Annotated in this window: 52 protein-coding genes (2 of these 52 only partly in view); 39 read left to right on the top strand and 13 right to left on the bottom strand. The window is 52.8% G+C overall.

Annotated elements, in window-relative coordinates:
• The 7 genes from lepA to acpS all read left to right on the top strand — a co-directional run.
• On the top strand, positions 1–1,734 hold the 3' portion of the coding sequence (lepA, locus tag ACM5QY_RS22585) for a translation elongation factor 4 (protein WP_416122765.1). It extends 66 nt beyond the left edge of the window; only the last 1,734 of its 1,800 coding nucleotides appear in the window; its start codon lies off the left edge, out of view; its stop codon occupies positions 1,732–1,734.
• A gap of 28 nt (positions 1,735–1,762) precedes the next feature.
• The gene (gene lepB, locus ACM5QY_RS22580; RefSeq protein ID WP_416122764.1) at positions 1,763–2,740 is read left to right on the top strand and encodes a signal peptidase I; all 978 of its coding nucleotides are present in this window, start codon (positions 1,763–1,765) and stop codon (positions 2,738–2,740) included.
• A 290-nt stretch (positions 2,741–3,030) separates the two neighbouring features.
• Positions 3,031–3,711 carry a ribonuclease III gene (gene rnc / locus ACM5QY_RS22575; RefSeq protein WP_104923127.1) on the top strand — a complete coding sequence of 227 codons (681 nt, stop codon included), beginning with the start codon at positions 3,031–3,033 and terminating at the stop codon, positions 3,709–3,711.
• On the top strand, positions 3,708–4,613 hold the full coding sequence (era, locus tag ACM5QY_RS22570) for a GTPase Era (RefSeq protein ID WP_416122763.1): 906 nt from the start codon (positions 3,708–3,710) through the stop codon (positions 4,611–4,613). The genes rnc and era overlap by 4 nt, the downstream gene beginning before the upstream one ends.
• A gap of 11 nt (positions 4,614–4,624) precedes the next feature.
• Positions 4,625–5,362, top strand: coding sequence for a DNA repair protein RecO (recO, locus tag ACM5QY_RS22565; RefSeq protein ID WP_416122762.1), 738 nt, complete (start codon positions 4,625–4,627; stop codon positions 5,360–5,362).
• Between the two features lie 101 nt (positions 5,363–5,463).
• Positions 5,464–6,195, top strand: coding sequence for a pyridoxine 5'-phosphate synthase (gene pdxJ, locus ACM5QY_RS22560; protein WP_416122761.1), 732 nt, complete (start codon positions 5,464–5,466; stop codon positions 6,193–6,195).
• On the top strand, positions 6,195–6,575 hold the full coding sequence (gene acpS / locus ACM5QY_RS22555; RefSeq protein ID WP_416122760.1) for a holo-ACP synthase: 381 nt from the start codon (positions 6,195–6,197) through the stop codon (positions 6,573–6,575). Before pdxJ ends, acpS begins: the two co-directional genes overlap by 1 nt.
• Positions 6,576–6,596: 21 nt before the next feature.
• Here the strand turns inward: acpS and ACM5QY_RS22550 are convergent, their stop codons facing one another.
• Together ACM5QY_RS22550 and ACM5QY_RS22545 are read right to left on the bottom strand one after the other, a co-directional pair.
• Entirely contained in the window at positions 6,597–6,851 is a 255-nt protein-coding gene (locus ACM5QY_RS22550; protein ID WP_101075791.1) for a YfhL family 4Fe-4S dicluster ferredoxin, read from the bottom strand.
• A gap of 100 nt (positions 6,852–6,951) precedes the next feature.
• Positions 6,952–7,800, bottom strand: coding sequence for a MurR/RpiR family transcriptional regulator (locus ACM5QY_RS22545; protein ID WP_416122759.1), 849 nt, complete (start codon positions 7,798–7,800; stop codon positions 6,952–6,954).
• Positions 7,801–7,942: 142 nt separating this feature from the next.
• On the opposite strand from ACM5QY_RS22545, the gene murQ reads away from it, so the two are divergent.
• The 4 genes from murQ to tadA all read left to right on the top strand — a co-directional run bounded on the left by murQ (position 7,943) and on the right by tadA (position 11,537).
• The gene (murQ, locus tag ACM5QY_RS22540; protein WP_416122758.1) at positions 7,943–8,848 is read left to right on the top strand and encodes an N-acetylmuramic acid 6-phosphate etherase; all 906 of its coding nucleotides are present in this window, start codon (positions 7,943–7,945) and stop codon (positions 8,846–8,848) included.
• Between the two features lie 23 nt (positions 8,849–8,871).
• Positions 8,872–10,233, top strand: a complete 1,362-nt coding sequence (locus ACM5QY_RS22535; RefSeq protein ID WP_416122964.1) for a PTS transporter subunit EIIC — start codon at positions 8,872–8,874, stop codon at positions 10,231–10,233.
• Positions 10,234–10,237: 4 nt separating this feature from the next.
• On the top strand, positions 10,238–10,876 hold the full coding sequence (gene yfhb, locus ACM5QY_RS22530; RefSeq protein ID WP_416122757.1) for a phosphatidylglycerophosphatase C: 639 nt from the start codon (positions 10,238–10,240) through the stop codon (positions 10,874–10,876).
• A gap of 151 nt (positions 10,877–11,027) precedes the next feature.
• Positions 11,028–11,537: a tRNA adenosine(34) deaminase TadA gene (gene tadA, locus ACM5QY_RS22525; RefSeq protein WP_416122756.1), complete on the top strand. Its 510-nt coding sequence runs from the start codon at positions 11,028–11,030 to the stop codon at positions 11,535–11,537.
• A gap of 25 nt (positions 11,538–11,562) precedes the next feature.
• On the opposite strand, the gene mltF is transcribed toward tadA, so the two are convergent.
• Positions 11,563–13,023, bottom strand: coding sequence for a membrane-bound lytic murein transglycosylase MltF (gene mltF / locus ACM5QY_RS22520; RefSeq protein WP_416122755.1), 1,461 nt, complete (start codon positions 13,021–13,023; stop codon positions 11,563–11,565).
• 275 nt (positions 13,024–13,298) lie between these two features.
• Between mltF and purL the strand changes: the two genes are divergently transcribed.
• From purL to ACM5QY_RS22490, 6 genes are all read left to right on the top strand, one after another.
• Positions 13,299–17,192, top strand: a complete 3,894-nt coding sequence (gene purL / locus ACM5QY_RS22515; RefSeq protein ID WP_416122963.1) for a phosphoribosylformylglycinamidine synthase — start codon at positions 13,299–13,301, stop codon at positions 17,190–17,192.
• A 277-nt stretch (positions 17,193–17,469) separates the two neighbouring features.
• The gene (gene pagP, locus ACM5QY_RS22510) at positions 17,470–18,093 is read left to right on the top strand and encodes a lipid IV(A) palmitoyltransferase PagP (protein WP_416122962.1); all 624 of its coding nucleotides are present in this window, start codon (positions 17,470–17,472) and stop codon (positions 18,091–18,093) included.
• 197 nt (positions 18,094–18,290) lie between these two features.
• Entirely contained in the window at positions 18,291–18,902 is a 612-nt protein-coding gene (gene pagP / locus ACM5QY_RS22505; RefSeq protein WP_416122754.1) for a lipid IV(A) palmitoyltransferase PagP, read from the top strand.
• Between the two features lie 171 nt (positions 18,903–19,073).
• A complete protein-coding gene (gene agp, locus ACM5QY_RS22500; protein WP_416122753.1) occupies positions 19,074–20,378 on the top strand; it encodes a bifunctional glucose-1-phosphatase/inositol phosphatase in 1,305 nt (434 codons plus the stop codon).
• Between the two features lie 103 nt (positions 20,379–20,481).
• A complete protein-coding gene (locus ACM5QY_RS22495; RefSeq protein WP_416122752.1) occupies positions 20,482–21,489 on the top strand; it encodes a fatty acid desaturase in 1,008 nt (335 codons plus the stop codon).
• Between the two features lie 15 nt (positions 21,490–21,504).
• Complete coding sequence (locus ACM5QY_RS22490; protein WP_416122751.1) at positions 21,505–22,302, top strand: phosphate/phosphite/phosphonate ABC transporter substrate-binding protein; 798 nt, start codon at positions 21,505–21,507, stop codon at positions 22,300–22,302.
• Positions 22,303–22,351: 49 nt separating this feature from the next.
• Here the strand turns inward: ACM5QY_RS22490 and sseA are convergent, their stop codons facing one another.
• From sseA to ACM5QY_RS22475, 3 genes are all read right to left on the bottom strand, one after another.
• Positions 22,352–23,197, bottom strand: a complete 846-nt coding sequence (gene sseA / locus ACM5QY_RS22485) for a 3-mercaptopyruvate sulfurtransferase (protein ID WP_416122750.1) — start codon at positions 23,195–23,197, stop codon at positions 22,352–22,354.
• Between the two features lie 34 nt (positions 23,198–23,231).
• Positions 23,232–23,780: a GNAT family N-acetyltransferase gene (locus ACM5QY_RS22480; RefSeq protein WP_416122749.1), complete on the bottom strand. Its 549-nt coding sequence runs from the start codon at positions 23,778–23,780 to the stop codon at positions 23,232–23,234.
• Positions 23,781–23,912: 132 nt separating this feature from the next.
• Positions 23,913–24,704: a helix-turn-helix transcriptional regulator gene (locus ACM5QY_RS22475; protein ID WP_416122748.1), complete on the bottom strand. Its 792-nt coding sequence runs from the start codon at positions 24,702–24,704 to the stop codon at positions 23,913–23,915.
• Between the two features lie 140 nt (positions 24,705–24,844).
• Here ACM5QY_RS22475 and ACM5QY_RS22470 point away from each other — a divergent pair, with 140 nt between their 5' ends.
• From ACM5QY_RS22470 to ACM5QY_RS22445, 6 genes are all read left to right on the top strand, one after another.
• Positions 24,845–25,612 carry a class I SAM-dependent methyltransferase gene (locus ACM5QY_RS22470; RefSeq protein ID WP_416122747.1) on the top strand — a complete coding sequence of 256 codons (768 nt, stop codon included), beginning with the start codon at positions 24,845–24,847 and terminating at the stop codon, positions 25,610–25,612.
• 270 nt (positions 25,613–25,882) lie between these two features.
• Complete coding sequence (locus ACM5QY_RS22465) at positions 25,883–26,575, top strand: PspA/IM30 family protein (protein ID WP_416122746.1); 693 nt, start codon at positions 25,883–25,885, stop codon at positions 26,573–26,575.
• A 12-nt stretch (positions 26,576–26,587) separates the two neighbouring features.
• Positions 26,588–27,256 (top strand): DUF2491 family protein, encoded by a 669-nt coding sequence (locus tag ACM5QY_RS22460; protein ID WP_416122745.1) that lies wholly within the window; start codon positions 26,588–26,590, stop codon positions 27,254–27,256.
• A gap of 21 nt (positions 27,257–27,277) precedes the next feature.
• Positions 27,278–27,676: a DUF350 domain-containing protein gene (locus ACM5QY_RS22455; protein WP_416122744.1), complete on the top strand. Its 399-nt coding sequence runs from the start codon at positions 27,278–27,280 to the stop codon at positions 27,674–27,676.
• 9 nt (positions 27,677–27,685) lie between these two features.
• Complete coding sequence (locus tag ACM5QY_RS22450) at positions 27,686–28,306, top strand: DUF1190 domain-containing protein (protein ID WP_416122743.1); 621 nt, start codon at positions 27,686–27,688, stop codon at positions 28,304–28,306.
• Positions 28,307–28,309: 3 nt separating this feature from the next.
• Complete coding sequence (locus tag ACM5QY_RS22445) at positions 28,310–29,503, top strand: glutathionylspermidine synthase family protein (protein WP_416122742.1); 1,194 nt, start codon at positions 28,310–28,312, stop codon at positions 29,501–29,503.
• 106 nt (positions 29,504–29,609) lie between these two features.
• Here the strand turns inward: ACM5QY_RS22445 and ACM5QY_RS22440 are convergent, their stop codons facing one another.
• Positions 29,610–30,524: a DUF808 domain-containing protein gene (locus tag ACM5QY_RS22440; RefSeq protein ID WP_416122741.1), complete on the bottom strand. Its 915-nt coding sequence runs from the start codon at positions 30,522–30,524 to the stop codon at positions 29,610–29,612.
• A gap of 425 nt (positions 30,525–30,949) precedes the next feature.
• On the opposite strand from ACM5QY_RS22440, the gene ACM5QY_RS22435 reads away from it, so the two are divergent.
• The 5 genes from ACM5QY_RS22435 to ppnP all read left to right on the top strand — a co-directional run bounded on the left by ACM5QY_RS22435 (position 30,950) and on the right by ppnP (position 34,848).
• Entirely contained in the window at positions 30,950–31,225 is a 276-nt protein-coding gene (locus ACM5QY_RS22435; protein WP_416122740.1) for a YdgH/BhsA/McbA family protein, read from the top strand.
• Positions 31,226–31,476: 251 nt separating this feature from the next.
• The gene (locus tag ACM5QY_RS22430) at positions 31,477–32,055 is read left to right on the top strand and encodes a class I SAM-dependent methyltransferase (RefSeq protein ID WP_416122739.1); all 579 of its coding nucleotides are present in this window, start codon (positions 31,477–31,479) and stop codon (positions 32,053–32,055) included.
• Between the two features lie 275 nt (positions 32,056–32,330).
• Positions 32,331–32,855, top strand: a complete 525-nt coding sequence (gene aroL / locus ACM5QY_RS22425) for a shikimate kinase AroL (RefSeq protein ID WP_416122738.1) — start codon at positions 32,331–32,333, stop codon at positions 32,853–32,855.
• Positions 32,856–33,410: 555 nt separating this feature from the next.
• A complete protein-coding gene (locus tag ACM5QY_RS22420) occupies positions 33,411–34,175 on the top strand; it encodes an IclR family transcriptional regulator (RefSeq protein WP_416122737.1) in 765 nt (254 codons plus the stop codon).
• 382 nt (positions 34,176–34,557) lie between these two features.
• Positions 34,558–34,848 (top strand): pyrimidine/purine nucleoside phosphorylase, encoded by a 291-nt coding sequence (ppnP, locus tag ACM5QY_RS22415; protein ID WP_416122736.1) that lies wholly within the window; start codon positions 34,558–34,560, stop codon positions 34,846–34,848.
• A gap of 135 nt (positions 34,849–34,983) precedes the next feature.
• On the opposite strand, the gene rdgC is transcribed toward ppnP, so the two are convergent.
• The gene (gene rdgC, locus ACM5QY_RS22410) at positions 34,984–35,898 is read right to left on the bottom strand and encodes a recombination-associated protein RdgC (RefSeq protein WP_416122735.1); all 915 of its coding nucleotides are present in this window, start codon (positions 35,896–35,898) and stop codon (positions 34,984–34,986) included.
• Positions 35,899–36,107: 209 nt separating this feature from the next.
• Between rdgC and mak the strand changes: the two genes are divergently transcribed.
• Complete coding sequence (gene mak, locus ACM5QY_RS22405; RefSeq protein ID WP_416122734.1) at positions 36,108–37,028, top strand: fructokinase; 921 nt, start codon at positions 36,108–36,110, stop codon at positions 37,026–37,028.
• A 53-nt stretch (positions 37,029–37,081) separates the two neighbouring features.
• Here mak and sbcC read toward each other — a convergent pair whose 3' ends face one another.
• Positions 37,082–40,339, bottom strand: coding sequence for an exonuclease subunit SbcC (gene sbcC, locus ACM5QY_RS22400; RefSeq protein WP_416122733.1), 3,258 nt, complete (start codon positions 40,337–40,339; stop codon positions 37,082–37,084).
• Positions 40,336–41,574 carry an exonuclease subunit SbcD gene (gene sbcD / locus ACM5QY_RS22395; RefSeq protein ID WP_416122732.1) on the bottom strand — a complete coding sequence of 413 codons (1,239 nt, stop codon included), beginning with the start codon at positions 41,572–41,574 and terminating at the stop codon, positions 40,336–40,338. Before sbcD ends, sbcC begins: the two co-directional genes overlap by 4 nt.
• Positions 41,575–41,801: 227 nt before the next feature.
• Here sbcD and phoB point away from each other — a divergent pair, with 227 nt between their 5' ends.
• The 5 genes from phoB (at position 41,802) to proY (ending at position 48,543) form a co-directional block, all read left to right on the top strand.
• Positions 41,802–42,491 carry a phosphate response regulator transcription factor PhoB gene (gene phoB / locus ACM5QY_RS22390; RefSeq protein WP_013576682.1) on the top strand — a complete coding sequence of 230 codons (690 nt, stop codon included), beginning with the start codon at positions 41,802–41,804 and terminating at the stop codon, positions 42,489–42,491.
• Between the two features lie 21 nt (positions 42,492–42,512).
• A complete protein-coding gene (gene phoR / locus ACM5QY_RS22385) occupies positions 42,513–43,832 on the top strand; it encodes a phosphate regulon sensor histidine kinase PhoR (protein ID WP_416122731.1) in 1,320 nt (439 codons plus the stop codon).
• Positions 43,833–44,087: 255 nt separating this feature from the next.
• Positions 44,088–45,191: a cobalamin-independent methionine synthase II family protein gene (locus ACM5QY_RS22380; RefSeq protein ID WP_416122730.1), complete on the top strand. Its 1,104-nt coding sequence runs from the start codon at positions 44,088–44,090 to the stop codon at positions 45,189–45,191.
• A gap of 446 nt (positions 45,192–45,637) precedes the next feature.
• Positions 45,638–46,957 carry a branched-chain amino acid transport system II carrier protein gene (brnQ, locus tag ACM5QY_RS22375; RefSeq protein WP_416122729.1) on the top strand — a complete coding sequence of 440 codons (1,320 nt, stop codon included), beginning with the start codon at positions 45,638–45,640 and terminating at the stop codon, positions 46,955–46,957.
• 161 nt (positions 46,958–47,118) lie between these two features.
• The gene (gene proY, locus ACM5QY_RS22370; RefSeq protein ID WP_416122728.1) at positions 47,119–48,543 is read left to right on the top strand and encodes a proline-specific permease ProY; all 1,425 of its coding nucleotides are present in this window, start codon (positions 47,119–47,121) and stop codon (positions 48,541–48,543) included.
• 88 nt (positions 48,544–48,631) lie between these two features.
• Here proY and ggt read toward each other — a convergent pair whose 3' ends face one another.
• The 3 genes from ggt to ACM5QY_RS22355 all read right to left on the bottom strand — a co-directional run bounded on the left by ggt (position 48,632) and on the right by ACM5QY_RS22355 (position 52,068).
• Entirely contained in the window at positions 48,632–50,395 is a 1,764-nt protein-coding gene (gene ggt, locus ACM5QY_RS22365; protein WP_416122727.1) for a gamma-glutamyltransferase, read from the bottom strand.
• Between the two features lie 266 nt (positions 50,396–50,661).
• Complete coding sequence (locus ACM5QY_RS22360; RefSeq protein ID WP_013576674.1) at positions 50,662–51,264, bottom strand: peroxiredoxin C; 603 nt, start codon at positions 51,262–51,264, stop codon at positions 50,662–50,664.
• A 222-nt stretch (positions 51,265–51,486) separates the two neighbouring features.
• Positions 51,487–52,068, bottom strand: coding sequence for an ACP phosphodiesterase (locus ACM5QY_RS22355; RefSeq protein WP_104923094.1), 582 nt, complete (start codon positions 52,066–52,068; stop codon positions 51,487–51,489).
• 135 nt (positions 52,069–52,203) lie between these two features.
• Between ACM5QY_RS22355 and queA the strand changes: the two genes are divergently transcribed.
• From queA to secF, 5 genes are all read left to right on the top strand, one after another.
• Entirely contained in the window at positions 52,204–53,274 is a 1,071-nt protein-coding gene (queA, locus tag ACM5QY_RS22350; RefSeq protein ID WP_416122726.1) for a tRNA preQ1(34) S-adenosylmethionine ribosyltransferase-isomerase QueA, read from the top strand.
• A gap of 114 nt (positions 53,275–53,388) precedes the next feature.
• Positions 53,389–54,513: a tRNA guanosine(34) transglycosylase Tgt gene (gene tgt, locus ACM5QY_RS22345; RefSeq protein WP_416122725.1), complete on the top strand. Its 1,125-nt coding sequence runs from the start codon at positions 53,389–53,391 to the stop codon at positions 54,511–54,513.
• 164 nt (positions 54,514–54,677) lie between these two features.
• Positions 54,678–55,010, top strand: coding sequence for a preprotein translocase subunit YajC (yajC, locus tag ACM5QY_RS22340; protein ID WP_104923091.1), 333 nt, complete (start codon positions 54,678–54,680; stop codon positions 55,008–55,010).
• 27 nt (positions 55,011–55,037) lie between these two features.
• Complete coding sequence (secD, locus tag ACM5QY_RS22335) at positions 55,038–56,885, top strand: protein translocase subunit SecD (RefSeq protein WP_416122724.1); 1,848 nt, start codon at positions 55,038–55,040, stop codon at positions 56,883–56,885.
• A gap of 10 nt (positions 56,886–56,895) precedes the next feature.
• Positions 56,896–57,671, top strand: the 5' portion of a protein-coding gene (gene secF, locus ACM5QY_RS22330) for a protein translocase subunit SecF (protein ID WP_416122723.1). 196 nt of this gene lie beyond the right edge of the window; only the first 776 of its 972 coding nucleotides appear in the window; its start codon is at positions 56,896–56,898; its stop codon lies beyond the right edge, outside the window.

Here is a 57,671-nt window from a genome sequence, read left to right as displayed (position 1 = left end):
CGTATTATTCAAATTTGCGGTGGCTTGTCCGATCGTGAAATGGAAGCGCAGGTTCTCGATTCAATGGATCTTGAACGTGAACGCGGCATCACCATCAAAGCGCAAAGCGTCACCCTCGATTATAAAGCGAAAGATGGTCAGGTTTATCATCTGAACTTTATCGACACCCCGGGACACGTCGACTTCTCTTATGAAGTTTCCCGTTCTCTGGCCGCCTGTGAAGGTGCGTTGCTGGTGGTCGATGCCGGGCAGGGCGTAGAAGCGCAGACGCTGGCAAACTGTTACACCGCGATGGAAATGAATCTGGAAGTCGTTCCGGTTTTGAACAAAATCGACTTGCCGGCTGCGGATCCCGATCGCGCAGCGCAGGAAATCGAAGATATCGTGGGCATCGATGCGACCGACGCAGTCCGCTGTTCGGCGAAAACCGGTGTGGGTGTGCCTGAAGTTCTTGAACGTCTGGTGCGTGATGTTCCGCCTCCGGAAGGTGACCCGGAAGCTCCTTTGCAGGCACTGATCATCGACTCCTGGTTCGATAACTACCTTGGCGTGGTTTCTCTGGTGCGTATCAAAAACGGCACCATGAGAAAAGGCGACAAAATAAAAGTGATGAGTACCGGACAGGTGTATAACGCCGATCGTCTGGGTATTTTCACGCCTAAACGTGTTGATAAAGACATCCTGAACTGCGGCGAAGTAGGCTGGCTGGTTTGTGCGATCAAAGACATTCTCGGCGCACCGGTTGGCGATACCTTAACGCTTGCCCGTAATCCTGCTGATAAAGTCCTGCCTGGTTTTAAAAAAGTAAAACCACAGGTCTATGCCGGTCTGTTCCCGGTCAGCTCCGATGATTACGAGAACTTCCGTGACGCGTTGGGCAAACTTAGCCTCAACGATGCCTCCCTGTTCTACGAACCAGAAAGTTCTACGGCGCTGGGCTTTGGATTCCGAATCGGTTTCCTCGGGCTGCTGCACATGGAAATCATTCAGGAACGTCTTGAACGTGAATACGATCTGGATCTGATCACCACCGCACCGACGGTAGTGTATGAAGTGCTGACGACCGGTAACGAAACCGTGTATGTCGACAGCCCGTCGAAATTACCTGCGCTGAACAACATTCTCGAATTACGCGAACCTATCGCCGAATGTCACATGCTGATGCCGCAGGAATATCTGGGCAGCGTGATCACGTTATGTATTGAGAAACGTGGCATGCAGACCAACATGGTTTATCACGGCAATCAGGTTGCATTAACTTACGAAATTCCAATGGCGGAGGTCGTTCTCGATTTCTTCGACCGTCTGAAGTCCACTTCGCGTGGCTATGCGTCTCTTGATTACAATTTCAAACGTTTCCAGACTTCAGACATGGTGCGTGTTGATGTTCTAATCAACGGTGACCGCGTGGATGCATTAGCGCTGATTACTCACCGCGGTAACTCACAATCTCGTGGGCGTCAGCTGGTTGAGAAGATGCAGGAATTAATCCCGCGTCAGCAGTTCGACATTGCTATCCAGGCGGCAATTGGTGCACATATTATTGCCCGTTCGACGGTTAAGCAATTACGTAAAAACGTTCTCGCCAAGTGTTATGGTGGTGACGTCAGCCGTAAGAAAAAACTGTTGCAGAAACAGAAAGATGGTAAGAAACGCATGAAGCAAGTGGGTAACGTAGAGTTACCACAGGAAGCGTTCCTGGCCATTCTTCACGTAGGCAAAGACAGCAAATAAATCCTTAATTGAGTGGTAGGGAGTATGCATGGCTAACATGTTTGCCCTGATTCTGGCGGTTGCAACGCTGGTATCAGGGATTATCTGGTGCCTTGAACGTTTCAAGCTGGCACCCGCACGTCGGGCTAAAATTGCTAAAATTAAGGCCGAAACTGGCGGTGCAGTTGACGACGTCACGCTGAGCAAGGTCGCGAAGCAGCCAGGCTGGGTGGAAACCTGTGCTTCTGTATTCCCGGTTTTGTTAGTCGTGTTCGTGGTGCGTTCATTTATTTATGAACCCTTCCAGATCCCGTCCGGTTCAATGATGCCAACGCTGTTGATTGGCGATTTCATTGTGGTGGAAAAATATGCTTATGGTCTGAAAGATCCTATTACTCAGACCAAGTTGATTCCAACTGGCGAACCAAAACGTGGCGATGTGGTGGTATTTAAATACCCACGTGATCCCAGCGTTGACTATATTAAACGTTTAGTCGGTTTGCCGGGCGACCGCATAACCTACGATCCTTTCAGCAAACAGGTGACCGTTCAGCCTGCCTGTGAAAGTGGTCAAAGTTGCAATATGGCACTTGCGGTGACTTACGACACCGGCACAGCCAGTGATTTTGTTCAGACTTTCGGCCAGTCTTCTGGCGGTGAAGCGAGCAGCGGTTTCTTTGAGACTCCGCCAACAGCCAACGTTCCGCAAGACGGCGTTCGTCTTATACAGCGTAATGAAACGCTGGGCAATGTGACTCACCGTATTCTGACCGTGCCCGGTGCGCGTGACCAACTGGGGGCGTATTATCAGCAACCGGGTCAGCCTCTGGGAACCTGGGTTGTTCCGGCTGGCCATTATTTCATGATGGGCGATAACCGGGATAACAGCGCAGACAGTCGCTATTGGGGCTTTGTGCCAGAACAGAATTTAGTGGGTAAAGCCTCCGCAATCTGGATGAGTTTTAAAAAGCAGGAAGGTGAATGGCCGACCGGTGTTCGTTTAAGCCGCATTGGTGGAATTCATTAATCTGCTGGCGTGAGTAACCCAATAATTCAAGTTGCAGGAGGCTATTGCTCCTGCAACTTCTGTTATGGCGGGTACATTAGCGCAGCATTATATTTTCACCCGTTGTAGAATATCCTTTCGGGCGATAAAAGTTGGCCCCCCAGATTTTTAGTTTTTTCTTTGAAAAGAACAAAAAAACAAAAGAACAGAGGGAGCCTTTGCAAACGAAACAGCTTTGGATTGGCTTAAGGCGAAGCAGGCCTGTTCCGTATGCTGAAGTTTTTGACGCATTCTTGATCTATTGGTAACTCATGAATCCCATCGTAATAAACAGGCTTCAGCGGAAGCTGGGCTACACTTTTCAACAGCAGGAACTTTTATTGCAGGCACTGACTCACCGCAGCGCCAGCAGTAAGCACAATGAGCGTTTAGAGTTCCTGGGTGACTCAATTCTTAGTTATGTTATTGCTAACGCTTTGTACCATCGTTTTCCTCGCGTAGACGAGGGCGATATGAGTCGTATGCGTGCCACGCTGGTACGAGGAAATACGTTAGCTGAAATGGCACGTGAATTCGATCTCGGCGAATGTCTGCGTTTAGGGCCGGGCGAATTGAAAAGTGGTGGTTTCCGCCGTGAGTCAATTCTTGCGGATACGGTGGAGGCGCTCATTGGCGGCGTGTTCCTGGACAGTGACATCCAGAACGTCGAAAAGCTGATTCTCGATTGGTACCGTAGTCGTTTAGACGAAATCAGTCCCGGTGATAAGCAGAAAGACCCGAAAACTCGTTTACAGGAGTTTTTGCAAGGTCGTCATCTGCCGTTGCCTTCTTATCTGGTTGTGCAGGTTCGCGGTGAAGCGCACGACCAAGAGTTTACCATCCACTGCCAGGTCAGTGGCTTGAACCAGCCGGTTGTAGGAACCGGTTCAAGTCGCCGAAAAGCCGAGCAGGCGGCAGCGGAACAAGCGCTGATACAGCTGGAGCTTGAATGAGCGAAGAAAAGAATTACTGTGGTTTTATAGCCATTGTTGGCCGTCCTAACGTCGGCAAATCAACCTTGTTGAACGAATTACTGGGGCAAAAGATCTCCATTACTTCGCGTAAACCGCAAACCACGCGTCACCGTATCATGGGCATCCATACTGAAGGGCCATATCAGGCTATTTACGTGGATACCCCGGGGCTGCACATCGAAGAGAAACGTGCAATCAACCGTCTGATGAACCGTGCTGCAAGCAGTTCAATTGGTGATGTTGAGCTCGTGATTTTTGTCGTGGAAGGCACTCACTGGACGCCTGATGACGAAATGGTGGTCAACAAACTGCGTGATAGCAAAGCGCCGGTTCTGTTGGCAATCAACAAAATCGATAACGTGACTGATAAATCGAAGTTGTTACCGCACCTTCAGTTCCTCAGTGAGCAGATGAACTTCATCGACATCGTGCCAATGTCTGCCGAAAAACGTATCAATGTTGATACCATCGCCAGCATTGTCCGTAAACGTCTGCCGGAAGCAATCCATCACTTCCCTGAAGATTATATTACCGACCGTTCACAGCGCTTTATGGCGTCTGAAATCATCCGTGAAAAACTGATGCGTTTCCTGGGCGAAGAGCTGCCGTATTCAGTCACCGTTGAAATTGAACGTTTCGTCACCAATGAACGTGGCGGTTACGATATCAATGGCCTGATTCTGGTAGAGCGTGAAGGCCAGAAGAAAATGGTTATCGGTAACAAAGGCTCTAAAATCAAGACGATTGGCATTGAAGCCCGTCAGGACATGGAAAACATGTTCGAAGCGAAAGTCCATCTTGAATTGTGGGTCAAGGTTAAATCCGGCTGGGCAGATGACGAACGTGCACTGCGCAGCCTGGGTTATGTAGACGACTTATAAGGTTCGCGCCTATGGAAGGCTGGCAACGCGCATTTGTTTTGCATGGGCGACCTTACAGTGAAACCAGCCTGATGCTGGATCTCTTCACTGAGGGACAAGGGCGGGTACGCATACTGGCTAAAGGTGCGCGTGGCCGCCGGTCAAACTTAAAAGGCTGCTTGCAGCCTTTTACGCCCTTACTGGTTCGCTGGAGCGGGCGGGGAGAAGTCAAAACCCTGCGTAACGCCGAGCCGGTTTCTCTGGCACTGCCTCTTTCCGGTTTAATGCTCTACAGCGGCCTGTACGTTAACGAGCTGGTTTCCCGCGTGCTTGAGCAGGAAGCGAACTATTCTGCGTTATTCTTCGATTATCTCAATTGTTTGCAAAATCTGGCCAGTGCCACTGGTTCGCCAGAATATGCTTTGCGCCAGTTTGAATTATCCCTTTTATACCATCTGGGCTACGGGGTGGATTTTCTGCATTGCGCAGGCAGTGGCGAAGAAGTCAGTGACACCATGACCTACCGTTACCGCGAAGAGAAAGGGTTTATCGCCAGCCTTGTTATTGATAATTCCAGTTTCACCGGCAGGGATTTAAAAGCCCTCGCCAGCCGTGAATTCCCCGACGTAGTCACCTTGCGCGCCGCCAAGCGTTTCACCCGTATGGCACTGAAGCCGTATCTCGGCGGAAAACCGCTGAAAAGCCGCGAGCTGTTCCGACAGTTTCAGGTCAAAAAGCCCGCCTCATCTTCTGACAATTCTGCCGGTTAATTCAGACTCCGCTCTACACCCTGACATGCGGTAAGGTGTAAACTGCGGAAATCGTTTTTGTTCCATTCTTAAATCAATCCATTCAAAAATCTGGAGCTGTTATGGCTGAGTTGCTGTTAGGCGTTAACATTGATCATATCGCGACACTGCGTAATGCGCGTGGTACGGCTTATCCTGATCCAGTTCAGGCCGCGTTTATCGCCGAGCAGGCTGGAGCGGATGGGATTACCGTCCACCTGCGTGAAGATCGCCGCCATATCACCGACCGTGATGTCCGTCTTCTGCGCCAGACTATTCAGACCCGCATGAATCTTGAAATGGCCGTTACCGATGAAATGATCGGGATCGCCTGTGAAATTCTGCCGCATTTCTGCTGTCTGGTGCCGGAAAAACGCGAAGAAGTGACCACCGAAGGCGGACTGGACGTGGCCGGTCAGCTGGATAAAATGACGGTCGCCGTTTCCTGTCTCAGCGAAGCAGGCATTCTGGTTTCCCTGTTTATCGACCCGGATCTGCGCCAGATTGACGCCGCCGTCGCCGTTGGCGCACCTTATATCGAAATTCATACCGGTGCCTATGCTGAAGCGAAATCTGATCTCGAACGTCTGGCTGAGCTTGAACGTATCAAACAAAGTGCGGCATACGCGGCGGGCAAAGGCCTGAAAGTGAATGCGGGCCACGGCCTGACTTACCACAATGTGCAGCCGATTGCGGCACTGCCGGAAATGCATGAGCTGAATATCGGCCACGCGATTATCGGCCAGGCTGTGATTGACGGTTTGTCCGGTGCAGTGCGCGAAATGAAAAACCTGATGCGGGAAGCACGCCGTTAATGAGCATTTTAGGTTTAGGTACGGATATCGTTGAAATAACCCGTATCGAAGCTGTGATTGAACGCAGCGGTGACCGGCTGGCGCGCCGTATTTTGTGCGCCAACGAATGGGCTGTTTATGAGCAACATCAGCAGCCGGTTCGCTTTTTGGCAAAGCGTTTCGCAGTGAAAGAAGCGGCGGCAAAAGCGCTGGGCACCGGGATCCGCAACGGTCTGGCGTTTGAGCAGTTTGAAGTGGTGAATGACAGCCTCGGGAAACCGGGGCTGGTATTCCACGCGCGTGCAGCGGAAATTGCGGCGGAAATGGGCGTGAAATCGGTCCATGTCACGCTGGCTGATGAACGCCGCTATGCCTGTGCAACCGTGATTATCGAAAATTAATTCAGTGCATCACGCCGTGAATTATACGGTGTGATGCAGTACCACGAATTTATCCCACAGCTCTTCGTTGGTTTCTTTATGCGCTGGATTGATGATGATCGTATTGTCGATCGGGCAGACACTCTGGCAGGTCGGTTTATCGTAATGACCGATACATTCCGTACAGCGATCGCTGTCGATTTCGTAGATCTCATTGCCCATAGAAATCGCCTGATTCGGGCACTCCGGTTCGCACATATCGCAATTTATGCATTTGTGTGTGATCAGCAGGGCCATAGTCTTTCTCGTATCTTCAGTAATCAGGGCGCGCAGTATAGCAGAATTGCACTGGCGTAGGATCCGCACCGGCGCCTTTCCACAGCTCAAATGATCCTGATCAAACCAGCTTTTTCACCAGTTCTTCACTGTGGCGGATCCGTTCCGGCGCATGCTCTGTATCCTGCTGAACCAGCGCAACAAACAGTAAATCCGTCAGGGAAGATTGCGCGGTGGTTGCCGAAAGCGCTGCGCCGCGCGTAGCCGGTAATTCGGCGACCGTATACAGACAGTGGTCGGCCAGCTGCTGCAATGAATTTGGCGAGAAGCCGGTTAGTGCCAGCACTTTTGCGCCGCTTTCTTTCGCCACCCGTGCCGCCAGATTGATTTCACTGCGCTCACCGCTGGAGGAAATCGCCAGCAACAAATCCTCTTTTGACAGCGCCTGAACGGTGGCAATCAGCACGTGTGTATCGGATTCAGCAATTGCAGTGACGCCAATTTTGAGCAGCTTATAGGCCAGATCACGCGCGACCAGCCCGGACGCGCCGATGCCCGTCAGTACGATTTTCCGGGCACCCGCCAGCATGGACAGGGCAATTTGCAGGCGTGGCTCGCTGTTGATATCCAGCGTGGCGCGCAGTGCGGACTGCTTTTCTGCCAGCAGTTTTTCCCCGACAACATGGAGGCTGTCGGTGCTTAAAATCTGATTGTGAACGGTAACCGGCTCGCTATTTTTTGGAGAAGCCAGCAATTCGCTCATGGCCAGTTTCAGCGCAGGAAAACCTTTGTAGCCCAGTTTTTGTGCGAACTTCACCACGCCAGACTGGCTGACACCCGCCATTTCGGCCAGTTTCTGTGAGCTCAGATGACGTGCTTTCTCCGGCTGAGCCAGTAAAAAGTCAGCCAGTTTTCGGTCATTGTGCGCCAGCGTCGGGTAAAGCTGACGAATGCGGATCATGCAACTCATGGTGGGTTTTCCCAACCTCTCTGAATACTGACATCACGTTTTACGGATTATGTTATCTAAAATAGCAAATATCTCTCGCAATGATGAATAAAATATTCAAATATTATGTAATTAATTTGAATTAAAAATTCAGGAGCACATCATGAGCCACACCGCGAATTTAGGCACCCTTGTTTCAGAAACACGTAACCCGGAAACCATGAATCTGGATGAAATGTCCACGCTGGAGCTGGTGACCTGTTTCAACCATCAGGATCATAAGGTTCCGGTTGCGATTCAGAAAGTTCTACCGGACATCGCCAGAGCCGTGGATAAAGCGGCGGCCTCATTCAAAGCCGGTGGCCGGTTGATTTATCTCGGTGCCGGTACCAGCGGCCGCCTGGGTGTGCTCGATGCGTCTGAATGCCCGCCGACCTTTGGCGTTCCGCACGGCATGGTGGTCGGGCTGATTGCCGGCGGGCCTGGCGCGATGCTGAAAGCCGTGGAAGGGGCGGAAGACAGCGAAACGCTGGGCGTAGAAGATTTAAAAAATCTCAACCTCACTGACAAAGATACCGTCGTCGGCCTCGCCGCCAGCGGCCGCACGCCTTATGTTATCGGCGCACTGCGCTACGCCACCGAACTGGGGTGTGCGACGGTCGCCCTCTCCTGTAACCCGGATTCCCCGATTGCCCGCGAGGCAAACATCGCCATTTCTCCGGTAGTTGGCCCGGAAGCGCTGACCGGCTCGACCCGCCTGAAATCCGGTACGGCGCAAAAGCTGGTGCTGAATATGATTTCTACCGGGGCGATGGTCAAAACCGGCAAGGTTTATCAGAACCTGATGGTCGATGTAAAAGCCACTAACGTGAAGCTCGTCGACCGCGCCTGCCGCATCGTGGTGGAAGCTACGGGAGCCTCGCGCGCTGACGCCGAACAGGCGTTATCGCAAACCGATTTCGAGGTGAAACCGGCCATCCTGATGTTACTGGCAGGCCTTGATGCTCCCGAAGCGAAGGCACGTCTGAATCAGCATCACGGATTCCTGCGCGCGGCTCTGGCGGAATAATACGGAGAGAAAAGAGTATGGCGATGGATAAAACGAATCTCTTAGCTTCACAGATTTTGCAGGGTGTCGGCGGCGAAGGAAATATCAGTAAACTGGAAAACTGTATGACCCGCGTGCGTGTGGAAGTGCATGACGACGCGCGTCTGGATCTGGCCCACCTGAAAACGCTGGAAGGCATTAAAGGCTACGTTAAGCAGGGTGAACAACATCAGTTTATCGTCGGGCCGGGTGCGGCGGCGAAAGTGGTGGATGCCATGCGTGCGTTGCTCAGCGAGGCAGGAGCACCCATTCAGAATGATGTCGCGCGTAACAAAGCCAGTGCGAAAGCCAAATACTCTGCGCCGATGAGCGGTGCGCTGCGCAAACTGGCCGATGTTTTTATCCCGCTGATCCCGGCTTTTATCGCGTCGGGGCTGATCATGGGGATTATCAACCTGCTAAAGCGTCCGGATATTGCCGGTTCCATTGCCACGGATTTCCCGAACATTCTCGGGCTGTTAGCGATTTTTGGCGGCGCGGTTTTCGCCATCATGAATATTCTCGTGGGTGTGAATGCGGCGCGCGTGTTCGGCGGTTCACAGGCGATGGGCGGCGTGATGGCCGGTATTCTCTCCAGCCCGGCACTGGCGCAAATTACACTGTTTGGCGAAACGTTGCAGCCGGGGCGCGGCGGGGTGATCGCGGTGCTTCTGGTGGTGGCGCTGATGTGCTGGCTTGAAAAGCGGCTGCGCAATTTACTGCCGGAATCGGTCGAGCTGATCCTGAATCCGCTGATTACCACGCTGATGACTGCTACGCTGGCGATTGTCATCCTGCAACCGCTCGGTGGGATCATTTCTGACGGTATCGCGCACGGCGTGAATATCGCGATAGATAAAGGCGGTTTGCTGGTCGGTGCGGTGCTGGCGGGCGCTTTCCTTCCGCTGGTTTTGTCGGGGTTACACCAGGGGCTGGTGCCGATCCACGTTGAGCTGATTCAGGCACACGGTTCCAATCCATTGTTGCCGATTCTGGCGATGGCGGGCGTCGGGCAGGTTGGCGCGGCGATGGCGGTCTACATGAAAACCCGCAATGCGCGGCTGAAAAAAGTGATTAAAGGCGCGCTGCCGGTGGGTATTTTAGGCATCGGCGAACCGCTGATTTTCGGGGTGACATTACCGCTGGGGCGGCCTTTTATCGGTGCCTGTTTAGGCGGTGCGGTCGGCGGTGCGCTAATCTGTTACTGGAAAGTCGCAACGGTGATCACTTTTGGTATTTCCGGATTGCCGCTGGCGCTGACCATTATTTCCGGCAAAGTGATGTTGTATCTCGCCGGTTTAGTCATTACGGTATTGGCTGGTTTTATTTTTACCTGGCTGATGGGGTTCAACGATCCCGAGGAGTAATGGATTGAGTACGAAGCCTGATCGACGGGTCGTGTTTTTTGATCTTGATGGAACGCTGCACCAGCAGGATATGTTCGGGAGCTTTCTGCGGTTCATGCTGCGGAGGATGCCGCAAAACCTGATTCTGGTGGTGCCGGTATTGCCGCTGGTGGGACTCGGGTTGCTGATGCATGGGCGCGCAGCGCGCTGGCCGATGAGCCTGCTGCTCTGGTCGATTACTTTTGGTCACAGCGAAGCCCGTCTGAAAGCGCTGGAGTTACAGTTTGTCACCGCCTTTCGCCATAAAGTGGTGGAATTCCCGGTCGTACAACGACGTTTGCGTGAATATCTCGACAGTGAGGATACCGAAGTGTGGCTGATCACCGGTTCGCCGGAAAATCTGGTGCAGCAGGTGTATAACGCATCGCTGTTTCTGCCGAAGGTGCGTCTGGTGGGCAGCCGTATTGCGCGCGGTAAAGGCGGCTGGGTATTGCCTCTGCGTTGTCTGGGCGAGGAAAAAGTCGTCCAGCTTGAACGCCGTATTGGCTCGCCGCTGAAACTTTACAGTGGCTACAGCGACAGCAAACAGGACAACCCGCTGCTGTTTTTCTGCGAGCACCGGTTTCGCGTCAGCAAGCAGGGCGAACTCCAGCAACTGGAATAATTCCGCCGTCAGACCTCCGTCTTAACTATCATAGTAAACAGGCCACTTATCCGGCCTGTTTGCATTGGAATGACGCAGGTATACTGCCGGCCGTTAAAAAGAGATTGAGGTTGAAGTGTCGGACGCACAGTTGGGTAACGGGTTAGCAGAAATGAAAGAGCACGAACACTGGATGCGATATGCCATGAATCTGGCGCTAAAAGCGCAGGATGAGGGCGAAGTGCCGGTGGGTGCAGTGCTGGTTTTAGACAATCAGGTGATTGGCGAAGGCTGGAACCGGTCTATCGGGCATCATGATCCGACCGCCCATGCGGAAATCATGGCGCTGCGACTCGGCGGAAGTGCCGTGCAAAATTACCGTCTGCTGGACGCCACGCTGTACGTCACCCTGGAACCTTGCGTGATGTGCGCAGGGGCGATGATCCACAGCCGAATCCGCCGCGTGGTGTATGGTGCACCGGATGCCAAAACCGGTGCCGCCGGTTCACTGCTGGATATCCTGCGTCATCCGGGGATGAATCATCAGGTGGACATTTTGCCGGACATACTGGCAGAAGAATGTTCAGAGCAGCTGAGCGCGTTCTTTCGTTTACGCCGCAGCCAGAAAAAAGCGCTCCGGCTGGCAGAGCGCGCTGCGCAAGCCGGTGACACGTCAGAATAATAAGCCCGTTCGCCCGTTATAAACGCTACGGCGCCAGGGCTTCTTTTGCATCCACGACCGGATAACCTTGGGCCAGCTGAGCCTGCAACGCCGCTTTCTGCGCCTGTTGCTTCTCTTTTTCCATCAGATACCCGACCAGACTAAGCTGATAGCGGCGGATGTTTTCCACATAGTTGTACGCCTGTGTCCCGCGCGCGTAGCCATACGTGGTGCGGCTGAAGAAGCGTTTCTGGTTCAGCATCGGCAGACGTTGTTTCACATCGGCCCAGCTGTCCGGGTTGCCTTTTTGCTGCGCCGTCAGCTTACGGGCGTCGAGCATATGGCTGTAACCCATGTTATACGCCGCCAGTGCAAACCAGATCTTCTCATCCTCAGGAATAGATTCCGGCATTTTGTCCATCAGGTGCGACAGATACAGCGCCCCCCCGCGGATACTTTGCTCGGCATCGGTCCGGTCATCCACATTCAGGCCATCGGCCGTGGTGCGAGTCAGCATCATCACGCCGCGCACGCCGGTCGGGGATTTTGCCTGCGGATCCCAATGGGACTCCTGATAAGCAATCGCCGCCAGTAGCCGCCAGTCGATTTTCTCCGCGTATTTTTCAAACAACGGCTGCAACACCGGCAGCGTACTGTCGATGGCGTTCAGGAAAGTTCGCGTATCGACATAATCAAAATCGCCGACGTGCCCGAGGAATTTTTCCTCTAGCTTTTCCAGCGTACCGTCTTCGGAAATCTGACTGAAAAAATCCAGCATGGCTGCAGAAAGGCTGTCGTCATCCGGTTCCTTGCGGTAATACCAGGTTACAGGCTCATCTTCCGTGGCATCAAAAGCCACGGCCAGACGTGGATAAACGCGCTGCATCAGGGCGATGGTGACGGAATCTCCCAGCGTGTAATCCAGCTTGCCACTCTCAACTTGTTTCAGCAGGTCACGCGGCGAGAGTTTGTCCGTCGTGGTCCAGGTCAGATTGGGATTTTTTTTAGCGGCGGCTTCCAGCGTCAGGATGTGGGCGCTGCCGGCAGAAACCACCAGCGAACCTTTGACGTCGGCAAAACTTTTCGGGCGTGCGGCTCCCTGCCGGTAAACCAGTTGCTGAGACACGGAATAATATTCCGGTCCGGCCCGGTAGTTTTTCAGGCGCGCATTGTTGTACACCAGCCCGGAAGCCAGCATATCGGTTTTACCGTTGTCCAGATCGTCGAACATCGACTCGATGGTGGTGTGCTGCTTCACGACCAGCTTCACGCCCAGATAATCTGCAAAGCGTTTAGCCAGTTCATAATCGAAGCCGAGGTTACCTTCAGGGGAGTCCATAAAAGTCAGTGGAGAATTGAGCGTGCTTACGCGCAATTCTCCACGGGATTTTATTTGATCCAACTGGTCGCCTTCACCTCTGTGCCACGGGACGGCAGGCCATAAGGCCAGCGCCAGCAACAGGGCGGCAATCCCCATCAGAACGTAATTAATTTTTAGTCGCGTCAAATAGTTATCTCGCTGCGGCGCTCTTGTTTTTTTACGATATGCTGTGCAGTTTCTATGGTTATATCCCCAGTGCTGACGCATTTTGCTCAACAAAACGGCAGTCTGCAACTTTATTCATATTAACCTTAATCTTTACAAGGTTATAAACGAATATTAATATTCCCTGCGCAAACGGTTTCGTATGCCGCCAGCTTTCTTTATAATAGCCCGCGTTTTCCCCCTGTTGCGCCCAATGAAGCACTGTGGTCAGTGTCTTCGAAGACGAGAGATCTGTGATTATGGAAATACTGCGTGGTTCGCCCGCTTTGTCGGCTTTTCGCATTAACAAATTATTATCCCGCTGTCAGGAAGCACGTCTTCCGGTCAATGATATCTACGCCGAATATGTACACTTTGCCGATGTCAGCGCGCCGCTGAATTCGGACGAACAAACCAAGCTGCAACGCCTCCTGAAATACGGTCCTTCTCTCGCTGAACACGCGCCAACAGGTCGGTTACTGCTGGTTACCCCGCGCCCTGGCACCATCTCTCCGTGGTCTTCCAAGGCGACCGACATTGCACACAACTGCGGTTTGTCTCAGGTTCTTCGGCTTGAGCGTGGTCTGGCGTTTTACATTCAGGCCCCGGAACTGACCGAAGCACAATGGGCGCAGCTGGGCGCATTGCTGCATGACCGCATGATGGAAACTGTTTTTGGCAAGCTGGAAGACGCCGCCGCGCTGTTCGCACAGCAACAACCGGCACCGGTTCAGCACGTCGATATTCTCGGCGAAGGCCGCGTCGCGCTGGAAACTGCCAATACCAAACTGGGCCTGGCGCTGGCGCAGGACGAAATTGATTACCTGATGGAAGCCTTTACGTCGTTGGGGCGCAACCCGACTGACATCGAACTGTATATGTTCGCACAGGCAAACTCAGAGCATTGCCGCCATAAAATTTTCAACGCTGACTGGATTATCGACGGCGAAACGCAGCCGAAATCCCTGTTCAAGATGATCAAAAACACCTTCGAACAGACGCCTGATTACGTGCTCTCCGCGTACAAAGATAACGCCGCCGTAATGGAAGGTTCGCAGGTCGGTCGTTTCTACGCCGATGCGAAAGACGGTCTGTACGATTTCCATCAGGAGCAGGCGCACATCCTGATGAAGGTTGAAACCCATAACCACCCGACGGCGATCTCTCCGTGGCCGGGTGCGGCAACAGGGTCCGGCGGCGAAATCCGTGACGAAGGCGCAACCGGTCGCGGTGCAAAACCCAAAGCCGGTCTGGTCGGATTCTCCGTTTCTAACCTGCGTATTCCGGGCTTCGAACAGCCGTGGGAAGAAGATTTCGGTAAGCCGGATCGTATCGTTACCGCGCTGGATATTATGACTGACGGCCCGCTGGGCGGCGCAGCCTTCAACAACGAATTTGGTCGTCCGGCGCTGCTGGGCTACTTCCGTACTTACGAAGAAAACGTCAACAGCCACAACGGCCCCGAGCTGCGCGGTTATCACAAACCGATCATGCTGGCGGGCGGTATCGGCAACATCCGCGCTGATCACGTGCAGAAAGGTGAAATCACCGTTGGCGCTAAACTGATTGTGCTCGGTGGCCCGGCGATGAATATCGGTCTGGGCGGCGGTGCGGCTTCTTCTATGGCCTCCGGCCAGTCTGATGCGGATCTGGATTTTGCTTCCGTACAGCGCGACAACCCGGAAATGGAACGCCGTTGCCAGGAAGTGATCGACCGCTGCTGGCAGCTCGGTGAAGCCAACCCGATTCTGTTTATTCATGACGTCGGCGCAGGCGGTTTATCCAACGCCATGCCGGAACTGGTTAGCGACGGTAACCGTGGTGGCCGCTTCCAGTTGCGCGACATCCTGAACGATGAACCGGGCATGAGCCCGCTGGAAGTCTGGTGTAACGAATCGCAGGAACGCTACGTGATGGCGGTTGCACCGGCTCAGCTCGCGCAGTTCGACGCGATCTGTAAACGTGAGCGCGCGCCTTACGCGGTGATCGGCGAGGCGACTGAAGAAATGCATCTGTCTCTGGAAGACAGCCATTTCGACAACCAGCCGATTGATATGCCGCTGGACGTGCTGCTGGGTAAAACCCCGAAAATGACCCGTGATGTCACCACGCTGAAAGCGAAGGGCGATGATCTCAACGGCGAGAATATTCAGATTGCCGAGGCGGTAAACCGCGTTCTGCATCTGCCGGCTGTGGCGGAGAAAACCTTCCTGATCACCATCGGCGACCGCACCGTGACCGGTATGGTTGCGCGCGATCAGATGGTCGGTCCGTGGCAGATCCCGGTGGCTGACTGCGCGGTCACTACCGCCAGCCTCGACAGCTATCACGGCGAAGCGATGTCTCTGGGCGAACGTGCGCCCATCGCCTTGCTGGACTTCGCGGCTTCCGGCCGCATGGCCGTTGGCGAAGCGCTGACTAACCTGGCTGCGGTGGAAATCGGCAGCCTGAAACGCGTTAAACTTTCTGCTAACTGGATGTCTGCGGCCGGTCACCCGGGCGAAGATGCCGGTTTGTATGCGGCGGTGAAAGCGGTGGGTGAAGAGCTTTGCCCGGCGCTGGGTATCACCATTCCGGTGGGCAAAGACTCCATGTCGATGAAAACCCGCTGGCAGGAAGGCAATGAACAACGCGAGATGACCTCACCGTTGTCTCTGGTGATCACGGCGTTTGCACGCGTCGAAGACGTACGTCATACCGTGACGCCGCAACTGCGCACCGACAAAGGTGACACCGCGCTGCTGCTGGTGGATCTGGGTGCCGGTCACAACGCTCTGGGCGCGACGGCGCTGGCACAGGTTTACCGCCAGTTGGGTAACACCCCTGCGGATGTGCGCAGTGCTGAACAACTCGGTGGCTTCTTCAACGCCATGCAGGCGCTGGTTTCTGAACAGAAACTGCTGGCCTACCATGACCGCTCCGACGGTGGTTTGCTGGTCACGCTGGCTGAAATGGCCTTTGCCGGTCACTGCGGCCTGACGGCGGATATCGCGGCGCTGGGCAATGATTCGCTGGCGGCGCTGTTTAACGAAGAACTGGGTGCAGTGATTCAGGTTCGCGCTTCTGACCGTGAAGCCGTGGAGCGCACGCTGGCGCAGTTTGGTCTGGCAGACTGCACGCATTACCTCGGCACGGTGGAAACCGGTGACCGTTTCATCATCACGCAGGGCGACAAGCCGGTGTACAGCGAAAGCCGTACCACGCTGCGTACCTGGTGGGCAGAAACCACCTGGCAGATGCAACGTCTGCGCGATAACCCGGAATGTGCCGATCAGGAACATCAGGCCAAAACCCACGATCTCGATCCGGGCCTGAACGTGAAACTGAACTTTGCGCCGCACGAAGACGTGGCCGCGCCTTACATTGCGAAAGGTGCGCGTCCGAAAGTGGCCGTGCTGCGTGAGCAGGGCGTGAACTCCCACGTTGAAATGGCGGCGGCTTTCCATCGCGCCGGTTTCGATGCGGTTGATGTCCATATGAGTGATTTGCTGGCCGGTCGCCGTAATTTGCAGGACTTCCACACGCTGGTCGCTTGCGGCGGTTTCTCTTACGGTGACGTGCTGGGCGCGGGCGAAGGCTGGGCGAAGTCTGTTCTGTTCAATGACCGCGTGCGTGAAGAGTTCGCTGAATTCTTCCACCGTCCGCAAACCCTGGCGCTGGGCGTGTGTAACGGCTGTCAGATGATGTCGAACCTGAAAGAGCTGATTCCTGGCGCAGAACACTGGCCGCGCTTTGTGCGTAACCTGTCTGACCGCTTCGAAGCGCGTTTCAGCCTGGTTGAAGTCACCGCCAGTCCGTCGATGTTCATGCAGGGCATGGCCGGTTCACGTATGCCAATCGCGGTTTCCCACGGCGAAGGCCATGTGGAAGTGCGTGATGCTGCGCATCTGGCACAGATCGAACACAGCAATCTGGTGGCGCTGCGTTTCGTCGACAACAACGGTCAGGTGACAGAAAACTATCCGGCAAACCCGAACGGTTCACCGAACGGCATCACCGCTGTCACCAACCTCTCAGGCCGCGTCACTGTGATGATGCCGCACCCTGAGCGCGTATTCCGTACTGTCAGCAACTCATGGCATCCGGAAGAGTGGGGCGAGGACAGCCCGTGGATGCGCATGTTCCGTAACGCACGTAAACAGCTGGGCTAATCGTTAAATAGCCTCAGTAATAAAAATCCGCAGCGCGAAAGCCTGCGGATTTTTTTATGTCTTTGATAAGCCGTAGCGGACGTAATATTTGGCCAGAAGCGGAATGTGTAAATTAATGTTTCAATTTGGAGTTGTCGTGATATCGCTAACTGACTGTTTTATCGTGTGTAAATAAAAATAATCCGAAGAGTTTATGTGTGCTAATTTTATGATTAAGTATTTATATATGATTTACGTTATATGATCGCCCTGTCAAATCAACAGGGCGATCATGCCAATGAAAATTACCCGGATAGTCAATATTCGTGCTGTATTCTATTTTTCTATTTTCACGTTAAGTTTATTCAATACAACTTATGCTCACGCAGAGGACAGCGTTATTGTCCCACAATCCCAGGTTTCCACGGAAAATAATGACAATGACAGTTTATGGTCTTCTTTTAAAAGTAATATCGCTGAAACCTGGAATGAACCACAACAACAAGATCTCTTTATTCCGGTATTAACCCGCCATAACCGTCACACGCACAGTAAAAAACAAATCGACGGATATAATGAACATCCGTGGGGAGGAGGTTACGGTGTTTCACGTTATGACGATAAAGGAAACTGGCACGCACTTTATGCTATGGCGTTTAAAGATTCCTTTAATCATTGGGAACCCGTTGCCGGATACGGATATGAAAAAATCTGGCAGCCTTTCAGTGATAAAGAATTTCGCCTGGGTGCCGGGTATATCGCAGCTGTCTCTGCGCGGGATAATTATGATTACGTGCCTTTCCCTCTGGTCCTGCCACTGGTCTCAGCCGGATACTCGCGTGTAACCTTCCAGGCCACCTATGTTCCGGGTACGAATACCAAGGGGAATGTCTTGTTTGGCTGGTTCCGTTTTCAGTTTTAATAGACTTTCTTTACTTAATAAATACCTTTGTTAAATTAAAAACCTTCAAAAGGATTACAGATTATTCTGATAATTAAAGTTTTAATTCCCTAACTTTCAGAGGATTAAGCTCTTTTACGGTTTTTGTTACAACCCTGTTTAACTTATTTTCTTATGCTTTGATTATGATATCGCTTCGATATGGAGTGAAGTTAAACATGATAAATAAGAAAAATCTCAGGGATGTTAGTTTATTAGCTTTTACGATTTTTAGCCCGTACCTGTGGGCCAACAACAGTGGAATATATCCGGTTAGCGATCCGGATACCGTTCACTACAAATCGCTGGCAGCCAATGTCTGGTCAGACTTCAAAGACAAGGTATCCACCACCTGGAATGATTCCGATTCGCAGGACTTGTATCTGCCAGTCATTACCTGGCATAACCGTCTGACTTACGATAAAGAGAAAACCGACAGATATAACGAGCGCCCGTGGGGCGGCGGTTATGGTATTTCCCGTTATGATGACAAAGGGAACTGGAACGGCATTTATTTTATGGCGTTTAAAGACTCGCATAATAAATGGGAGCCTATCGGCGGTTATGGCTGGGAGAAAATATGGACGCCCGCAGAAGATAAGAATTTTCGCTTAGGGTTAGGTTATACCGCTGCCGTGACGGCGCGTGATGACTATAAATATATTCCTATTCCGATAGTTTTACCGCTGGCTTCCATCGGCTATAACAAGCTGACTTTCCAGGCCACCTATATTCCGGGAACTTACAACAACGGGAATGTATTCTTTGCCTGGTTGCGATATCAGTTCTGATGTGCTGGATTGTTACATTTTGTGACAATCAGGCCGGGGTTGTGAGCACGATCTCCCTCTTTTCCTGAATATTCACCTATGCTGAAAATTCACCGCAATTATCAATCTGTTGAACACAGAAAGAGGGCGGTGCTTTTCTTTTTCAGGGAATATTCATAAAGAGGACCACTCGTGAAAACAATACCATCGCGTTATCTCGCCTTAACCGCACTCGCCTGCTTGCTGCCACTCTCCTTGCCCGCCGCTCAGGCTGCACAATCCGATAACCTGGAACTGCAACAGGTGCTGGTTCTCAGCCGCCACGGTATCCGTGCGCCACTGGTGAATTATGGCGATGTGCTGGCCGAATCCACCACGCATACGTGGCCGGTCTGGAAAACTGAAGGGGGATTACTGACGCCAAAAGGCGGGCAGATCTCCGAACATATGGGGCATTACCTCCGCGCATGGCTGGCGAAAGACAAACTCCTGCCTGATGCGGGATGCCCGCAAGCACAGCAGGTTTTCGCCTATGCCAACAGCCTGCCGCGTACAATTGACACCGCGAAACACATCACCACCGGCGCATTTCCCGGCTGTGATGTTCCGGTCATCAACCGTGTTGAAGTCGGTAAAATGGATCCGGTGTTTAACCCGATCATTACCGCTGAAGTGAACGACAGCTTTAAAACCAGTGCGCTGAATTCCATCAGTCAGCACGCGGGCGAGGGCGGCCTGCCGGGCCTGAACCAGCGGCTGAAGCCAAACTACGCGTTGCTCGAAAATATTCTCGATTACAAGAACAGCAAAATCTGCAAAGAGAAACAGCAATGCGATCTGGCGTCTCAGCCTTCGGACGTTGTGCTGACGCAGGGTAAAGAGCCGGGCATTACCGGGCCGCTGCGTATGGCAACCGGCGCGGCGGATGCGTTCATGCTGCAGTATTACGAAGGTTTCCCGATGAAAGATGTGGCATGGGGAAAAATCAGCACCGACGATCAGTGGACGAAACTGGAAGCCATTAAAAATCTGTATCACGAAACGCTTTTTGGCTCTCCGGCGATTGCTGCGAATGCGGCGAAGCCTTTGCTGACGTTTATCTCCGGCGCGCTTGATCCGAAACAGGCCTCGACGGCGGATGAGAAAGCCGCACAACAGGCAAAGCTGGCCCTGCTGGTCGGGCACGATTCGAATATCGCCTCTCTGCTTGCCGCACTGAAAACGCAGGATTACACGCTGCCGGGGCAATTTGAACGGACGCCAATCAGTGGCACGGTGGTTTTCCAGCGCTGGCATGACAAGAAGGCGGATAAAGATCTGATGAAGATTGAATATGTATATCCGACGGCGCATCAGATCCGCAACAACGTGGCTCTGAGCCTGAAAAATCCTCCTGAGCGTGTCACGCTGCAAATCGAAGGCTGTAAAGTGGATAAACAGGGCTTCTGCCCGATGGATCAGTTCACGCAGGCCGTACAGAAAGATTTGCAGGGCTGAACCGGCCTTAGCCGCTAACTGGCAATAGATAGTGTTTTAAGTTAGTTAGCGGCAGCAAACTGTCACCCGATAATGTGCCGAAGTTTCCTTACTCCGGCACATTATGGCGTCCTCTGCTTTCTATCTCAGCCCGCAGCAACGGGGCGAAATTAACGTGCGTTCCCGGAGCCTTGTGTGGCGGCTGGAAATACCGACGTGGTGCCTGATTTTCGCCATTTACGGTGGCTGGTTTTCCGTGGTGTTCTTCTGGAACAGCCTCGGTCCGTGGCTCGGCACGCCTTTACTCGTCTGGTTTACCGCCTGGTATATGTCGTTGCAGCACGAACTTATTCACGGCCATCCCACACGTAAAGCCTGGCTGAACCAGCTTCTTGGCTCCTTGCCGCTGGCGGTCTGGTATCCCTACGGGCTTTACCGCGACACGCATTTGCAGCATCACAAAAATGAACATCTGACGATCCCCGGTGACGATCCCGAAGCCTATTATTTCAGCCGCAGAAGTTGGGAAAACCTGACGCCCGCGATGATGGCTGTGGTTCGTCTGCGTAATACCTTACCTGGCCGGATGATACTCGGCCCGCTGCTGGATACTTTCAGCACGCTGACCGGTGCGCTGATGGCCGTTTTTCGCCGCGAATGGCGTACCATCGCGATGTGGCTGATTCACGGGGTTTTACTGGCGGCTTTGCTGTTCTGGATGGCGCGACAGGGGCTGCCTCCGGCTTATTTTGTACTGGCAATCAGCTATCCGGCCCTGAGCCTGACGAAAGTGCGCTCATTCTATGAACATCGCGCTGAGTACGCCCCCGAAGCGCGGTCCACACTCAATGAAGCCGGATTTGTCTGGCGACTGCTGTTTCTCAATCTCAACTATCATCTGGTGCATCACGATCTGCCGGGCGTGCCGTGGTTTGCGCTGAGGCGTGTCTATCTCGCCGACCACGACGCGTATATCCGGCGCAGCGAAGGATTTGTGGTGAAAGGCTACCGGGAATGGTTTCGTCAACATACGCGTTCACCTGTGGCGGTGGAAATGCATCCGTTTGCTGCGGGGGAACCGGCGGCAGAAAACGGCCACAGCGACTATGATTATCAGCAGGACACCCCCTGACGGAGTTGCCAGATCATGCTGATGTCTTTACCGATGTACGCCATTTCCCCGCTGGACGTGGAAATTTTCACGGTGGACTTGCTGGGCAAACTCAAACGGCAGGGGATGACGCCGCTGCCGGTTTCACTGAGCTGGCCGACGGATTTGCTGGCGCACTGGCAGAATAAAGAGTTGTTGCTGAGCCAGACCTGCGGATTCCCGCTGGTGGAAAGCCTGCCGCAGGTGCAACTGGTGGGCACATTCAGTTACCGCGCACCCGGTTGTGATGGTTTCCGCTACCGCAGCTTTTTGCTGGCGCGTAAAGAACACAGTGGCCTGCATCTGACCAGCTTTCGCCACCGAAGACTGGCTTTCAACAGTACCGATTCCCAGTCGGGTTACAACAGCCTGCGCGCGCTGGTTGCGCCGCTGGCCGAAAACGGAAAATTCTTCTCTGAAGCGCTGGCGACCGGCAGCCATCTCGAATCACTTCTGTATGTGCAGCAGCATAAAGCCGATATTGCGGCGATTGACTGTGTGACCTTAGAACTTCTGCGCCGGGTTACGCCTGAACGGATCAGCGGGCTGGTGGTCGTGGGGCAAACCGCCGCCGTACCGGGGCTTCCGCTGATCACCTCGGCGCAGACTTCTCCCGAACATCTGGCGATGTTGCGCCAGGCATTGCATGAAATTTCCTGCGAACCGGTGAGTAAACCGCTGCTGATTGAATCGTTTACCGAGGTTCCGCGACCGGCGTATGACGTGATCCGGCAGATGAAAAGGATTGCAGAAGAGTTTGGCGTGCGTGAGCTGATGCCGGAAAGCGTCAGCTAAAAAAACCGGACATCATCGTCCGGTTATGCGGGGTATGTTCAGCCGATAATCAGTGCGTCTCTATCGGGAAATCTTCGTTCACATCGCCCCATTCGGCCCATGAACCGTCGTACAACAGCACGTCTTTGACGCCCAGCGCGTCGAGGCCGAAAGCCAGCGCCGCCGCCGTTACGCCGGATCCGCAACTGGTGATCACCGGCTTATTCAGATCAACGCCCAACCGCTCAAACGTCACTTTCAGTTCCTGCGGCGACTTCATGTGACCTTCTTTCGTCAGCTCGGTAAATGGCACGCTCAGGCTCTGCGGAATATGCCCGCCGTGCAGCCCCGGACGCGGCTCCGGCGCTTCGGCGTTGAAACGCGCTTTTGAGCGTGCATCGATAATCTGCACCTTGCCGATGGCGTCTTTCACCTGTTGTGCGCTGACGACAACCGGGCGAACCAGTCTGGCGTTAAAGGTGGACGGCACGCGGGTCTGTTCGCCGCTCTGCGTCGGTTTACCTTGCGCAACCCAGGCATTCAGGCCGCCATCAAGCACGCGCACGCATTTGGCGCCAAAGCTGGTCAGCATCCACCAGACACGCGGTGCGGAGAACAAATCCCCTTCATCGTACAGCACGAGGGTTTGCGTATCGGCCACGCCAAGGCGGCTCATCGATGCGGAGAATTCTTCCTCTGTCGGCATCATGTGCGGCAGGCCAGTCGTGCAGTCGGAAATGCTGTCGACTTCGACATAAATGGCGCCGGGAATGTGCGCCTCAAGATATTTGCCATGAAAATCAATCGGCGGAGTAATGCCCGGTTTGGATTTACGGCAATCGATAATGACCACGTCCGGTGAATTCAGATTCTTCGCCAGCCAGTCGGTAGAAACGGTGTGGGTAGAGAAAGTCATGTTCTGTTGCCTTATCTTTTTTGTGGAGCCAGCCTCAGAGATCGCCGGGGATCAGAGAATACACCCAGGCGTCGCGCGGCTGACCATGATAATAAAGCCGGTTGCGGTGCAAACCTTCGGACGTCGCGCCCGCTTTTTCAGCGACACGACGGCTGCGGTCGTTGCCTTCCATCGCGACGATTTCCAGCCGGGTCAGTTCGAGTTCTTCAAATGCGAAGCGCGCTGTGGCTCTGACTGCCAGCGTGGCCAGACCCTGACCGGTATACCCGGTGCGGATCCAGTAGCCGAGATTAGAAAACTTATAATCCTGATTGATCCGGTTGATCCCTACGCTGCCAATCAGATGGCCGGTCGCGCGTTCAAACAGACAAAAATTGAATTCTGTGCCGCGATGACGCTTGTGCTCGCTGTCGGTCAGGTATTTCCGGCTGTCTTCCAGCGAATATTTGTCCGTACACCAGGATTCCCACTCGCCAATCTCTGCTACAGAAGCCTGAACCGCCGCAAAGTGCGTGATCGCTTCCAGTTCGGTGGCGATACGGATTTCAATCTTTTCGTCCTGATAAATCTGGCGTGTCATCATCTGCGTTGTCCTGCGTGCCGGAAATCATCTATGAAACCAATCAAATCAGCCTCACATATCCGGCTGCTGGATGTCAATTGGTGTTAAGGCCGAATAAATGAGAAAAAACAGCAGGCTGTCAGTGCGCGAAATTTAGCTTTCCGGCACCAGCATCACCAGTTTGCAATCGGCGTAGCCCGCCGGGAAAAACGTCTGCTGGCGGTAACCTGTTTCACCGCTGAGCGGATGATTAAAGCGCCGCTCGCCGCCTTCGCGCGCCAGCACTTCCTGTTGCGTCCACCACTGATTGAATTCGGCACTTTGCCCGCGCAGGCTGATCACCTTCTGGCGAACGGCGTCGGAATGCGCGTAATGACTGGTTTCCGCACGAAATTCTGCCACTACCCGTTTCGCGCGTTCTGTCCAGTCGGGCACCAGTTGGCGGGCGAGCGGATGCAGAAACATAAAATTCAGCAGATTGGGTTGCTCATCCGTTCCCAGCCAGCCGCTGAATAACGCGCCAGCGGGCGGATTCCATGCCAGCACATTCCAGCAACTGTCGAGCAGATAGCCGGGGCCGGCGATCTGATTGACGCAATTCTTCAGGCTGTCATCCGGCGCGCCGGACAGCGGTACGGCGAGCGGATCTTTCACCGACGCCAGACTGAACAAATATTCGCGGGCGGCGGGTTCCATTTGCAGGGATTTTGCCAGACTGTCGAGCGTGGCGGCAGAAATCGATACATCGCGCCCCTGTTCAATCCAGGTATACCAGGTGGCGCTGATCCCGCTGATTTGCGCCAATTCCTCGCGCCGCAGCCCGCTGGTTCTGCGCCGAGCGGAACCGGGAAGTCCCACCATTTCCGGTGTGACGCGTTCGCGATGCGTGCGTAAAAAAGCGCCCAAGGCTCCGGGGCCGCTGAGCGACTCTGCGTTATCAATCATTTTCTCTCTCAGGCTGGAAGTAACTGATACCAGTATAAATGGTCATATTGTACCCGTATAGAACAATGCCTATAGTGATTTTGAGGTCATCTGAAACCGGCGTTTCCCCCAAAATAATAAGGCAAACAGGAGCAATGAAAATGACAAAAAACACCCACAGTCAGGCGGTCGATAAACAGTTTAGTTCGCAGGCGCAAAATTATCTGACCAGCGCCGTTCACTCGCAGGGCGCTGATTTACAACGTCTGGCCGTTTTACTGGCACCCTATCCCGATGCGCAGGTCATTGATCTGGGTTGCGGCGCAGGCCACGCGAGTTTTGTTGCGGCGCATGCCGTAAAAAATGTGATTGCCTATGATTTGTCGGCGCAGATGCTGGACGTGGTGGCGCAAGCCGCGAAAGATAAGCAACTGGAAAATATCAGCGTGCAGCAGGGCGTGGCAGAATCGCTGCCATTCGCCAGCGCCAGTGCGGATATCATCATCAGCCGTTATTCCGCGCACCACTGGCACGATGTCGGGCAGGCGCTGCGTGAAGTGGCGCGAGTACTGAAACCGGGCGGCAAATTCATCATGATGGACGTGGTGTCACCGGGGCATCCTTTGCTGGATATTTATCTGCAAACGGTGGAGGTTTTGCGCGACACCTCGCATGTCCGCAACTATTCTCCGGGTGAATGGCTGGAGATGGCATCCGGTGCAGGGCTGATTGCCAGTGAAGTTACCACCGACCGGCTGCCGCTGGAATTCACCAGCTGGATTGCCCGTATGCGCACGCCAGAGCATTTCGCTGTCGCTATCCGCGAAATGCAAAAAGTGATGTCAGACGACGTTGTCCGCCACTTTGAGATCCAGCCGGACGGTACGTTTACCAGCGACATCATGATGCTGGTAGCTTCCAGAGGTTAATCTGCTTTTTTAACTACAACGCCCTTCATGCCGGAGGGCGTTTTATATTTTAAGCAAAAATATATTATTTTTAATTATGGATAAAGATTTAATTTCGCTGTGAAGTTATAACTCACGCGGGTGAACATGTTTTGAAGTCATGAATAAAAACGTCTTCTTATTTTATCAAATAACTTTTTATTCATTAAATAGGCAGTGAGTTTTCCGGATGAAACTCGTAGAATCCGACCTGATTTTATTCATGGTCTTATTCATCACAAGGAAGTATTCATGGGCATTATTTCTAAAGTATTTACATTATTAAAAAGTGTTGTCTCCGACGTTGATCATCATATTGAAGATACGCAGGGCATTCGTTTACTTGAACAGCACATTCGTGAGGCGCGCAGCGAGCTGGAAAGAACGGCGGACTCCCGCGTTGGGATCGTCGCGAAAGTACGTCTGGGAGAAAACAAACTCGAGGAACTGAAAGAACGTCAGCAAAAACTTGAAGAGAATGCTTTGCAGCTGATGGCAAAGCAGGAGGAGGGGGCGCTGTTAAATGATGTTGCCGCTGAAATTGCCCGCCTTGAAACGCAAATACTGCAACAACAGCAAATACTCGACAGCTTCAGGCAAGTTCAGATTTCCATTGAGGATGCTGCGACCACGGCGCAAACGCGTATTGAGCAATTCGAACAACAACTTCAACTGGTAAAAGCCACCGATGCCACTCAGCGCGTTCAGCAGGCGGTAAGTTCCTCGAGCCGCAGCATCACCGGTTCTGTCTCGAGTGCCGCCGATACCCTGCAACGCATTAAATCCCATCAGGAAGAAAAACAGGCTGAATTTACCGCCCGCGAAGAACTGCGTAAAGCTGCCAGCGGAGAAGCGCTGGAAGAGCGATTGAAAAATGCCGGGATCGGCGAGCAGGCGTCCAGCGCTGAATCCGTTCTTGCCCGTTTACGCCAGAAACAACAGTAAACCGGGGGAATCATGTCATTTTTTGATGCAATAAAATCGTGTTTTCAGGCGAAGGACAGGACACCTCATCGGCCAAAAGGCCCTTTGGGATTGGGCATTTCTGCGGCTTTCCAGCTTAATACGCTCGAATACCGCCTTATCGAAAACCAGTTACTGAATCCGGTTTCAGAAAGCCAGTTTGTTATTGAAGCTGCCGGCACAATTGATTTAGGAGCCGGATGTAATCTCTGGCGTTATTACACGTCCGGCGATGAGTTTTTACAAATCAATACCACGGGTGGAATGGCCGAAGAAAATATCGAAGATATTAAATTATTTATTTATGAAAGCAGTGATGGAATAACGTCACGCAAGGCGTGGGAAAAAAGCATTTCGGCGGGCGAAATAGGTCAGCATAAAATTAACTATCGCGATAAAAAATTTTACCGTGCATTTAATGAAAATGAGAAAGGTAATATTCCTGCCATTTATTTTCTTGAACAGGTGACGAACAGTAAGGGCGAAACCTGGCCGTTGCATAATTTTTCCATGCTGTATCAGCGGGAAGTCGCGCAGGAGACGTTTGAATATTTGCTGATCAATGGCGAAGAGACATTTGATGAAAATCAGCAGCCGGAATGGCTGATTTCTTATGCGTTGGGTGTTGACGTATTGGTCAGTCAGTTGCATATCATTTCTTAAAAAAACAGGAAAATCAAAAGAATGGAATCATTTAAGCTTTTACTTTCGTTTTCGACTTACTTTTTTACAGGCATTGTCATGCTCATGGCATTCCTGATTATTTACAGCCGCATCACGCCTTATAACGAATGGTGCCTGATTAAGGCCAATAATGAGGCCGCCGCGATTGGTTTTTCCGGCGCGAGTATCGGTTATGTCACGCCGCTGGCCAGCGCAGCGATTAACTCTGTCGGCCTGGCTGATTACATCATCTGGGGCGGCGTGGCGCTGGTTGCTCAGCTTATTATCTTCTTCGCGGTGTTTCTGGCGATCCCCCATCTGGGCCAGCGCATTGAAAATAATGAAAAAGCGGCGGGGATATTTCTGTGTGCGGCCTCGATATGCGGCGGCATTCTGAATGCCGCGTGCATGAGTTATTAAGGAGCAATAATGAAAGGGAAATACAAAAAAAGGCGTAAAGCAGAATCACCCTATGTCATGCCTGCGCGCCCGACTCTGCGGGTGCCGGTGAAAAAAAGTTCCGGCTGCCTGACATTGCTGATTATGGGGGGCGTCACGCTGGCGGCCATTCATGGCTGTGACAGCGATTCCAGCAACATAGAAACCAACGAAACGATCTACAAAGACGTCGCCGAATGCACTGCCGATGGTGTTACTGCCGCTGATTGCCAGACGGCATATGACAACGCTCAGCACAAACTGGCGGCGGAAATGACACCTTACAGCTCGGTTGATACCTGTCAAAAGGCTTATGGCCTTGGCAATTGCCGATATGACCTGGATACAAATCAGTTCATGCCCGCGTTGGCCGGTTTCATGATTGCTAAGGCGATTAACCACCGCAGTGAGTTTACGTCGTCATTGGGTGGTGGAGGCTACTATTCCCGCCCTTATTACCGCTCTTACGGCGGGGACAGTTTCCGCACGCCGGGGACTGCGGATAATTACTACCGGAGCAGGGGCAGCCATTATACGTCCACCCATGCCTCGACGGTTTCCCGTGGGGGGTACGGGCATTCATCCAGCGGCCGTGGCAGTTGGGGAGGCTAATTTATGTTACGACTTCCAATGACTGTGCGCCCGGATCTGGACGCCATTGCCAAACATTATGGTTTCAGTTTTCACATCATAGATGATGAAATTTACTGGGATGAAAGCCGGGCATACCGTTTCACGCTGAAACAAATTGAGGAAGGCATTGAACAGCCGACCGAAGAATTGCATGAAATGTGTCTCGATCTGGTCGATCGCGCGGTACGCAGTGAATCCATGATGAAGGCGCTGGCTATCCCGCCTTTATACTGGGACGCCATTGCACAAAGCTGGTTTGACCGTGACCCTTCACTTTACGGGCGCATGGATTTTTCATGGGACGGATGCGGCCCGGTTAAATTGCTGGAATACAACGCTGATACGCCGACTTCCCTCTATGAATCTGCCTTCTTTCAATGGCAATGGCTGGAAGATGCCCGCCGTCTGGGGACAATCCCGCGTGATGCCGACCAGTTCAATTCGATACAGGAAAAACTGATTGCGCGTTTTGGACAGTTGCAAACCGCAGATCCGTTCTATTTTTGTTGTAATCAGGATTCGGGAGAAGATCGGGGAACGGTGCTTTATCTTGAGGATTGCGCCCGTCAGGCCGGGCTGGACACGCGTTTTCTGTTTGTCGAGGAACTGGGGCTGGGCACCGGCGGCGTGCTCACGGATCTTCAGGACCGTGTGATTCATCAGCTTTTTAAGCTGTATCCGCTGGAATGGATGATGCGTGATGATTACGGCCCGCTGTTATCTGCCCGCCGGGAACGTTGGGTCGAACCGTTGTGGAAAGCGGTGCTCAGCAACAAAGGGATTTTACCTTTCTTATGGCAGGCGCACCGTGGCCATCCGAATCTTTTGCCCGCGTATTTCGCCAGTGATTTGGCCCAGGCGAGGGGGAACATCGCAGAGGACATGGGTGATCAGTTTAAAGGACTGGTGAGGAAGCCGCTGTTCTCACGTGAGGGCGCGAACGTCACGATCTACGGCATTCAGTCCGACGATCAGATTATCGATCAGGAAGAGGGGATGTACGGCGATGAGCCAGTGGTCTATCAGGCATTTTCAGCGCTTCCGCGTTTTGGTGACAGTTTCACCATGCTCGGAAGCTGGATTGTCGGAGATGAAGCTGCAGGCATTGGCATTCGTGAAGATATCTCGTTAATCACCAAAGACACCTCGCGTTTCATTCCGCACTTTATTTCCTGACGTCATTTCCTGACGTCATTTCCTGACGTCATTTCCTGACATCATTTCCTGACAGCAGAAGAACCAAAGCCCCTGTCTGCGCCGTATTGAGGCAGGGGCTTTATGCTTATTTCTTCCCGAAGACCTTCTTCCCAAGCATTACCAGCGCCAGAACGGCGGCACCGACGATAAGGCCGACCGCTAAATCTGTTGCGCCTGTAATCAGCGTGTTGACCCAGCTTTCGTGGCCGTGCGTCAGGGGTTCAATCAGGCTGTGCATGAAAGGCAAACCGTGGCTGATAATACTGCCACCCACCAGGAACATCGCGATTGTGCCTACGACAGAAAGTGTTTTCATCAGCAGCGGGGCGGCATTCACGATGCCGCGACCAAACGCGCGCACGGCATTCATCACGCCGCTTTCGCCTGACAGTTTGCTGAGATACAAACCGGCATCGTCAATTTTGACAATCGCACCGACCAGCCCGTAAACGCCGACGGTCATGGCGACGGCAATCAGCACCATCACGGTGACCTGATTGAGGAACGGCGCAGATGACACGATGCCCAGCGAGATAACGATGATTTCAGCAGAAAGAATGAAATCGGTACGCACAGCACCTTTGACTTTTTCCTTCTCCAGTTTTTTGGCGTCAGCCTCATCTTTTACTTGCGGCGCATCCGGTTTCTCTTCGTGATGATCGCCGGGCATCAGTTTGTGCGCGACTTTCTCGAAGCCTTCGTAACATAAGTACGCACCGCCAATCATCAGCAGCGGGGTAATCGCCCAGGGAATGAACGCGCTGATCAGCAGTGCCAGTGGCACCAAAATGGCTTTATTGATCATCGAACCTTTGGCGACGGCCCACACGATAGGCAATTCCCGGTCGGCTTTAACACCGGAAACTTGTTGCGCGTTCAGCGCCAGATCGTCTCCCAACACACTGGCTGTTTTTTTGGCTGCAACCTTACTCATTGCCGCCACATCATCAAGAATCGATGCAATATCATCGATTAAGGCCAGAAGGCTACCACCCGCCATACACACTCCCGAATACCCTGTCATCACTCCATGCGGTCGATGCAGGGTTTTTGTTGTTAAAATCAGTCTCCGCACTCGCGGGAACCCAATTTCTGCTGGCGTGACAAATGCAGGTGGTCACAGCAACAGAAAATTCATGAAAAATAATCATATCAGTGATTGCACTCTCTCGTCGATTTGTGCGAATGTTGTGCGGGTTATAAATAACTTTGAAAACTCTCCATACTTTCTCCATGAAATATCTTTATTTTCCGGCCGCTTATCCGCTGTGAAATGTTTACTTTCATTCCCTCCTTATTTTTACCACAATGGTTAAACTTCTTTACATTGCATTACGTGCCCTTTCATTGCTTCGCCGATAATTAATTCAACGGATGACTTCCGCTCCATTAATTAACGAAACTAACGAAAGAAAGGTGCGTATCATGAAAATCTTACCTATGTTCACTGCTGCTGTAATTACCGTCGCTTCATTCTCAGCCCTTGCCGCGACGCCGATCTCTGAAACGCAGGCGCAAAGCGGTAACTATCAGTCACTGGGTATGGTTTCAGTAAGTGCGTCAAGTACCGTCCCCGGCACCATGCGTGATCAACTGGATCAGATCGCCAGCGATAAAGGCGCGACCCATTATCGCGTAGTGGGTGCAGGTACTCCCGGTGATTCCAGCCTGACCCGCGCTAACGTCGAGTTGTATAAATAATTTTCAAATTATTTAGTAATAACGTAAATTGTTTATTAAGACGTTATTATATCAATAAGTATGAGAAGGCCAGTGTCACCTGACATTGGCCTTTTTATTATTTATACCACTCCCGTTATTTACAGCGTACTTTGAGAATCCTCCCATGTGTTTTCTTTGAGATAAATCTTTCTGATAATAATTCCCCTGATTAATCATTTCTTAAGAATTTTTTGGTGTAATCGCGGTCTACTTCCTCAGGAGGAGTTAAAATGTTGAATGCCGCAAGAACGACAATCAAGAACACCGGTCTTTCGATTCAGAACCAATTTTTCTATCTGCAGAATTTTATTACCTCTCCACGGACGATGGGGACGCTAATGCCGTCCTCCCCGTGGCTGTGCCATGCGATGCTGAACCAGATAGACTGGACCACGTCGCAGGACATCGCAGAGCTTGGCGCGGCTGACGGCGTGCTGACCCGCCGGATCCTCAGCCGGATGCGTGCGGATGCGAAGCTTGAGGCGTTTGAAATCCAGCCCGCGTTTGTCCGTAAGCTTAATCAGATGGAAGATCGCCGTTTGCAGGTGATGGCGCATTCTGCCGAGCACATGCGTACGGATTACGATGCGGTGTTTTCCTGCCTGCCGCTGCTGTCGATGCCGGTACGGACCAGCATGAAGATTTTGCAAAAAACGCAGCAGCAGCTGAAAAGTAAAGACGGTGTGCTGGTGTTGTTTCAGTACAGCCAAATGTCTGAGAAATTACTGTCGCGCTATTTCACCTGGAAAAAAATCCGTGTTGTGAAGAATTTCCCACCGGCCATCGTGTATATCTGTAAACCCAGGTGATACAGTCACTTAGGTATTGTTGCTTTCTATGCGGCATGCAGGGCATTGCGCTACAAGGATTTTTCAGTATGATGCCCTGATGGCGTAAATAAAACGCTACAGAAGCTTCACCGGCAGGTGACAAAAATCTGCCAGTGAGGCTTTTTTGTTGTACTATCTTGCGAGTACAGCGCGGAACCAGTACATCAAACCACTTATTGCGACAAAGACTTCATATTGATGATGATTTTCATCAGGTGAGATACGGGACTTTCGGGGAATAAAGGATAGCGGTAATGACACAACCCATTTTCATGGTAGGCGCGCGTGGCGCGGGTAAAACGACAGTGGGCAGTGCGCTTGCAAAGGCGCTGGGCTATAAATTTGTCGATACCGATCAGCACCTGTTGCGCACCTCAGGCCTCAGCGTGGCGGATATTGTCGACCGTGAAGGTTGGGAGGGATTCCGTCGCCGTGAAACCGAAGCACTGAAAGCCGTTTGCTCACCGCTGACCGTAGTCGCGACCGGCGGTGGTGCGGTGCTTGCGCAGGAAAATCGTGATTTTATGCGCGATGCCGGGACTGTTATTTATCTGCGTTCACCGGCGTCGACGCTGGCAAACCGTCTGGAAGATGCCCCGCAGGAAGATCAGCGGCCGACGCTGACCGGCAGGCCGATTACCGAAGAAATGATGCAGGTGCTGAACGAACGCGAAGCCTTGTATCAGGAAGCCGCTCACCATGTAGTGGATGGCACGCAGGATCCTGCGCAGGTGGTGAATTCCATTACGGACGTTCTGGCGTTGTCGATGGCGCGTTAAACGCTACCTGTTGTAAAACGTCACCATGGCGGGCCTCTGAGGCCCGTTTTTTTTGCCTTAAATCCGGCCGTAAAGTGTCAACAAAACGTGCCATTTCTCGTGGTGATGACCACATTTGTCTATGTATTGTGCGTATGTATGACCGGGCGTAAACTAATAACTCAGGTGATTACTTAGACGCAGCGCCGTGACGCTGAAAACCCACAACGGACCCGATGATGAAACCCCTGATGTCTTTCTTCAACCAGCACAGTAAGGCTATGCCCGCAATCTGGTCGATCACAATCATTCTGATCGAAGCTTCCATCGCGCTGTATATTTTGCGTAATCTTTAATCAAGATAATCTGCTGAGTTTTACATCGTTCACTTCATAAATACTCGGCACTCATTCCGTTCTCCTCCCCATTTCGTTGTTTTAGGAATTTCTTTAAGCATATTCATTTATCAGTCATTTTCTGGCGGTTAAATAAACGTCTTGACGCTGACACGTATCAGCTTTAGGTTTTATTTAATTTAACAGGAACCCTGTTCCATATAGCGGAACGCCCTCCTTTATGACGACTTTAGAAAATGCGGCTGCAGTGCTGAAGCTATTTTCAACCCAGGGGATCCGACAGGGACATCCAGGCTTGTCATTCAGCGACGTGGTCGAAAAATTAAAATTACCGAAAAGTACGGTTTCACGTTTACTGATGACGATGGAAACGCAAGGGCTTCTGGAACGCGATCTGGACAGCCGTTTATACCGGATCGGTAAATTATTACTGGCGGTCTCCAGTCATTATTTATCCGCACCGCTGGTGGATTCCGTTTCACCGTATATGACGCAACTGAGCCAACTGACGCAATGCACCGGGTATGTTTCGATGCTTGATGGGCGGGACATTATGGTTATGCGGATGTTCCCCGGCAGAACCTATCTGCAGGTGGTGACGCCCGCCGGGAGCCTGCTGCCCGCGCATGAGACGGCCATTGGCCGTGCGATTCTGGCACGGTTCAGTGACGAAGACGTGGTAAAGCGTTTTAACGGGGAATACCAGGTGAACTCCGTCAATTCCCCCACCAATATGGATCTTCTTTTAGCCAGGCTGGCAGAAGTCCGGCAGACAGGATTATCGTTTGCCAATAATGAAACGCTTCAGGGCATAAGTTCTTTAGCGACCAGCATTTTTAATAAACATCGAAATGAAACAGCAGGACTTTGTTTGTCTTTTCCTTCTCCTGAAAAGGGGAGAAACATTCCGGAAGGCATAAAGGAAGGACTGATTGCCGTGACCCGGCAAATAGCCGAAAAATTGGGTGATGAGTACTGGCAATGATTTTTTATTGCAATGACCAGTAACGGACCCGGATTATTTTTTATTCATTTTTTTTACGCCAACACCAGGGCCGTTATCTGGCCAGCATTAAACACTGACTGTTCCGATGATGAACAGCGTTCGTGACCGTTTTAGCTCGTGCGCCTGAGCGCCGGTCACGAAGTTTTAAGAGGTTTTTTTGATGAGTTTGCAACAGACATTCACGGTGTTTGAACTGAGGGACAGCCACCCACAATGGCATTGTGCGACGCTAAAATCAAATCAGTGACGCCGCTTTGCGGGCGGTGTCGTCTGTTGCAGATAAAGCGGTAATAATCAGTGACAGAACGAGGTTTCTGCCCCTAATATGGAGGCTCTGAAAATTATCGCAAAGGGCCAATCTATGTTGAAAAATAATGAGTATTTTGACGGGAAAGTGAAGTCGATTGGTTTTGACAGCGACAGCACGGGTTCAGCCAGCGTTGGCGTGATGGCCATTGGTGAATACACTTTCGGCACCGCTAAGCCGGAAGAAATGACAGTGATCAGCGGCTCGCTGAAAGTGTTGATCCCGGGGTCTCCGGACTGGCAGGTCTTTAAGCCAGGCGAAACCTTCTACATTCCGGGTAAAAGTGAATTCAATTTGCAGGTCGGCGAAACCACGTCGTATCTCTGTAAATACTTGACGAAGTAAATCATTCAGACACAGCACAAACAGAAAAGGCGCCAATGAGCGCCTTTTCTTATTTCATAACTCCGTATACCCAAAATCATTCGAGTTGCATCAAGGCGGCCAACGCGGAGGCAGCTTGAAGGATGAAGGGTATAACTAGCGTTGTGCTTCGCCGCCCAGCGCCTCGATCAGATTCTGGATTAACGCTGCCAGTTCACCGGTCATCAGTACGAAATCCGCATCGAAACGTCCGGCGAAATCTTCGCGGTCGATGTCTTCGTTTTGATCACGGATAATATCGCTGAATTTCAGACGTTTGATGCTGCCATCGTCGGCCAGCATGACAGCAATGCGTTCCTGCCAATCGACGGCCAGCTTGGTCACCAGTTTGCCATTCTCGATATGCGTGGCGATTTCGTCGCTAACCAGCGCCTGCTTCTTACAGCGGATCACGCCGCCGTCTTCCAGAATCGCTTTCAGTTCGGCTTCATCTTGCAGGGTAAAACCGGCTGGCGTCTGGCCCGAACGTACCCATTCGGTCAGCGTCAGCTCAATCGGGCTTTCCATGGTCAGCGGCACAACCGGCAGTGAACCCAGGCTTTTACGCAGCAGCGCCAACATGTCCTCGGCTTTCTTCGCGCTGGCGGCATCCACCATGATCAGGCCGTTAACGGTGTCGATCCACATGAACGTCTGGCTGAAACGGCTGAATGCGCGCGGCATCAGGCTGTGCAGCACTTCGTCTTTCAGGGAATCTTTTTCGGTTTTCTTCAGCTTGCGGTGCTGCTCACCTTCAAGCTGATCGATCTTGGCCTGTAACTCCTGTTTGATGACCGGAGAAGGCAGGATTTTTTCTTCTTTACGGGCGCAGATCAGGATCTGACCGCCGTTAACGTGAGTCAGCGCATCACCACCGTGGGAACCCATCGGTGAAACCCAGCCGGTTTTCGCCATATCCTGGCTGCCGCACGGGGTAAAGGTGAATGCGCTGAGCTGTTTTTCCATTTCGTCAGCAGATAACGAAACTTCACGGCTCAAACGGTATACCAACAAATTCTTAAACCATAACATGGCGTTATCCCTGTCCCGGCGCACTCGTGGTACGCTGATTAAATGAATGCAGGGCAGCATGATAACCAATTGAGCGCGGGTCGTCGTTAAGAAATCGCCGCCACGTGAAACATTGCATAACAGCTTATTCTGGTGACGATAGCCGCGAGCTTCTAAACTGAATTAACCTCAAAATAACAGACCCTACCGGCAGAAAAAGGAGAGAAAACGTGCGAATTGGCATTGATTTAGGCGGCACAAAAATAGAAGTCATCGCGTTATCGGACAGCGGCGGTGAACTGTTCCGCAAGCGGGTGGATACGCCAAGAAATGATTACGAACGCACGCTGAAAGCGATTGAAGGTCTGGTGCGGGACGCCGAAAAAGCCACCGGCCAGCACGGCAGCGTCGGGCTGGGGATCCCCGGCACGCTCTCACCGTTTACCGGTAAGGTGAAAAATGCCAACTCGGTCTGGCTCAACGGTCAGCAGCTGGATGAAGATCTGGCGTTGTTGTTAAAACGTGAAGTCCACATTGCCAACGACGCCAACTGTCTGGCGGTTTCCGAAGCCACCGACGGCGCGGGTGCCGGGCGTCATACGGTGTTTGCGGTGATTATCGGCACCGGCTGTGGTTCCGGCGTTGCGCTTAACGGCGTGGCGCACGCGGGCGGAAACGGCAATGCCGGCGAGTGGGGGCATAACCCGTTGCCGTGGCAGGATGAAGAGGAAATTCAGTTCGCCCGTGACGTGCCCTGTTATTGCGGCAAATCCGGCTGCGTGGAGACGTTTGTGTCGGGCACCGGCTTTGCGGAAGATTATTTCCGGTTGTCAGGTCAGCGGCTGAAAGGTGCGGAAATTATTGAGCTTGTCGAACAGGGCGATGAAACGGCTGAACTGGCGCTGGGCCGTTACGAGCGACGTCTGGCGAAAGCGCTGGCCAATGTGGTGAATATTCTCGATCCAGACGTCATCGTTTTTGGCGGCGGCATGAGCAATGTGGATCGTCTCTACCAGACCGTTCCCGTGCTGATCAAACAATGGGTGTTTGGTGGTGAATGTGAAACGCCGATCCTCAAAGCGGTTCACGGCGATTCCAGCGGTGTTCGCGGTGCAGCCTGGCTGTGGCCGCAGTCGCGTTTCGCGTTGTAATTTTCCGACAGACAAAAGCCGCATGATGTAATGGCATCATGCGGCTTTGTCGTTTATTGCGACGGAACTTTAAATTCACTGCTCAGACGGCTGATGCCCAGCCCGTTGACTTTGGTCACTTTGATTTGCACCGGGATGCGGTCTTTCATCGCTTCGACGTGGCTGATCACGCCGATGGTTTTACCGGAGGCGTTCAGGCTGTCGAGGGCGTCCAGCGCGGTATCCAGCGTGTCGGCGTCGAGCGTGCCGAAACCTTCGTCGAGAAACAGCGAGTCGATGCGGGTTTTATCGCTCACCAGATCTGACAACGCCAGCGCCAGCGCCAGACTGACCAGAAAACTCTCACCGCCGGATAACGTGCGGGTATCACGCACGGCGTCGGCCTGCCACGTATCGACAACCTGTAACTCCAGCGCGTCACTGGTTTTACGCTGCAACAGATAGCGGCCATGCAGTTTTTCCAGCTGGCGGTTCGCCAGATACACCAGATGATCCAGCGTCAGACCCTGCGCGAATTTACGGAATTTTGCGCCATCGCTGGAGCCAATCATCTGATTGAGATATCCCCAGTCATCGCAGGTCAGTTGTGCCTGCGCAATCTGCGCGATAAGCGCCTGCTGGTTGCCGCGGCGTTCCTTGTCGAATTTAAGCTGATTACTCACTTCGCCGGTGCGCTGCTGTAATGCTTTCAGGCTTTGCGACAGCGATTCCTGCTCTGCAATCAGCGCTGTAAGATCACTTTCGCTTTCACTCAGATGCGCAGGACGCGTAAGGCGATGTTTCTCCCGTGTTTCTTTGGCGTCGCTCAACAGCGCCTGAGCCTGCGCCAGTTGTTTTTGCAGCTGGTCTTTACGCTGCTGAAGTTGCTGGCGTAATGCGTCGTCGAGCAGGGCGAGTTTCACCGCGTCTTCATCTGCAAATTCGCTGACGTCCAGCGCCTGTTGCCAGTCTGCTTGCGCCTGATGCAGACGCGCCGTGGCCTGTTGAAATTGCAGTTGTGTGCTGGCGAGCTGCCCGGCCAGTTTGTCGCGAAGTTCCTGCGCCCGGTGCAGGGCAATCTCCGCTTCGCTTACTGCTTTTTCGCCCGCCTGTTGTTGCTGATGTAAGTGCTCGCGAACCTGCGTGACCTGACGGTCGCCGAAGAGTTCTGTGCGTTGCGCCGTCAGGTCTTTCAGCGTTTTCTCGCCGCCCATATACTGGGTTTGCAGGCGTTCAAGCTGTTCCTGAGATTTCGTCAGGTTCTGCTGCGTCAGCGTAAAACGCTCCGCCAGCAATGCGCTTTGCTGCTGAACTTTTTGTTGTTCGCTGACGGCTTCACTCAGGGCATCTTTCGCCTGTTGCAGCTCACGCGCCAGTTGCTCATGCTGGCGGATGGCTTCGTGCGTTTGCTGTTCTTCCTGATCGCACGACGCCAGCCATTGCTGAATGTCCGGCGCATCATGAAGGGTGAACGTCAGGCCGAGCGGGTCACTGAGTTTCTGCCAGCTTTCGAGATGCGCATTCAGCTGTTGCTGATCTTGCTCCAACTGAGTTTGCAGGCGCTTTTGCTGTTCTTTCAGACTTTTAATTTTCGCGGCCAGTTCGATTCCGCTGGCTTTTGCCGCGTCGAATTCCAGCTGCATTTTTTCGGCACGCTGCGCCGTTTCAGACGGTTTAATTTCCTGATAACTTTCAATCGACGGATGCGAGGTTGAACCGCACAGCGGGCAGGCCTGGCCGCTTTGCAGGTTCGCGCGCTCTGCCGTCAGGCTGACGATCAGTTCCTCACTTTTCAGGCGTGCTTTGACATCATTCAGATGCTCGAGCTGTTTCTGGCATTGCAGACGGATTGCATCAAGCTGTTGTTCTTCTTCCACGATTGCCGTCTGATTCTGCATTAAATCTTTGTGTTGCTGACGGACACGCGAGTCGAGCTGAGGAAAAATTTGCGCGAGTGAATACAGCTGCTGACGCACCGGACGCAGTTGCGCCAGTTCTGATTGCCGTTTCTGCAACGCCGCCAGCGGATACTGTTTTTCCTGTTCAGCCTGACGCTGTTGCTGAGCCTGAAGCGTGCCGGTCAGCGTGGTGTGTTTCCTCTGATGCTGCTCGGTCTTAGCATCCAGTTTCCGGCGTTCTTCGGTGATTGTCGCCAGCGTCGCGTTGTGCTCATTAGCCTGTTTCTGCACGTCACTGACGCCCTGCTGAGTATCAGCCTGCGATTTGCGGCACTGGGCAATGTCGTTATCCAGCGGCAGAACTTTTTCATCCATCAGCGTGTGTAACTGGCGCTGTTCGTCGGTCTGTTTCTGGCGTGCAGCTTTCGCCTGTTCCAGCGCCAGAGCCAGCGGCGTCATCTGCGCCGCCTGTTGTTCCTGCTGCTGAATCAGTTGCGTAAGCACCTGCTGTAAATCCTGCGTTTCTTTCTCACAGCGCAACCGGTCGCTGAGCAGCGGACGCAGCTTTTCAGCCGGTTCACTGCGCGCCAGTTGTTGCAACTGCGGCGCGGCGGCGAGGTTTTCCTGCTCCGCTGCTGTTAGCTGCTGCTGAGATTGCTGATGTTTTTGCTGCACCTGTTGCCACTGTTGCAGCCAGTTCAGATCCTGCTGGCGTTGCAGCGCCTGCTGGCTGAGAACAATTTCCTGTGCGTTCAGCGCGGCCAGTTCCGTTTCGAACGCCTGACGCTGCTCTTCGCTGAGCAACTCGATACCGGCCATGCGCTGATACAAACCGTCTAGCTGATTTTTGGCTTCTTTATGTTGTTCAAACACGCGTTCAGAAAGCCGCCCGTAGATTTCGGTGCCGGTGAGTTCTTCCAGCAATTCCGCGCGGTCGTTGGCATCTGCATTCAGGAATGCGGCGAACTGGCCTTGTGAAAGCATCATCGATTTGGTGAAACGGCCGAAATCCAGCCCGGTCAGTTCTGCAATGGCGTCGAGCTTATCGCGCACTTTGTCGGCCAGAATTTTGCCGTCGGCCAGCAGCGCCAGTTCTACTTTGGGCGCCTGTAAATTGCCGTCCGGCGAGTTTTTGGCACGGCGCTGGCTCCAGAAAGCGCGGTAGCCAATGCCTTTGACCTCAAACTCGACTTCCGCCAGTGATTCGGCGGTGTGGCGGGTCATCAGTTCATTCTGACTCGGCGTGACGTTCAGGCGCGGCGTCTGGTGATAGAGCGCCAGACAGATGGCGTCGAGCAGGGTGGTTTTCCCCGCGCCGGTCGGGCCGGTGATGGCGAATAATCCGTTGCTGGCAAAAGGCTCTGCGGTGAAGTCAATTTTCCATTCACCTTCCAGCGAGTTCAGGTTTTTTAAACGCAGACTGAGAATTTTCATTGTGCGGCATCCTCTGCGGACTCGCCGCGGGTGACCTGGCTGACAACCTGAGCAAACAGCGTGCGCATCCGCGCCTGACGCGGTTCGTCGGGGTCGGTTTCCTGCGCCAAACGCCGTTCGAACACGTCACTCACACTCAGTTCGCTGAGCGTTTCTTTTTCCTGTTGTTCGATGCTGTTAATACGCTGTTCTTTACTGCGGCGAAGCAGAACCACTTCCACCGGTAAATCTGCCGTCAGAGCCTGAATACGCCGCTGGATATCACTGAGATAATCCTGTGTGGCGACTTCGATATCCAGCCAGACCGGTTTATCTGCATCGCCTTCTGCAAACTGCGCCAGCTGTTTTTCGATGTCGGCCAGCGAGCCTTTGATGATCTGCATCGGCTGGAAAACGGGGATCTCCAGCGTGTCGATGGCGTTAAGCGTATCGCCTTCGAAATCAATCAGGTACACGCTTTTGGTTTTGCTGAGCTCATCGAAACTTAGCGCAATCGGTGAACCGCTGTAACGGATATGTTCGGTTTTCGCGACGCACTGGGCGCGGTGAATGTGCCCGAGCGCCACGTAATCCACCGGGGGAAACGCCTGCGCCGGGAAGGCGTCGAGCGTGCCTATATAGATGTCGCGCACGGAGTCAGACGTGCTGACGCCGACGGTGGTCAGATGGCCGGTGGCGATAATCGGCAGCGGCACGCCAAGTTCCTGACGTTTGGCCTGCGCGACCTGATACAGCGCGTCATAATGCGCCGCAATGGCTTCCTGCAAGGCGAGCTGCTTATCGTTGCCGGACTGCCCGGCCTGGCTGGCCAGTAAATCACGCGGGCGCAAAAACGGAATCGCACACAACACCGCGCCGGGCTGGCCTTCGCGCGTGTTCAGCACCAAGACCTGCTCATCCAGATTTTCGCCTACGGTGGCGATCACCCGCGTATTCAGGCACGAAAGCAGTTCACGGGATTCATTGAGCGTGGCGACGGAATCGTGATTCCCGGCCAGTACTATTAACTGACAGCCGGTGTGTTGTAATTCCACCACGAAGCGGTTATACAACTCGCGGGCGTAACTGGGCGGTGAACCGGTATCAAAGATGTCACCGGCGACAATGACGGCGTCCACCTGATGTTGCTGCACCTGACCGGTCAGCCAGCGCAAAAAGGCCTGATGTTCAGCGGCGCGGCTTTTGGTGAAAAAGTACTGACCGAGGTGCCAGTCGGAGGTGTGGATCAGGCGCATGAGACTCCCGTGTGAACCCTGTATGACGACAATGGGGCAAAGTATAAACGTCGGCGGGGGAACCTGTCCCCGATAAATCAGACCAATTTCAGCAGGATGGCAAGAATTTATCTGTCATATTTGCCTTAAATGGACCATCATTTTCATTCATAAATCTGTCACAAAACTGACGCATAATGGCGCCCGCAATCAAATAAAAGATCGCTAACCTATTGGCAGGACCTACGATGGCTAGACGTATATTGGTGGTTGAAGACGAAGCTCCAATCCGTGAAATGGTGTGTTTTGTACTGGAACAGAATGGATATCAGGCAGTAGAGGCTGAAGATTTTGATTCAGCGATTGGCCAGTTAGTGGAACCTTACCCTGAACTGATCCTGCTCGACTGGATGTTACCCGGCGGTTCCGGTATTCAGTTTATTAAGCACCTTAAACGTGAAGCGCTCACCCGCGAAATTCCGGTGATGATGCTGACCGCACGCGGTGAAGAAGAAGACAGGGTGCGCGGACTGGAAGTCGGTGCCGATGATTACATCACCAAACCGTTTTCACCCAAAGAACTGGTCGCCCGTATTAAAGCTGTGATGCGCCGGATTTCGCCAATGGCGGTGGAAGAAGTGATCGACATGCAGGGGCTGAGCCTGGATCCGTCGTCTCACCGGGTGATGGCCAACGAGCAGGCGCTCGACATGGGGCCGACCGAATTTAAGTTGTTACACTTCTTTATGACCCACTCCGAACGCGTTTACAGCAGGGAACAGTTGCTCAATAACGTGTGGGGCACTAACGTTTATGTGGAAGATCGCACGGTAGACGTGCATATTCGTCGTTTGCGTAAAGCGCTGGAAACCAGTGGACATGACAGAATGATCCAGACTGTTCGTGGTACCGGATATCGTTTCTCAACGCGTTATTGAGTCCCACAGCGGAGAATCTGTGTGTTAGAACGTTTATCATGGAAACGTCTGGCCGGTGAATTGTTTCTTTTTTGCCTGCCAGCGCTGATCCTCGGTGTCTTTGTCGGCCATTTCGGCTGGCTTCTTTTTGCGTCGCTGGCTGCGGCGCTGGGCTGGAATTATTACAACCAGCTTAAACTCTCTCACTGGCTGTGGCTTGACCGCAGCATCACCCCGCCGAACGGGCGCTGGAGCTGGGAACCGTTGTTTTACGGGCTTAACCAGATGCAGATGCGTAACCGGCGACGTCGTCGTGAATTAGGCCAGTTGATCAAACGTTTCCGCAGCGGGGCTGAATCGCTGCCGGATGCGGTGGTTCTGGCGACGGAAGAGGGCAATATTTTCTGGTGTAACGGACTGGCGCAGGATCTGCTGGGATTTCGCTGGCCGGAAGACAACGGGCAGCACATTTTTAACCTGCTCCGTTATCCGGAATTCCGTACCTGGATCCAGACGCGCGACTTCAGCCGTGCCCTCAACCTGCAACTCAATAACGAACATTACGTGGAGTTTCGCGTGATGCCGTATTCCGAGGGGCAGCTTCTGATGGTTGCGCGCGACGTGACGCAGATGCGTCAGCTCGAAGGCGCACGACGTAACTTCTTCGCGAACGTCAGCCATGAACTTCGCACACCGCTGACGGTGTTGCAGGGGTATCTGGAAATGATGGAAGACGCCAAACTGGAAGAGCCGTTCCGCACCAAAGCGCTGGATACGATGCAGGAACAGACGCGGCGCATGGATGGGCTGGTGAAACAGTTGCTGACCCTGTCGAAAATCGAAGCCTCCGCCAATATCGACATGCACGAGAAAGTTGATATTCCGCTGATGCTCAACATGCTTGAGCGGGAAGTGCAGACGTTAAGCGGCGGGAAACATGAAGTGGTGTTTCGCGTAAACGAGAAGCTGAAAGTTTTTGGCAATGAAGATCAACTGCGCAGCGCGGTGTCGAATCTGGTGTATAACGCCGTGAATCACACTCCGCCGGGCACACGGATTGAAGTCAGCTGGCAGCAAATTCAGCACGGTGCGCAGTTCCAGATTAGCGACAACGGGCCGGGCATTGCGCCCCAGCACTTACCGCGTCTGACCGAACGTTTTTACCGTGTCGATAAAGCGCGCTCACGCCAGACCGGCGGCAGCGGGCTGGGGCTGGCTATCGTGAAACATGCACTTAGCCATCATAACGCCAAACTCGAAGTGCTCAGCGAAGTCGGCGTCGGCACGCGGTTTATGTTTACGCTGGCACCAAAATTGATTGTTCCACAGGGTTCAGACTCTCCAGTCTCCGTAAAACCTTAATTTCCGCCATATCCTTAAAGCCTGTTATCAGCCGATAGCAGGCTTTTTCATTTCTATTTATGCGTGATGTTGTCTCCTGATCATGAATTTATTTCACGTCCCATGAAAATTCCTCTGTTGTGGGTGAACAGACTGCATGACAGTATGGCCTTAAAGCCGTTTAGACATCCAGATGTCTATAAATAACGCAGCGTAATTATTTACGTTGTAAATCATTTGCATTCCGCCAGAGGCGTGATGGCATAAGGAGTTTTCATGCAACGTACAACCCCTCCGTTCCGCGCTGACGTCGTTGGCAGTTTCCTGCGTCCGGCCGCGATCAAAGAAGCCCGCAAACAGTTTCAGGCCGGTGAGATTGATGCAGCGCAGCTGCGCGCGGTGGAAGACACTGAAATCCGCCGTGTGGTGGATTTGCAGCGTGAAGCAGGTCTGCAAGTGGTGACGGATGGCGAATTCCGCCGTGCGTGGTGGCACTTTGACTTCTTTGAGGGTCTGGAAGGCGTGGAAGGGTATGACGCCGTTCAGGGGATCCAGTTCAACGGCGTGCAGACGAAGGCGCGCAGCATCAAAGTGGTGAGTAAGCTCGGTTTTGGTTCGCACCCGATGCTGGAAGACTTCCGTTTCCTGAAAAGCATCAGCGGAACGGCTGTGCCGAAAATGACCATTCCCAGCCCGAGCGTGATGCATTTCCGCGGTGGCCGTAACGCCATCAGCAAAGACGTTTATCCTGATCTGAAAGACTATTTTGACGATCTGGCGCAGGTTTACCGCGACGCGATTAAGGCGTTTTATGATGCCGGTTGCCGTTATCTGCAACTCGACGATACCGTCTGGGCGTATCTGTGCTCTGAAGATCAGAAGAAACAAATCCGCGAGCGTGGCGACTCTCCGGAGGCGTTAGCGCGTACTTACGCTGACGTGCTGAACAAAGCTATCGCCGGTAAACCGGATGATCTGGTGATTGGCCTGCATGTTTGCCGCGGTAACTTCCGTTCAACCTGGATTTCTGAAGGTGGCTACGAGCCGGTGGCAGAGATTCTGTTTGGCGGTGTGAATATCGACGCCTTCTTCCTGGAATATGACAATGAACGTTCAGGCGGTTTCGAGCCACTGCGTTTCATTAAGAAGGGCCATCAGCAGGCGGTTCTGGGGCTGATTACCACCAAATCCGGCGAGCTGGAACTGGCGAAAACCGTGGAAGCACGCATCGCCGAAGCGGCTGAATATCTGGACATTAACCAGATTTGCCTCAGCCCGCAGTGTGGCTTCGCGTCAACAGAAGAGGGCAACAGCCTGACCGAAGCGCAGCAGTGGGAAAAACTGAAACGGGTGGTGGATATCGCCGCCCGCGTCTGGTAAATCCGGGAACTGGATAAATTCTGGCCTCGTAAAAATTCTGGATATTGTGCGTGAAATGACCTTTTCATGGTGATTTCACGCAATTATCGTCTAATCGGAGCATATCTTGTGCTTTGTTAGTTTAAAAATCATACATATCATATTGCGTGTTTCGTACGGTATTTAGTGATTGTTACTGCTTTGATGCATTAATATGGTTGAACACTCTGCTTTTTGGATCGCGACTTGCCTTTCTGCGCTATAAACGTTTACCTTAAGCCCCGCTGTCGCTCGATACTCCCTGCATAACAACGTATTCATCTGCATATCATCAGGCGTTTTAAGCTCACTCCGGTCCTCATTTTGGTGCTCTCTGGCAATGACAACGCCATTCATCCTTCTGACGGTGTGGCACGACGACAGCATCGGACACTTTATTCATTTGAACAGGCAACACGACACCAATCATGAGTACTCGTTTAACAAATAAAGATATTCTGGCGCTGGGCTTCATGACCTTCGCCTTATTCGTCGGGGCAGGAAATATCATTTTCCCGCCAATGGTTGGCTTGCAGGCGGGTCAGGAAGTCTGGTGGGCTGCTGCCGGGTTTATGATCACAGCGGTGGGTCTTCCCGTGATGACCGTGATTGCCCTTGCGCGCGTCGGTGGCGGTGTTGACGCCCTGAGTACGCCAATTGGTCGTGGTGCCGGTATTCTGCTGGCAACGGTATGTTATCTGGCTGTTGGCCCGCTGTTTGCCACGCCGCGTACGGCGACCGTTTCCTTTGAAGTGGGTATCGCGCCAATGACCGGTGATGGCCCGCTGCCTCTGCTGATTTACAGCGTGATTTATTTCGCGCTGGTGATCGGAGTCTCTCTGTATCCGGGCCGCTTGCTCGATACCGTCGGGCATTTCCTTGCTCCGCTGAAAATGGTCGCGCTGGGTGCGTTGGGTATCGCTGCCTTGCTGTGGCCTGCCGGTCAGTCAATGCCTGCGGTTGATGCCTACCAGACGGTGCCGTTCTCCAGCGGTTTTGTTAATGGCTATCTGACCATGGATACGCTGGGCGCGCTGGTCTTCGGGATTGTTATCGTTAACGCAGCACGTTCGCGTGGCGTGACCGATGCCAAACTCCTGACCCGTTACACCGTTCTGGCGGGGCTGATTGCCGGTATCGGCCTGATGCTGGTCTACCTGAGCCTCTTCAAACTTGGCGAAAACAGCGCCTCGCTGGTGCCGGATGCAACCAACGGCGCGGTGATCTTGCATGCCTACGTGGCACATACTTTTGGCAGCGTCGGAAGCTTCTTCCTCGGCGCGCTGATTTTCATCGCCTGTATGGTGACTGCGGTTGGCCTGACCTGCGCTTGTGCTGAATTCTTTGCTCAGTATCTGCCGCTATCTTATAAGACGCTGGTCTTCATTCTGGGCCTGTTCTCTATGCTGGTGTCCAACCTGGGCCTGAGCCATCTGATTTCAATTTCAGTGCCGGTTCTGACTGCAATTTATCCGCCGTGTATTGCGCTGGTGGTTCTGAGCTTCACGCTGCGCTGGTGGAACAACACTACGCGTATCGTCGCGCCGGTAATGGTTGTCAGCCTGGTCTTCGGTATTGTTGACGGTATCAAAGCGTCTGCTTTTACAGACCTGATGCCCGCCTGGACCGCGAATCTGCCGCTGGCGGCGCAGGGTCTTGCCTGGTTGCCACCGTCATTATTAATGCTGGTGCTGGTCGGTATTTATGACAAAATCAGCGGCCCGCGTAGCGTCACTGCGCACCAATGATCATTTGGTGAATGTTCAACGGCATAAAATATAATTAGTCTGCTGAATGTTTCGCCAATCGGGCCACGGAGAATCTTCCGTGGCTTTTTCATTGGCAGAAAATAAAGCTTATTTTTAGAATATGCACTTTTGATATTTAAAAAACATACGGGTTAATGCACATGCAGCAAGAAGCTGAACAACCAACAGAGCAAAAAGAAGCGCCAGGCACGAAGCTAAAACGTGGCCTGACAACGCGCCATATTCGCTTTATGGCACTGGGCTCAGCCATCGGTACCGGGTTATTTTACGGATCTGCCGATGCTATCAAAATGGCAGGGCCGAGCGTGCTGCTGGCGTATCTGGTCGGCGGAATTATCGCGTTTATCATCATGCGCGCATTGGGTGAGATGTCCGTCCATAATCCGCAGAGCGGGTCGTTCTCCCGTTACGCGCAGGATTATCTCGGGCCGATGGCCGGGTATATCACTGGCTGGACCTACTGTTTTGAAATTCTAATTGTCGCAATTGCCGATGTGACGGCGTTCGGTATTTACATGGGCGTGTGGTTCCCGGATGTGCCGCAATGGACCTGGGTACTGAGTGTTGTGCTGATTATCGGTGCTATCAATCTGGTGAGCGTGAAGGTATTCGGTGAGCTGGAGTTCTGGTTCTCCTTCTTCAAAGTGTTCACCATCATCATCATGATCATTGCCGGTTTCGGCATCATCTTCTGGGGCATTGGCAACGGCGGGCAGGCGACCGGTATCCACAATCTGTGGACCAACGGCGGCTTCTTCAGTCAGGGCATCATGGGCACGATCCTGTCGTTGCAACTGGTGATGTTTGCCTATGGCGGTATCGAAATCATCGGTATTACCGCCGGTGAAGCGGAAGATCCGAAGAAATCCATTCCGAAAGCCATCAACTCCGTTCCACTTCGTATCCTGGTGTTTTACGTGGGTACGCTGTTTGTGATTATGTCAATTTTCCCGTGGAATCAGGTCGGTACGCAGGGCAGCCCGTTTGTGCTGACGTTCCAGCATATGGGGATTGCTGCGGCGGCAACCATTCTGAACTTCGTCGTGATCACCGCGTCTCTTTCTGCGATTAACAGTGATGTGTTCGGCGTGGGTCGTATGCTGCACGGTATGGCAGAGCAGGGGCAGGCGCCTAAAATGTTCAGCAAGGTTTCGCGTCTCGGCACGCCGTGGGTCACGGTTCTGGTGATGATGGCGGCGCTGCTGGTGGCGGTTTATCTGAACTACATCATGCCTTCCAACGTCTTCCTGGTGATTGCATCGCTGGCGACTTTCGCGACCGTTTGGGTGTGGATTATGATCCTGTTCTCGCAGATTGGTTTCCGCCGCAAGCTCAGCAAACAGCAAGTCAAAGAGCTGGAATTCCCGCTGCGTGGCGGTGTTTATACCTCGGTCTTCGGGATCATCTTCCTGGTGTTTATCATCGGTCTGATAGGTTACTTCCCGGATACCCGCGTGTCGCTGTATGTCGGTCTGATTTGGGTCGTGGTACTGCTGGTCGGTTACCGCTTCAAATTGCGTAACGACCGTAAGAAAGAAGCGCTGGCGCTCAGCCACAAAGCGTAAGCAAGTACTTACATTTGGCAGATAAATAAAAGCCCCGATATCATCACGATATCGGGGCTTTTACATTTACGGAAAATAGTAACCCTAATTAGTAACCGATGGCAGCGCCGGCAGGGCGCCGCACGTCATTCGCGCCGTACAGATAGCCTTCCCGGACTTTCCCCGACACCGCCGAGTCATTGCCTGAGTTCACCGGCGTCACGCCCGCAGCGCCCGGCAGACCCACCAGAATCAGTTCCGTAGCTCCCCACGGCGTTTGCTCAACCATTTTGTATCCCATTTTTTGCAGGATATTCAGGCTGTCCTGCGAAACACCGCGCTGCTCGTAATACACTTCGTCCGGCAGCCACTGATGATGAATACGCGGTGCATCGACCGCTTCCTGCGGAGGCATTCCGTGGTCAATCACGTTCAGCGCGGTTTGCAGCGTGATGGTGATGATACGTGAACCGCCTGGTGAACCCAGAACCATGAAGATTTTGCCGTCTTTGGTCACCAGGCTCGGGCTCATCGATGATAGTGGGCGCTTACCGGGGGCGATGGCATTTTTCGTTCCCTGCACCAGACCGTACAGGTTTTTCTCGCCCACTTTTGTCGTGAAATCATCCATTTCGTCGTTAAGGAAGAAGCCGGTTCCCGGCGCAATCACCACGGAACCAAAGCGGCCATTGACGGTGTAAGTGGTGGAAACGGCGTTGCCCATTTTATCGACGATGGAATAATGCGTCGTTTCCGGTTTCTCGTGAGGTTCCATACCCGGCTGAACCTGCGTGGATGGCGTCGCTTTATCCGCTTCTATCTTCTTACGGATTTCTTCGGCGTAGCTTTTACTGACCAGACGGTCGACCGGGTTTTTCACGAACTCCGGGTCGCCGAGATAGGTATTGCGATCCATGTAAGCGTGGCGCATGGCTTCGGTGAGGGTGTGAATGGACGCCGCCGAGTTGAAGCCCATGCTTTTCAGGTCGTAGCCTTCAACGATGTTGAGAATTTCACACATCGTCACACCGCCGGAGCTTGGAGGTGGTGCTGAAACAAATTTGTATCCGCGATAGCTACAAGTAATTGGCGTGTCTTCGGTCACTTTGTAACTGGCGAAATCCGCTGCAGTCAGGATGCCGCCGCCTTTTTTGGATGCTGCTTCGACGGCTGCCGGGATTTTACCTTTATAGAAAGCATCCGGTCCGTGTTTAGAAATGGATTCGAGCGTATTGGCTAAATCGGTCTGCACCAGTTTGTCACCGGGTTGCAGGGCGCTGCCGTCTTTACGCAGGAAAATACGTGCGGCTTCCGGATCTTCTTTGAAACGTTTAACCGTCGTATCAAGAATATCGGTATCCGCACGGGTCAGCACAAAGCCCTGACGCGCCAGTTTAATCGCCGGAGCCATCACCTGCTGGCGGGTCAGTTTGCCGTATTCCTTTTGCACGGTGTCCATCCCCAGTACGGTTCCCGGCACGCCGGCGGCCAGATACCCGTAAAGGCTGGCCCCTTTTTTCACATTACCGTCGGCATCCAGATACATATTGGCGCTGGCCGCGGCGGGGGCGGTTTCGCGAAAATTGATAAATGTGTCTTTTCCATCAGCCAGATGCACCGTCATGAAGCCACCGCCGCCGATATTGCCACAGCATGGGTTGACGACGGCCTGCGCGTAACCGACTGCCACGGCGGCATCAATGGCGTTTCCGCCCATTTTCAGAATGTCGACGCCGACCTGTGAGGCCAGATATTGCGAGGTGACGACCATTCCGTTTTTAGCTTCGACCGCCGGGTTGGACGCCGCGTACAGCGGGAGGCTGGTCAGCATTGCCAGTGCGAGGACTGATTTTTTCCATGGATTCCGTAACATTCAAACTCCTGTTTATACCCTGTCTTTTAGAGTCATAACCTTCAGGTTATTGTGTGATAACGCTTTTTTAATGGCGATGTTGTTCCGTTCGCCGGAGAATTTTATGCAAAGTGCACGCCATTCTGGCGATAACCGGACGTTTTCAGCGTAGACGTAAATGCGAGGTAACGGGTCAGTGAGGCGGGAAAATGTGATCGGGGCAAATCTGGAGCAAAAAAAACGGCCAGCTAAGCTGACCGTTGATAACCGTTAAATCCGTGAAGGGATTACAGGTTTGAAGCGTTTTCAGACAGGTATTTAGCCACGCCATCCGGAGATGCGCCCATGCCTTTTTTGCCTTTTTCCCACTGAGCCGGGCACACTTCGCCGTGCTCTTCGTGGAATTGCAGTGCGTCAACCATACGCAGCATTTCGTCGATGTTACGACCCAGTGGCAGATCGTTCACCACCTGGTGACGAACAACGCCTTCTTTGTCAATCAGGAAAGAGCCGCGCAGTGCAACGCCAGCGTCCGGATGTTCGATTCCGTAGGCTTTCTGAATTTCGCGTTTGATATCAGCAACCATGGCGTATTTAACAGGACCGATACCGCCTTTCTCAACCGGCGTGTTACGCCATGCGTTGTGAACGAACTCGGAGTCGAAGGAAACACCAACAACTTCAACGCCACGATTCTGGAATTCTTCGTAACGGTGATCGAAAGCGATCAGCTCAGACGGACACACAAATGTGAAGTCCATTGGCCAGAAGAAGATAACAGTTGGTTTGCCTGCAGTGTGTTTCTTGAAGTTGAAGTTTTCAACTACTTCGCCGCTACCAAGTACTGCTGCTGCGGTAAAGTCAGGGGCTGGGCGAGTTACCAGAACCATAAATTACTCCTTTAAGACCCTTGAGGGTGTCGTAGGTGAGAGGAAAGGGTGAACAAAACGACTGTCAGTATAGGGGCAACCCTCAGGTGAATAAACCCCTTCAGACCAATCAATCAGATAGTATCCGGCTATCAGTCTTTGACGTAAGTCTCAATCTTCTTTCACGACAACCTCCTGTTTTGCAGGGAATTGTGTCCTCGATCACAACTTTCTGGCAACGTCTCAAAGCTGGCGATCTTTCGCCTGCTGCATCATGACCGGATAAAATTGCCAGAATAATTGTTCAAGCGCGTCGTAATTGAGTTCGATATCGTGAAAAGAGCCGCTCAGTGCGCTGAGTTTCGGGCGGCGGTTCGCCATGCCCTGCAAAACTTCGCCAATAAACGGCAGAACGGCATAACGTTCAAGCCAGCGCTGCGGCCAGATGTAGTTATTCAGATTCTGGAAACGTTCCGGCATACCGGGAAGCTGCGGCTCGATTTCCTGCTGACAGGCGGCGATAAACGCTTCCAGCGGCTGTTGCGGATGCAGGGAATCCCAGTGGCGCGAGAGGAAGTGATCCCAGACCACATCGAGCGTAATCGGCGAGACGCGGCGGAAATCATCACGGAAATAGCTGCGGGCAATTTTCACTTCGGGCAGGGAATCGGTCATGACATCGACGCGTCGATGCATGCGGATCCCGCTGACAATTTCCGGGCTGTATTGCCCGTCAGGATTACCGCGAACGAAATCCGCCAGCAGATTACCCAGCAGGGAACTGTCGGCTAAAGATGCTAACTGGAGGTGGGCTAAAAAATTCATCGGGCGAGTATAACGCAGGAAAGTTGATCCCTGACAGGGCAGCGGGTGCCTTTCTTCGCGCATAAGCTTGCAGGGGATGCCCCGTCCCACTAGACTAAGCCGCCTGTTTTTGTCGTTAAAGTGAAGTGAAAAGCCATGCGTGTTGCCGATTTTTCTTTTGAACTCCCGGAATCCCTGATTGCCCGCTATCCGCAGACCCAGCGCAGCGGCTGTCGTTTGTTGTCTCTTGACGGGCCGAGCGGTGAGTTAACGCACGGCGTATTCACCGATATTCTCGATAAAATCCTGCCCGGCGATCTGCTGGTCTTCAACAATACCCGCGTGATCCCGGCCCGCGTCTTTGGCCGTAAAGTCAGCGGCGGTAAAATTGAAGTGCTGGTCGAGCGTGTGCTCGATTCGCACCGCGTTCTGGCGCACGTTCGTGCGTCGAAATCGCCAAAACCGGGTGCTGAACTGCTGCTGGGTGATAACGAAGACATTAAAGCGACGATGGTGGCGCGTCACGACACCCTGTTTGAGCTGCAATTTAATGAAGACCGCGATGTCTTTACATTGCTCAACGAAATTGGTCACATGCCGTTGCCGCCTTATATTGACCGTCCGGATGAAGACGCTGACCGCGAGCTGTATCAGACGGTTTACAGCGAACGTCCGGGCGCTGTCGCAGCCCCGACCGCCGGTCTGCACTTTGACCAGCCGTTGCTGGATGCGCTGAAAGAAAAAGGCGTTGAGTTTGCTTTCGTGACGCTGCATGTCGGCGCGGGGACGTTCCAGCCGGTGCGCGTTGACACCATTGAAGACCATATCATGCACGCTGAGTACGCCGAAGTGCCTCAGGAAGTGGTAGATGCGGTTCTGGCGTGTAAAGCGCGCGGCAATAAAGTGGTGGCCGTGGGCACCACGTCAGTCCGTTCGCTGGAAAGCGCGGCGAAAGCCAGTGAAGACGCGCTGATCGCGCCATTCTTTGGCGATACTAAAATCTTCATTTATCCGGGATACCATTATCAGGTGATTGATTGCCTGATTACCAACTTCCACCTGCCTGAATCGACGCTGATCATGCTGGTGTCGGCGTTTGCCGGATACAAAAATACCCTGAATGCTTACCACCAGGCGGTGGAAGAGCAGTACCGTTTCTTCAGTTATGGCGATGCGATGTTCATCAACCGTAACCCGCTGGCGCCGCAGGAAGTGGTGGGTCAGTAAACGTCAGGCAGCAGTTACCGGCCCGGACGCACTCGGTGTATTCGGGCTTTCTTTTCCGGGCGTCATGCCACGGACTTAACCTCATCAGACTGTTTCTCTGATGCTGGAGGCAATGTGAAGTACGAATTAAGCACTACCGACGGCCGCGCGCGCCGTGGACGTCTGGTCTTTGAACGTGGCGTGGTTGAAACCCCGGCATTTATGCCGGTAGGTACTTACGGCACCGTAAAAGGCATGACCCCGGAAGAAGTGAAAGAGACCGGCGCACAGATTTTGCTGGGCAACACGTTCCACCTGTGGCTGCGTCCGGGTCAGGAAATCATGAAACTGCACGGCGATCTGCATGATTTCATGAACTGGCATGGCCCGATCCTCACCGATTCCGGCGGCTTCCAGGTCTTCAGCCTGGGCGCGATGCGTAAGATCAAAGAAGAAGGCGTGCATTTCCGCAACCCGATCAATGGTGATCCGGTGTTCCTGAGCCCGGAAAAATCCATGGAGATCCAAAACGATCTCGGTTCTGACATCGTGATGATCTTCGATGAATGTACGCCGTATCCTGCTGACTGGGATTACGCAAAACGTTCAATGGAGATGTCTTTGCGCTGGGCACAACGCAGCCGCGATCGCTTCAACGAGTTGAATAATAAGAATGCTTTGTTCGGGATTATTCAGGGAAGCGTTTACGAAGATTTACGAGATGTATCATTAAAAGGGCTGGTAGATATCGGCTTTGATGGTTACGCTGTGGGCGGTTTGGCGGTAGGCGAGCCGAAAGAAGACATGCACCGTATCCTTGAGCACGTCTGCCCGCAAATCCCGGAAGACAAACCCCGTTATCTGATGGGGGTGGGTAAACCGGAAGATCTAGTGGAAGGCGTACGTCGCGGTATCGATATGTTTGACTGCGTCATGCCAACGCGTAATGCGCGTAACGGCCACCTGTTTGTTACCGACGGCATCGTAAAAATCCGTAACGCCAAGCATAAAGATGACACCTCGACGCTCGACGAACACTGTGATTGCTACACATGTCGCAATTATAGCCGCGCCTACTTGCATCATCTCGACCGTTGCAACGAAATTCTCGGTGCGCGGTTGAATACCATCCATAATCTGCGCTACTACCAGCGTCTGATGGCCGGTTTACGCCAGGCTATCGAAGAAGGTAAATTAGAGCAGTTTGTGACAGACTTCTACGAGCGCAAAGGCAAGCCTGTTCCGCCTTTAAACTTCTGATTTCTTTGTCGTGCCGGCATCTCCTCAAGGTGGTGCCGATTTTATAATTTGTTGAACCGGCATTTTGGGGTATTGTGCGAGACGTTTCATCGTCAGACTCCGGGTTGGATCACCGTTATTTTTTTACAACTATTTTGCTTCACAACAACAATGAGGGAATTTAAATGAGTCTTTTCATTTCCGATGCTGTCGCAGCGACTGGCGCAACATCACAGGGAAGTCCTTACTCTCTGGTTATCATGCTGGTGGTATTTGGTCTGATTTTCTATTTCATGATCCTGCGCCCGCAGCAAAAACGTTCTAAAGAACACAAAAAACTGATGGATTCCATCGGTAAAGGTGACGAAGTCATGACCACGGGTGGTTTGATCGGTCGCGTAACGAAAGTGGCTGAAACAGGCTACGTGGTTATCGCACTGAACGACACTAACGAAGTGATGATCAAGCGTGACTTTGTGGCAGCCGTTCTGCCAAAAGGCACGATGAAGTCTATCTAATTTTCGATTTTCCCGAAGGGAACTGCCGTGTTAAACCGTTATCCTGCGTGGAAGTATCTGATGTTGATCGTTGTGATCATCGTCGGGCTGCTTTATGCACTTCCCAACCTTTATGGTGAGGATCCGGCTGTTCAAATCACTGGTGCTCGGGGTTCCGACGCCAGTGCAGCAACGCTGGACCAAGTCCGTAACGAATTAGATCAAAATAAAATCCAGAGCAAATCTATTGCCTTGGAAAATGGCGCTATTCTAGCCCGTTTTAAAGATACGGATGTTCAGCTTCGCGCTCGTGAAGTGCTGACAACCGCTCTGGGCGACAAATTTGTGATTGCACTTAACCTGGCTCCGGCAACGCCGCGCTGGTTGAGCATGCTGGGTGCTGAGCCGATGAAGCTTGGCCTCGACTTACGTGGTGGCGTTCACTTCCTGATGGAAGTGGATATGGATACCGCGTTAAGCAAGCTGCAAGAACAAACCATGGATAACATGCGCAGTGATTTGCGCGACAAGAATATCCCTTATGCCACGGTGCGTAAGCTCGACAACTATGGCGTTGAAGTGCGTTTTCGTGATGCTGCGACCCGCGATGCGGCCGTCAGCTATCTGAGCCCACGTCACCGCGATTTAGTGATCACCAACAGTGGCGATACTGCGGCCAATGTGGTGATGACTGATGCCCGTCTCAATGAGGCGCGCGAGTATGCCGTTCAACAAAACATCACCATCCTGCGTAACCGTGTAAACCAACTGGGTGTGGCCGAGCCGCTGGTTCAGCGTCAGGGCGCAGACCGTATTGTGGTTGAGTTGCCAGGTATTCAGGATACTGCCCGCGCTAAAGAAATTTTAGGCGCAACGGCAACGCTCGAATTCCGTCTGGTTAACACCAATGTGGATGCCTCTGCGGCGACGACAGGGCGTGTTCCGGGTGACAGTGAAGTGAAAAATGCGCGCGATGGTCGCCCGGTTGTCCTGTACAAACGTGTGATCCTGACCGGTGACCATATCACTGACTCGACATCCAACATGGATGAATACAATCAGCCACAGGTTAATATTTCTCTCGACAGCGCAGGCGGTAACGCCATGTCTAACTTCACCAAGGATAACATTGGCAAACCGATGGCTACCCTGTTCGTGGAGTACAAAGACAGCGGTAAGAAAGATGCGAATGGCCGTGCTATTCTGGCGAAACAAGAAGAAGTTATTAACGTCGCGACGATTCAGTCACGTCTGGGTAACAGCTTCCGTATCACCGGAGTGAACGATCCGAATGAAGCCCGTCAGCTCTCTCTGCTGCTGCGTGCCGGTGCTCTGATTGCGCCAATTCAGATTGTTGAAGAACGCACCATCGGCCCGACCTTGGGTATGGAAAACATCAAGCAAGGTCTGGAAGCCTGTCTGGCAGGACTTGCGGTCTCGATTATCTTCATGCTGTTCTTCTATAAGAAGTTTGGCCTGATTGCGACCTCTGCGCTGATTGCTAACCTGGTGCTCATTGTTGGGATCATGTCTCTGATACCTGGGGCAACGCTCACAATGCCGGGTATTGCGGGTATCGTATTAACCCTTGCGGTAGCGGTCGATGCCAACGTGCTGATCAACGAACGTATTAAGGAAGAACTTAGTAACGGACGTTCAGTACAGCAGGCTATTGAGGAAGGTTACAAAGGCGCGTTCAGCTCCATCTTTGATGCCAACGTCACGACGCTAATCAAGGTCATCATCCTGTATGCCGTCGGCACCGGGGCAATTAAAGGCTTTGCGATTACAACCGGTATTGGTGTAGCGACGTCAATGTTTACCGCAATCATCGGTACCCGTGCCATCGTAAACCTGTTGTACGGCGGCAAGCGCATCAAAAAGCTGTCTATCTGAGGAGTGCGTTGTGGCACAGGAATATACTGTTGAACAATTAAACCATGGCCGCAGAGTCTATGACTTTATGCGCTGGGATTACTGGGCTTTCGGTATCTCTGGTTTCCTGTTGATCCTTTCTATCGCCATCATCGGTGTGAAAGGTTTTAACTGGGGTCTGGATTTCACCGGCGGTACGGTCATTGAAATCTCGCTGGAAAAACCTGCGGATTTGGACGTGATGCGCGCAGCGCTTGAGAAATCAGGCTTTGCAGATCCGCTGGTACAGAACTTTGGTAGCAGCCGTGACATCATGGTACGTATGCCACCGACTAAGGGTGAAACAGGCGGCCAGGTTCTGGGTACCAAAGTTCTTAGCGTGATTAACGAAACGACCAGCCAGAATGCCCAGGTGAAACGCATCGAGTTCGTTGGGCCGAGCGTAGGGGCCGATCTGGCGCAGAATGGCGCTATGGCGCTGTTAGTGGCGCTGATCGCTATCCTGATTTACGTCGGTTTCCGTTTCGAGTGGCGTTTGGCGGCAGGTGTTGTTATCTCGCTTGCTCACGACGTTGTGATCACCATGGGCATACTCTCGTTGTTCCATATCGAGGTTGACTTGACCATCGTCGCTTCACTGATGTCGGTTATCGGTTACTCGCTTAATGACAGCATCGTGGTATCGGACCGTATTCGTGAGAACTTCCGCAAGATCCGTCGCGGGACACCTTACGAAATCTTTAACGTGTCGTTGACCCAGACGTTGCACAGAACATTAATCACATCCGGCACAACGTTAGTTGTGAT

Origin of the sequence: Rahnella sp. PCH160, from assembly GCF_047784855.1 — a bacterium.
Lineage (GTDB): Bacteria > Pseudomonadota > Gammaproteobacteria > Enterobacterales > Enterobacteriaceae > Rahnella.
This window is presented reverse-complemented; position numbering and strand designations above follow the sequence as displayed.

What these genes read in the sequence shown, in the direction of transcription:
- lepB (WP_416122764.1), top strand. Translation starts at nt 1,763, where the DNA reads ATGGCTAACATGTTTGCCCTGATTCTGGCGGTTGCAACGCTGGTATCA.
- rnc (WP_104923127.1), top strand. Translation starts at nt 3,031, where the DNA reads ATGAATCCCATCGTAATAAACAGGCTTCAGCGGAAGCTGGGCTACACT.
- era (WP_416122763.1), top strand. Translation starts at nt 3,708, where the DNA reads ATGAGCGAAGAAAAGAATTACTGTGGTTTTATAGCCATTGTTGGCCGT.
- recO (WP_416122762.1), top strand. Translation starts at nt 4,625, where the DNA reads ATGGAAGGCTGGCAACGCGCATTTGTTTTGCATGGGCGACCTTACAGT.
- pdxJ (WP_416122761.1), top strand. Translation starts at nt 5,464, where the DNA reads ATGGCTGAGTTGCTGTTAGGCGTTAACATTGATCATATCGCGACACTG.
- acpS (WP_416122760.1), top strand. Translation starts at nt 6,195, where the DNA reads ATGAGCATTTTAGGTTTAGGTACGGATATCGTTGAAATAACCCGTATC.
- ACM5QY_RS22550 (WP_101075791.1), bottom strand. Translation starts at nt 6,851, where the DNA reads ATGGCCCTGCTGATCACACACAAATGCATAAATTGCGATATGTGCGAA.
- ACM5QY_RS22545 (WP_416122759.1), bottom strand. Translation starts at nt 7,800, where the DNA reads ATGAGTTGCATGATCCGCATTCGTCAGCTTTACCCGACGCTGGCGCAC.
- murQ (WP_416122758.1), top strand. Translation starts at nt 7,943, where the DNA reads ATGAGCCACACCGCGAATTTAGGCACCCTTGTTTCAGAAACACGTAAC.
- ACM5QY_RS22535 (WP_416122964.1), top strand. Translation starts at nt 8,872, where the DNA reads ATGGATAAAACGAATCTCTTAGCTTCACAGATTTTGCAGGGTGTCGGC.
- tadA (WP_416122756.1), top strand. Translation starts at nt 11,028, where the DNA reads ATGAAAGAGCACGAACACTGGATGCGATATGCCATGAATCTGGCGCTA.
- pagP (WP_416122962.1), top strand. Translation starts at nt 17,470, where the DNA reads ATGAAAATTACCCGGATAGTCAATATTCGTGCTGTATTCTATTTTTCT.
- pagP (WP_416122754.1), top strand. Translation starts at nt 18,291, where the DNA reads ATGATAAATAAGAAAAATCTCAGGGATGTTAGTTTATTAGCTTTTACG.
- ACM5QY_RS22495 (WP_416122752.1), top strand. Translation starts at nt 20,482, where the DNA reads ATGGCGTCCTCTGCTTTCTATCTCAGCCCGCAGCAACGGGGCGAAATT.
- ACM5QY_RS22490 (WP_416122751.1), top strand. Translation starts at nt 21,505, where the DNA reads ATGCTGATGTCTTTACCGATGTACGCCATTTCCCCGCTGGACGTGGAA.
- sseA (WP_416122750.1), bottom strand. Translation starts at nt 23,197, where the DNA reads ATGACTTTCTCTACCCACACCGTTTCTACCGACTGGCTGGCGAAGAAT.
- ACM5QY_RS22480 (WP_416122749.1), bottom strand. Translation starts at nt 23,780, where the DNA reads ATGATGACACGCCAGATTTATCAGGACGAAAAGATTGAAATCCGTATC.
- ACM5QY_RS22475 (WP_416122748.1), bottom strand. Translation starts at nt 24,704, where the DNA reads ATGATTGATAACGCAGAGTCGCTCAGCGGCCCCGGAGCCTTGGGCGCT.
- ACM5QY_RS22470 (WP_416122747.1), top strand. Translation starts at nt 24,845, where the DNA reads ATGACAAAAAACACCCACAGTCAGGCGGTCGATAAACAGTTTAGTTCG.
- ACM5QY_RS22465 (WP_416122746.1), top strand. Translation starts at nt 25,883, where the DNA reads ATGGGCATTATTTCTAAAGTATTTACATTATTAAAAAGTGTTGTCTCC.
- ACM5QY_RS22460 (WP_416122745.1), top strand. Translation starts at nt 26,588, where the DNA reads ATGTCATTTTTTGATGCAATAAAATCGTGTTTTCAGGCGAAGGACAGG.
- ACM5QY_RS22455 (WP_416122744.1), top strand. Translation starts at nt 27,278, where the DNA reads ATGGAATCATTTAAGCTTTTACTTTCGTTTTCGACTTACTTTTTTACA.
- ACM5QY_RS22450 (WP_416122743.1), top strand. Translation starts at nt 27,686, where the DNA reads ATGAAAGGGAAATACAAAAAAAGGCGTAAAGCAGAATCACCCTATGTC.
- ACM5QY_RS22445 (WP_416122742.1), top strand. Translation starts at nt 28,310, where the DNA reads ATGTTACGACTTCCAATGACTGTGCGCCCGGATCTGGACGCCATTGCC.
- ACM5QY_RS22440 (WP_416122741.1), bottom strand. Translation starts at nt 30,524, where the DNA reads ATGGCGGGTGGTAGCCTTCTGGCCTTAATCGATGATATTGCATCGATT.
- ACM5QY_RS22435 (WP_416122740.1), top strand. Translation starts at nt 30,950, where the DNA reads ATGAAAATCTTACCTATGTTCACTGCTGCTGTAATTACCGTCGCTTCA.
- ACM5QY_RS22430 (WP_416122739.1), top strand. Translation starts at nt 31,477, where the DNA reads ATGTTGAATGCCGCAAGAACGACAATCAAGAACACCGGTCTTTCGATT.
- aroL (WP_416122738.1), top strand. Translation starts at nt 32,331, where the DNA reads ATGACACAACCCATTTTCATGGTAGGCGCGCGTGGCGCGGGTAAAACG.
- ACM5QY_RS22420 (WP_416122737.1), top strand. Translation starts at nt 33,411, where the DNA reads ATGACGACTTTAGAAAATGCGGCTGCAGTGCTGAAGCTATTTTCAACC.
- ppnP (WP_416122736.1), top strand. Translation starts at nt 34,558, where the DNA reads ATGTTGAAAAATAATGAGTATTTTGACGGGAAAGTGAAGTCGATTGGT.
- rdgC (WP_416122735.1), bottom strand. Translation starts at nt 35,898, where the DNA reads ATGTTATGGTTTAAGAATTTGTTGGTATACCGTTTGAGCCGTGAAGTT.
- sbcC (WP_416122733.1), bottom strand. Translation starts at nt 40,339, where the DNA reads ATGAAAATTCTCAGTCTGCGTTTAAAAAACCTGAACTCGCTGGAAGGT.
- sbcD (WP_416122732.1), bottom strand. Translation starts at nt 41,574, where the DNA reads ATGCGCCTGATCCACACCTCCGACTGGCACCTCGGTCAGTACTTTTTC.
- phoB (WP_013576682.1), top strand. Translation starts at nt 41,802, where the DNA reads ATGGCTAGACGTATATTGGTGGTTGAAGACGAAGCTCCAATCCGTGAA.
- ACM5QY_RS22380 (WP_416122730.1), top strand. Translation starts at nt 44,088, where the DNA reads ATGCAACGTACAACCCCTCCGTTCCGCGCTGACGTCGTTGGCAGTTTC.
- brnQ (WP_416122729.1), top strand. Translation starts at nt 45,638, where the DNA reads ATGAGTACTCGTTTAACAAATAAAGATATTCTGGCGCTGGGCTTCATG.
- proY (WP_416122728.1), top strand. Translation starts at nt 47,119, where the DNA reads ATGCAGCAAGAAGCTGAACAACCAACAGAGCAAAAAGAAGCGCCAGGC.
- ggt (WP_416122727.1), bottom strand. Translation starts at nt 50,395, where the DNA reads ATGTTACGGAATCCATGGAAAAAATCAGTCCTCGCACTGGCAATGCTG.
- ACM5QY_RS22360 (WP_013576674.1), bottom strand. Translation starts at nt 51,264, where the DNA reads ATGGTTCTGGTAACTCGCCCAGCCCCTGACTTTACCGCAGCAGCAGTA.
- ACM5QY_RS22355 (WP_104923094.1), bottom strand. Translation starts at nt 52,068, where the DNA reads ATGAATTTTTTAGCCCACCTCCAGTTAGCATCTTTAGCCGACAGTTCC.
- queA (WP_416122726.1), top strand. Translation starts at nt 52,204, where the DNA reads ATGCGTGTTGCCGATTTTTCTTTTGAACTCCCGGAATCCCTGATTGCC.
- yajC (WP_104923091.1), top strand. Translation starts at nt 54,678, where the DNA reads ATGAGTCTTTTCATTTCCGATGCTGTCGCAGCGACTGGCGCAACATCA.